This window comes from Altererythrobacter sp. CAU 1778 (assembly GCF_054482795.1).
This window is the reverse complement of sequence record NZ_JBTLRP010000001.1, coordinates 659,135-716,337: the sequence shown is the minus strand read 5'-3', so window position 1 is coordinate 716,337 and position 57,203 is coordinate 659,135. Positions and strand designations below refer to the sequence as shown.

Genomic DNA, 57,203 nt, shown 5'->3' with positions numbered 1-57,203 from the left:
GCGGCGAGCGGATGGACCCAGAAATCGGGCTTGCCGCTGGAGGCTGCGAACCGCACCCGCGCAGGGTGATCCAGCACGGGCGACTGGTCGGGCATCAGCGCCGCCCGCGCGATCCCGCCGAAGTGGAACGCTGGCTTGTCGACAGCGAAGACGCCGAAATCGACCAGCGCCGGGGCGACCAGCCTGCCGCGCGCGTCGACAATTTCATCGCCCTCCGCCGGATCGGTGCCGAGCGATGCGATCACGCCGTCGGCAATTCGCAAATTGGCCGCGCGCAGGCCGTCAGGCGTGACCAGCCTGCCGCCAGTGATGGTGATGGGTTTCTGCTGTTTCATGCCTTTGCCTCCCACCCGGCGACGCCGCGCGCGCGGCGGGTCAGCACGTCGAGGCAGGCCATGCGGATCGCCACGCCCATCTCGACCTGCCGCGTGATCAGGCTGCGCCCTTCTTGGTCGGCAATGTCGCTGTCGATCTCCACCCCGCGGTTCATCGGGCCGGGATGCATGACCAGCGCATCGGGCGCGGCCAGCGCCAGCCGCTTTGCCGTCAGGCCGAACAGGTGATGATATTCGCGCGGCGAGGGAATGAACTGCCCACTCATCCGCTCGTTCTGGAGACGCAGCATCATCACGACTTCGGCCCCGTCCAGCGCCGCGTCAAAATCATGGAACGGCTCCACTCCCATCGCCTCGACACCGGCGGGCATCAGCGCGGGCGGAGCGCAGACGCGCACCTCGGCACCCAGCGCCTGCAGGCACAGGATGTTGGAACGGGCGACGCGGCTGTGCAGGATGTCCCCGCAAATCGTCACCTTCAGCCCGTTCAGTTCGTTGCGTCCCCGCTCCCGCAGCGCATGGCGCAGGGTCAGCGCGTCCAGCAGCGCCTGCGTCGGATGTTCGTGCTGCCCGTCGCCTGCGTTCAATACCGGGCAGTCCACCTTGTCCGCGATCAGCGCCACCGCGCCGGAACTGCCGTGGCGGATGACGATGGCATCGGCGCGCATGGCATTGAGCGTCACCGCCGTGTCGATCAGCGTCTCGCCCTTCTTCACGCTGGAGGTCGCGGCGTGCATGTTCACCACGTCCGCGCCCAGCCGCTTGCCGGCGATCTCGAAGCTCAGCAGCGTGCGGGTCGAGTTCTCGAAGAAGGCGTTGATGATGGTGAGACCGGCCAGCGCGTCGTGATGCTTGGTCCGCCCGCGGTTCAGATCCACCCATTGCTCCGCCTCGTCGAGCAGGTAGTGAATCTCGTGCACTTCCAGCTGCGCGATCCCGATCAGGTCGCGGTGCGGAAAGGCGAGGCCGCCGGGTGGATAATCCTGCGGCGGGCGGGCTTGCGTCGGTGATGTCATTAAAGCCAAGCCCCTAGTCGAGTGGCATGGACCGCTCAAGCGGAAAGCGGTGGCGCGCACAGGCCGCAGGCCCTAGGTTGGCGGCATCATGCAAGGACAGGACGGGCAATGACGTTTGCAGGCAAGGTTTGGCGGCTTCTGGTCGGGGTGAAGGACGCGCTGGTCCTGATCTTCATGCTGCTGTTCTTCATGGCACTGTTCGCCGTGCTGACGACGCGCCCCTCCCCCGGCCTCGTTCGCTCCGAAGGCGCCCTGCTGCTGGAACTCGATGGCGTGGTGGTGGAACAGCCGTCGCAGCCCGACCCGCTGCAGTCGCTGATCTCGGGCACCACCCCGATCAAGGAATATGGCGTCCACGATCTTTCCCGCGCCATTACCGCGGCGGCGGATGACGACCGCGTGAACGCCGTCGTTCTCGACCTGTCGCGCTTCATGGGCGGCGGGCACGTCCACATGGCGCAGCTTGGCGAAGCGCTCGACCGGGTGCGGCAGGCGGACAAGCCGGTGCTGACCTACGCCATGGCCTACACCGATGACGGCGTGATGCTGGCCGCGCACGCCAGCGAAGTGTGGCTCGACCCGCTGGGCGGCGCTTTCGTTGCCGGGCCGGGCGGACAAAACCTCTATTACGACGGGCTGCTCGACCAGCTGAACGTGCGCGCACGGGTCTATCGCGTCGGTACGTACAAGAGCGCGGTGGAACCCTACACCCGCAGCGACATGTCGCCCGAAGCGCGCGAAAACTACCAGCAACTGTTCGACGCGGTGTGGGAAGAATACCAGGCGAACGTCAAGCGCGCCCGCCCGCAGGCGAAAATCGCGCAGATTACCACCGACCCGATCGGCTGGATCGAAGGCGCAAACAAGAACCTCGGCCGTGCCGCGCTGAACGCCGGTCTCGTCGACAAGCTCGGCAGCCGCGCCGCCTTCGGCGACCGTGTCGCGGAAATCGCGGGCAAGGACGATTGGGACAAGGAACCCGGTGCCTTCGCCGCAACCGATTACGAAGCATGGCTGGCCGAAAACGAAGCGCCGAGCGACGGCAAGGCGATCGGCATCGTCACCATCGCTGGCGAGATCGTCGACGGCGAAGGCGGCCCCGACACTGCCGGGGGCGAACGGATCGCGGAATTGCTCGACGATGCGCTGGACGACGATCTCGCCGGTCTCGTGGTGCGGGTCGATTCGCCGGGCGGATCGGTCTTCGCTTCGGAGGAAATCCGCCGCGCGATCATGCGGCACAAGGCGAAGGGTACGCCCGTTGCGGTGTCGATGGCCAATCTCGCGGCAAGCGGCGGCTACTGGGTGTCGACCCCGGCCGACCGCATCTTTGCCGAGCCCGAGACGCTGACCGGCTCCATCGGCATCTTCACCGTGATCCCGACCTTCGAAGACGCGCTGGCCGAATGGGGCGTCAACAGCGACGGCGTGCGGACCACGCCGCTCTCCGGTCAGCCGGACTTCCTCGGCGGTTTCACGCCTGAAGTGGACGCGCTGATCCAGGCAGGGACGGAGGACGGCTATCGCCGCTTCATCGAGCTGGTGTCGAAATCACGCAAGATGACGACCGCACGGGTGGACGAAATCGGCCAGGGCCGCGTCTGGACCGGCGGCACCGCGCGCCAGATCAACCTCGTCGACCAGTTCGGCGATCTCGACGCAGCGCTTGCCTGGGTGGCGGGAGAGGCAGGACTGAACGAGGGCGGCTGGCACGGCAAGTTCCTCGGCTCCCCGGTCGATCCCTATGCCTCGCTGCTCCAGAAAATGACCGGACAGGAAGCGGCCAAGGCGCCGCGCGCGACCGACATGGCCTCGCTCGTCGCGATCCGGCAGGCCCAGATGGGCGCCCGTCTGACCGACGATCTGGACCGTTTGCTGACGACGCGCGGGATGCAGGTCTACTGCCTCGAATGCCCCGCGCAGCCGAAGCCCGTCGCCCTGCCCGAACGTGGCAGCGGATGGACGCATATCCTCGCGCGTCTGTTGCAGTAAGGCAGGGCCGCGAATTGCGCGCTTGAAACTCGGGCAGGCCCGTGGCAAAGGCGCGCCCCTGCCGAGACGAGACGGACCTTACGCGGTCGCTCGCAGGCGGGCGCGTAGCTCAGTGGTAGAGCACACCCTTCACACGGGTGGGGTCGCAAGTTCAATCCTTGCCGCGCCCACCATCTTTTCAGGCATTTAGAAGAGATGGCCCGCTTTTCCATGAAAAAAACATGAAAAACTCGGGTGGACATACGCGAACATCAGCGATGAGGGCGGCGGGATGAGACCTCCGGCTATCGCCCGCGCAATTGACCTGGTTATTCGCAGCGAACCAGAGGGTTACCGCATTTTCACGAATGGTTGCCACACATTGCTTTCCAAAACCGAGAGAAAGCATGTCTGTCCATCAACCAGTCCTTCCGGCCAAGGCCATTGAGCTCGTTAAGTCCAGGGATCTCGAAAAAGCTGATGCTCTGCTAGCCGATTTCGCTGCGGCCGGCCTGATCAAAACTTATGCCCTCGTGCGAGAGATAAGACCCGCTGGGGGTCCGACCAAGCTAGTGCGCAACGCTCAGATTCCGGCCCAAGATTGGGAGAGGATTGTAGCATCGGAAAAGATTCAAACTGCCCTAAACGGTGGAACGGTTCGGCTCGAAGGATCGCCTCTACAGGGAGGCATGCCGTCCGTTCTCATAACCGGAATCAGCTTCTCCGAAGCCGCGCTTATCAAGGTCCTCGATAGATATTGCGTGGATTCACCTGTTGGCGTCTCAAGACAGTCTAGCGGTTGCGATCCGCATGCTACGACGAAAGGCATCGCTTTAGGCAGCGAAACTTCCGAGGCAAAGAAGGATGACGTGCAACCGATCAGGCCAGGCGATCTTACCGCGTCGGTCGCTCAAACCGAACAGGCCACTGGGTTGGGCCGGACAACAATCGACAAGCTTATGCGAGATGGCACGCTGGTCCGGAAAAAGGTCGGCAGACGAACTCTGATCACTGTCGAAAGCATCGAGCGTTTGGTCGGTGCAAAGGTGGCCTGAGAACTCATAAATGCGATGATTACCAAGTCCGCTTTGCGCCCTAATTTCGGACGTTCGGGGGTTGGCAATTTTCACCCTAAAGCTGCCGTGCCTTCAGGCGCGGGTGGGTTAGCAACCAAGCGCTACAATTCCACGTATTGCACCTCGGCAAGCTCCCCCAACTATTCGATCGGAAGCAACACGAAGTATGCTGCTAAACGGGATAAATCTGGATCACTCTTTTCGGGCGAAAGAGCCCGGAGGGATGCCTGCATGCCGTGTGAATGCGACGCTAAATGCGCTGACTGAACTATAACCGACCCGGGACGCGATCTCGACAAGCGGTGTCTCTCGCCGGAGCAACAGGTCCTTGGCAAGCGCCATGCGCCAGCCCGTCACGTATTCCATCGGAGGGATGCCTACCTCCCGTCGGAAACGTTCGAAAAATGCCGACCGAGACATCGCAGATTTCTGTGCCAATACCTCGACGGTTACACTTCCGCTCGGATCGTAGTGAATGCGTCGCAAGGCCGGAGCGAGTCGCGTGTCCGAAAGGCCGCGCAACAGGCCGGGAGATGTTTGTGCCCCTTCTGTACTGCGCAACGCGTCGATGAACAGCACTTCCAGTAACCGGCTGAGTATCATGTCGCGCGCCGCAAGGCCGCCGACCATCTCAGCGTGTATCATCTCGACGAGATCCATCAGTCTGCGCTCGCCTCGGGCATGAATGATGTCCGGCAACAGCGAGCTTAGCAATTGCGTGTCGTTCGCCAAAAAGGAGCAGTGACCCACCATGGCCGTAACTTCGACCGGTGCGTCCAGATCGCCGAGGCGGAAGACGCCCGGGCTGGTTTCCAACCGTCGCGGTAACGTCCCCGGCGGGGGCTGTCGAAGGCTGCTCATGGTGAAGGCATGGATCTGCGGCACGAGAATGAAATCACCCGGCTCGAGAGTGATCGGCGATCTGCCCTCGACCGTGAACAGGCAGCAGCCCTCCACGACGGCGCAATAGAACGGGCTGCCAAGCCCGCGACGCTCAACCAACCACGCCCCGCCGGCCGTAACCAGTTTGGCGATCGAGGGCACCGGTTTGAGTAGCGAGACAATCTCGGCCAGTGGATCGGACATAACCGGACTTTCGCTAAATAGATTAGGATGCTCAGGTATAGATGATCCAACCCTTCTCGTCCATTTCGATGGTGCACGAGGAGATCCACATATGACGATGAACAATCTTATCGATGTCGCGCGCAACATCCCGACGCCGGATGACGCTCTTACAATAGCCTACTCGCCAATCCGCCTCGATATGACCGGGCGGCCGCCTTTGGAACTGCGACTAACTGCACCGGCCGATGGTGATCACCTCCCAATAGTCATCCTTTCGCATGGGTTTGGGCCATCATTCTACCTGCCATCGAAGGACGGCTACGCGCATCTGGCGCAGTTCTGGGCGGAGCGCGGGTTTGCTGTCATCCAGCCCACGCATGCAAGCTCTCGCGTCGGCGGACTTTCCGAGGACGCCGAAGGCGCGCCCTTCTTCTGGCGCCAGCGCATTGCGGAGATGCGGACAATCATCGACCGGCTGTCGGATATCGAGGAGCTTGCGCCTGGCGTCTCTGGACGTCTTGACCATGATCGAATCGCGGCGGCGGGGCATTCATTCGGCGGCCACACCGTGAGCCTGCTACTGGGCGCGCAACTCTGCGGAGAATCGTTCCGCGATCCGCGTATTCGCGCCGGGCTTCTTCTTGCCGCCCCGGGAAGAGGTGGAAACGATCTGACGGAAGAAAATGCTGCACGCTTTCCTTTTTTCGATCTCGACTTTTCGCACCTGACGAAGCCGATGTTGGTCGTTTGCGGGGCCGACGACGATCCGCAATTCACCTCGCGTGGCCCTGAGTGGCATGCCGACGCTTATCAAGATGGGACGGGCGCGCATTCGCTGCTCACGCTTCATGGCGTGGGGCACGGCCTTGGTGGCATTGCCGGTCTCGACGCCAAGGAGACCGAAGTCGAGGCACCGGATGCGCTTGAGGCGATGAAGCGCATGACACTGGCGTGGTTGAGAACCGCACTCAGCAATGACGCCAGTGCCTGGCCTTTGGCATGTGCCGCATTGACGGGTCCGGCCAGCAATCTCGGAACCGTTGTTGAGAAGCAAGCGAGTAATGAAACTATGTAGTTGAGGCGGGTTACGGTTTATAATGGTGTCCCGCTGAGGGGGCTAGATGTTGCTGGCGCTTGGCTAGCTCTTCGCAGCGCCTTATCTTACAATCTCACCCTTTATCGCGGTTTTGAAAATCAGGTGAGCAAGCCAGAATGACTGGGACGGACTCGAAGTAGTTGGCCTGCTCGAACGTTTTACGGCGACAGCTGAAGGTCAGCTCCCTTGCTTACAGGCGTAAAACCGAAAAGCAGCACCCGGTCCAGCGCGGCGAGCAGGTTGCTTATCAGCCTTCGAAAATGATCAGAAATTTCGCATCGCTTTTAGGAAAGCCTGGAAGGCGGCCGTAGGCTGCCGTTTGCTGGGGAAGTAGATGTGGCACGGTGGAAGGGCTGGCGCCCATCCGGACAATATCTCCACCAGATCGCCGGACCTGAGGTGCGCCGCAGCCTGTTCCATGAGCAGGCAGCAGACACCGAGGCCGCGCAAAGCGGCATCGCGCATGATGTCGATATCGTTGGTGACGAAGCTGGAAGGGACTGCCCGATTCGTGCACGCACCATCGCGTTCGAATTCCCAACGGTGCAGTGCGCCAGACGTCGCGTGTCGATAGCTGATGCACCGATGGCTTCCGAGATCGTCCGGGTTGCTCGGGCATCCATTGAGTTCGAGGTATTGGGGCGAAGCGACAAATACGAGCTCGAGTGGCTCACTGATCTTCACGGAGATCATATCCGCCTGCAACGCCTTAACGTGCCGCACCCCGCAATCGAAGCGCTCGGCGACGATATCAACCATGCCGTCGTCTACGGTAAGGTCAATCGACACATCCGGATGGTCGCGCGAGAACTTGGGCAGTCGCGGCAGGATCAGATATGCGGCCGCGGGCTTGTGGGCGTTGACGCGGACACGCCCGACCGGCCGATTGCGGACGCTGTCCAATTCTTCGAGGATGTCTTCGACCGAAGTCATCGCAGGCTGCAACTTGGTGAGCAGAACCTGCCCAGCTTCGGTCGGGGCGAGCGAACGGGTGGTGCGGTTGAGCAGACGAATGTCGAGACGCGCCTCGAGGTTTCGCATGGCATGGCTCAAGGCAGAAGGTGATATGCCCAGTCTTTTGGCCGCTGCCGCGAAGCTTCCCGCATCGACGATCTCTGCGAACACCGCCAGCCCCGACCAGACCTCACGGTCCATTAGTGAAAATCCTTCAGCAACCCATTCTGCTTCCGCGCTCTAATCAATTCACGCTAGACGCTCCACATCTTTCCCAAGACATTCTTGGAGACAGAACATGAACCTCGCCACCCTTCGCCCTCTCGGATCGTCCGGGCTGCTCGTCAGCCCCCTCGCTCTCGGCACCATGACCTTCGGCACACCGCGTTGGGGCATGGACGAGGCAGCAAGCAGGGCGGTCTTCGATCGCTATGTCGAACTGGGCGGCAATTTCGTCGATACGGCAGATGTCTATTCCGGTGGCGCGTCGGAGAAGATGGTCGGCAAGTTCGTAGCCGAAAGTGCTTTACGAGAGCGGATGGTCTTGGCGACCAAATCCGGATTCAATACCGGCAACGGGCCGCATGAAGGGGGACAAGGCAGGCGTCATCTCGAGGCCGCGGTCGATCGCTCGCTCAAGCGGATGCAGACCGATTACATCGATCTCTACTGGATCCACATCTGGGATGGCATCACCCCCGCCCTCGAATTGCTGCAGACAATGAGCGGCCTCATCGTCCAAGGCAAGATCCGGTATTGGGGCCTTTCGAACAGTCCGGCCTGGTTCGTGGCGCAGCTCGCCACGCTGGCACGGGCGCACGGCATGCCTGCCCCCATCGGGCTGCAGTATTTCTATTCCCTGGTCGAGCGCGGCGTGGAGGACGAGCACGTGCCCCTGGCGCGGGAATTGGGCATGGGCCTCGTTCCATGGAGCCCGCTTGCTTACGGACTGCTCACCGGAAAGTATGATCGGGCGACGGTCGAGGCTGGCCCGTCGCGCACCGGCGGCGTGCCCAATAGCGGCGGCGATACCGGTGACCGGCCGGATGGCGACAAGCGCCTCGATGGTGACAATCCATTTGGCGACCAGCTGTTCACCGATCGTAATTGGCGCATTGTAGACGTACTGAAGGAAGTAGCTGCGGACCTAGGTGAATCCCCAGCGCGTGTGGCGCTCGCATGGGTCGCCGGACGTCCCGGCGTCGCGTCCACATTGATGGGTGTGAGCCGCGCCGATCAGGTAACCGACAATGTCGGAGCGCTGAGCCTGTCGCTATCCATGGAAGCGACAGATGCTCTTGATGCCGCGAGCAGTGAAGGCGGCAGATTCCTCTATGGGCTGTTCCAACCAGCCGCGCGCAATCAGATGGTGTTCGGGGGGGCTGACGTAATTGCCCGACCCGCAGAAGGCGGCGCATGATAGCGTCGGAGGGCCAAAGCAACCGTCTGGTTTAAGACCGTTCGATCAATGCAAATGGGTGGTCGCTTTACGGCTTATTCGCAGCCTCACGATGTTCCGATTTGCCGAAGCACCAGCCTTGGCGCTTGCGTCACACGTCGATAATTCGGTTCAAAGGCTCCAGATATTTCGCCGGGATGCGTGCGTCGGTGATCCATGACCCGAAGATTGCCAGGAGCACGATGCTGAGGATGCAACCTAGAGCAACGAGCATCCAGCAAGCCTTACTGGAATAGCCACGAAAATGCGCAGCAGCCGCAGCGTGACAGAACAGGGCCACGATGGCGAAGAAGTAATACGGGTAGAAAAAGAGCCTTAGAATTTGATGGTCCAAGGTGGATGCCGGCCACCAGAAATTCGTGTCCAGACCGAGAAAGCTCCTCGTCACGAGAGCGGACGTCACATGGACGGTCATGAAGAACGCTAAGTATACTCCGCTGACAATCTGAAGTCTGCCCCACCCCCATTCGGTTTTCGAGGGCGCGCGCCGCATTGCCAGAAGCGTTCCGAGAACGATTTGGGACAGGATCGAAATCAGCAGGCCCGGCTCGACGAGGCGGGAGCGGTAGATCGGACGAACAACCGCAAGGGCCTCCTGATGGGAGGAGGCGCCGCCGATCCCCCAGAGATGCGAGATCAGATGAATAAGCAGGAAGAGGCCAATCAACATGGCATTCCAGCGATGTAACCTTACCAACATCTTGCACCTCGACTCGAATCCGGATAAATAATGTCCGCATTAGAAGGGAAAGGCAAGCTATGCGGTTGTCGCAAGGTGTCGAATGGGCGGTGCACGCGAGCACTCTTCTCGCGCCCCTTCCTCCGGGCGGATCACTGAGTCTGGTTGCGCTTGCAGAGTTTCATGGCGTCGGGCGGACCTACATGGCCAAGCAAATGCAGTTGCTTAGCCGCGCCGGCATCGTGCTCACACGAAAGGGCGTCAAGGGTGGGTACGCACTGGCGAAGCCTGCGGACGCTATATCGCTGTACGATGTCGTTCGAGCGATAGAGGGGCCCGGCCCTTCCTTCCTGTGCACCGAAATCCGGCAAAAGGGCCCATGCGGCAAGCCGGCCAAGGACTGCAGGGTGCCCTGCGGCATTGCTGCGGCTTTTCATGCTGCGGAAACCGCTTGGCGACAATCGCTGTCACAGGTCACCATTGCCGATATGGCAGCAAGCGCCGCACGAACATCCTCCCCGGAGCAGATAGCGGCCGTCATCGGGTGGCTGCAGGAAAGAGCCTCCGCCCCCACGGATTCGGACGCGACCTAATCCCAAGTAATGAAGAGAGGATCAGAAATGCGAACCGTCCTGTATCTCATAGGCTTCCTGCTGGCAGGTCTTACCTCGCCACTTTACGCGAATGCCACATTATCGGACCCACCGGGCGCATGGGCCGAGCCTGACCGCGAAATGATGATCCCGGTCGAGGGGGGTAATGTGTGGGTGGGTGTCTTCGGGACGATCACCGCGGACACCGTTCCGGTGGTCTTCGTTCATGGCGGACCTGGCGGGCACCACGTGGATTTTGGTGCGATGACAGCTCTCTCCGACGAACGTCCGGTCATCTTCTACGACCAGTTGGGTGGAGGGTTGTCGGACAGGCCCGTGGTTACGGAACTCTGGCGGGTCGATCGGTTCGTCGACGAACTCGAGATCATCCGGCAGCATCTGCAGATCCGGAAGTGGCATATCGTGGCTCACAGTTGGGGTAGCGCTCTCGCGATCGAATATGCCGCGAAGCATCCCGAACAGACGGCCAGCGCAATGCTCACCGGACCGTTCCTCGCAACCTCTGATTGGATTGCAGGCACCAACCTTTTAATCGAGGAGATGCCCGAACCTGTTCGCTCGACCCTTCTAGCGTGCGTCACCGAGGCACCGCCTTCAGAAGAGATATGCGCCGAGGCGACGTTCGCGTTCTATGCTGTCTATAATGGCCGTCCCGATACGCCTGAACCCTCACAGACGGCGTTGTCCTATCGCGAACGTTTTGGAGGCCGAGGTTGGAATTGGGAGTTGCTCAACGCGATGTGGGGGACAAGCGATTTCTCGGCGACAGGCAGCCTTATCGGCTACGACGCAACGCCCCTCCTCGATCGACTTCAGGGTGTACCTTTATCATTCGTTGTGGGTCAATACGACGAAGCGCATCAAGGGACGGTTCACGATTACGTGCGCCGGGGTCCAGGTTCGGAATTCGGGGTCATTCCTGGTGCCAGCCATGCCATGTTTCGTGAACGACCAGATGTTGTCAGCTCGCTGATCCGCAACTGGTTGCAGCGCGTGGACAATATAGAGCTGTCTCAGCGATGAGGGGCAGCTTCGGGCTTCGATAATTTCAATAGCGGACCGTCAGCTAACGGCCCGCAACACGTCGCCAAGAAAACACCAAACGGTCGTGAAATCCAAGTCGCCATCCCCACTTATGTAAACATGGCGAAAGTGATTGTCTGGTTCGATGGTGGCTGCCCTTTGTGCGAGCGCGAGATCGCGCTGATGCGGCGGCTGGATGGGCGGCGGGCCATCTCCTTCGTTGATGTCGCCTCGGCCCCGAACAAAGACTGCCCGATAGACAGGACGCAACTTCTGGCACGTTTTCATGCAAGCGAGGATGGGCGCCTGCTGTCGGGGGCAGCCGCCTTTGCGGCGATGTGGCGTGCCATCCCTATCCTGCGCCCCTTGGGCCTGGCTGCGCGAGTGCCCTTCGTACTCGGCCTTCTCGAGCGCGCTTACATCGTCTTCCTGCGCTGGCGACCTCGCCTGCAGAAGCTGGCCTTGCGCCGGTGGCGAACATGAGCCCATGGCGCGATCCACCTGCCCCCGGACAGGTTAGCGTCTGGGATTTCCCCCGGCCGGCAATCGCGCGGGTAGGCAGCGAAAGTGTCATGATCGAGCATGGCGGTATCGTCATCGCACGCACCCGGGCGCCGGTCCTGACATTCGAGACCAGCCACCCGCCCAGCTACTACATACCGCCAGGCGATATCGCACCGGGCGTCCTGCGCCGCGCAGAGGGGTCGAGCTTCTGCGAGTGGAAGGGTAAGGCTTTCTACTGGGACGTGGTCACCAGCGATACCGTGCTGTCTCGCGCAGGGTGGAGTTACCCCAACCCCACGCCGCCCTTCGCGATGTTGCGCGACCATGTCGCTTTTTACGCCGGTCCCTTCGACAACTGCACCGTGAATGGCGAGACGGTAGTGCCCCAGCCAGGACAATTCTACGGCGGTTGGATCACCAGTCGCTATGCCGGGCCGTTCAAGGGGATACCGGGCAGCATGGGATGGTAGCCGATGAGCGATAGCGACTGGGACGACAGGGCCCGCGCAGTGCCCTACAGCCGCATCGCGCGTCTAGGGCAGTTCGGGCGGCTGGCCGGCGGGATTGCCGGGGGCATGATGGCGGAGGGTGCGCGCCGGCTGGCAGAAGGCGAGCGGCCGCGGATGCGCGACATGCTGCTGACCCCGGCCAACGCCATGCGGCTCGCCGACCGCCTGTCTCACCTACGCGGTGCGGCGATGAAGCTGGGTCAGATGATCTCGATGGATGCAGGCGACATGCTCCCGCCGGAGCTGGCAGCGATCATGGCTCGCCTGCGCAGCGACGCGCATCACATGCGGCCAAAGCAGCTGCAACAGGTTCTAGCGGCCGAATGGGGAAAAAACTGGCGAGCCAGGTTCTGCCGCTTCGATTCGCGCCCCATGGCGGCAGCATCCATCGGCCAGGTGCACCGCGCCGTTACGCATGACGGGCGCGATCTGGCGATCAAGGTGCAATATCCCGGAGTGCGCGAAAGCATCGACGCGGATGTCGATAACGTGGCGGTGCTGCTGCGCATGTCGGGCCTGTTGCCCGCCGGGCTGAATATCGCGCCGCTTCTTGCCGAGGCCAAGCGCCAGTTGGCTGAAGAGGCCGATTATGTGAGGGAGGGCGCACAACTGAAGCGGTTCGGTGCGCTGCTGGCCGACAGACCGGATGTCGTCGTCCCCGCGATGGACCCTGCGCTGAGCACTTCGCGCGTCCTGGCCATGCAGTTCGTCGAGGGCCGCCCGATAGAATCGCTGGAAGCGGCGCCACAGGCGCAGCGCGATGCCGCGGCACGCACGATCATCGATCTTGTCCTAAGCGAGATGTTCGAATTCGGGCTGATGCAGACAGATCCCAACTTCGCGAATTATCGCTACCAGGAAGACAGCGGACGCATCGTCCTGCTCGACTTCGGGGCGGCGCGAGAGGTCGGGTCGCAGACGGCCGCAGGCTATCGTCGTCTTTTGCGGGCAGGCCTGGGCGGCGATGTTTCAGAGGTGCGCGACGCCGCGATCGCGGCGGGATTTCTCGGGGCAGGCGCGGTGGCTCGCCATCCCGCGCGCATCGACGCGATGATCGGGGTCATCCTGCGCGAAATGAACAGGGATGGCCCATTCGATTTCGGCGACCGACAATTCGTCGAACTGCTTCGCGAAGATGGCATGGCCATCGCCCAAGATCGCGAGGCCTGGCATGTGCCGCCCGCCGACATGCTCTTCGTGCAGCGCAAGATCAGCGGAACCGCTCTGCTGGCCGCACGGCTGAGGGCAAGAGTGAACGTGCGGGAGATGATCATGCAGTGGCTGGAGGCGGGAGAGCCTGATTGCTCGCCGGGTGCTGCGGCGACACCCTAGCCATCGGTGCCCTTCGCCCCCGAGCCTGTCGCGCGGCGACTTGCCGCTCGCAAGATCACGGTGCGATCTCCGCCCCATCCCATGCAAAGCAACGGCCACTATCGGTGGGGAAGCGGATATTACGATTTGCCGCAGTAGGCCTCGACGGACGAGTGGTCACTAAACAAGCTTTCGAATGATGGCTCCAAAATTCCGAGAATATGAGCTTCTCGTTCTCCGAGTGTTGGACAGTCCTATATCGAAATTGCTTGGCGCTTCAGAGCTAAGCCGCCCGCCATCTCGATGCGGAGCTTGTAGCCTCTGTCTTCAATATAATCGCCATCGACCACATTTGCGTGCTCCGCCACATCATAGACTGGCAAGGGCATTAATTTTGCCACCGCGACGCCCATCGGCAGGTCCAATGAACCTGTCCGCCTACACGCGCATCTTTAACGACCAATTGCCAAATTTGGTTTTGCAAAGCTGAAATTAAGCTCCGCAGCTATGGCTCGATAAAATGCCTTTGTTCTTAGCCACCCTCTGCAGGTCCCATCGTTTTGACAACGCCCTGATCAAGTTATTTGCAAGCTTCCTAGCCTTGATTGGATCGTCGCCCTCGGTGAAGCCCACTCCAACTTGATAAGGGGGCAGGCCGAGGTTTCCTGCGGTCGCTCCCAACCCATTTTCACCTTCGATATAAAGGTCGATGGCATAGGCTGCATCACGCCCCAAAGCCTTGTCCGCGCCGACGCTTTTCAACTCGGCTCCCTGTTGTGCACTGTTATCGATGAACTGAAGTCCCTCGGACTGCGCAACTGCGCTCATAATGTTCTTCAAGTCCGCGACGCCGTCCTGATCATCGACGCACATCTGTACTGCTTCAAAGGCCTGTTGCGCTCGTGAACATCCATTTAGGGCAACCGCCGCGATAAAGATTGGCAGCAGCAGGCGGGGACATAATGACATGCTGGACAAGTTACTGGCTGGTTTTATTGTCCGCAATGGGGTCGTCACCCGACGGGCGGCTTTCTAGGCAGCATGACCGCAACCGGCCTGTCAGCTCACGCCGACCGCTCAACGACGGGTGAAAGTCTGAAGTTGGGGTGGGAAGCGGACTGTCGACTTTCGGCGTGGCGGGAAGCAGACCGTTGTTCCCATCATTGCATTGCCAGTCTAGGTTCGAGCGATGTTGCTGATCGTTGGAACTGTTCGCCTACCCGCTCACAACATGGACGCGGCTCGACCATTTATGAAGCGAATGGCCGATGCGAGCCGGGCCGAGGAAGGTTGCGCGGAATACAGTTACGCCGAAGATTTGTTCGATCCAGGCCTCATCCATGTGAAGGAAATGTGGGTCGATCAGAACGCGCTCGACCGTCATTTTGCAACTACGCACCTCGTTAATTGGCGAGCAGCCTGGGTGAGGCTTGGCATCGGTGAACGCAATTTGCGCCTTTACGACGTCGGGGAACCACGCTCGACATAACTTACGTCCTATCTCAGGCAGGTAATGCCAGCCCCCCGACGTCCGCAATTGGGTCGCTTGCGGAATGTCGGCTTTCGCTATCGCGGCACTCACAAGCGGACTGACAGCTACCGGCCCAATCCAAGCCATTCTAATCACCATACAACAATCTTTCCGGGAGGCTTCTAATTCCAATCGCCAGCTTGATTGATAGGCCAGCACCGGTCGCATCGACAAGCTTTCCGACGGCCTGTGCCAATCGAACGATTTCGACGCCATAAAGGAACGCCTCGCCACCTTCATGGCTGCCGGTTTTCGCGAAATTTGCGGGTGTCCTCAGCCCTCGCAAACAAAGTTGGCAGATGCTCGCGTGGAGCCCGATCCGAGATAGCGGGCTTTTTTTGGATAGGGGCACAACGGTCGCTGCATGTCGATCATCGTTGGCTCGACCGCATCGTATTTCGTTGCCACGATCGATTCCGGAGCAGATTCGCCCTCGGTCCACTCGATAAGCGCGTTGAACAGGTCGTGTCGCGCGTCGTCTGCCGGCGGCTTGGGCGGGATGCCCAGCGAGGCATTGAAGGAATCGGGACCGGTCCCTCCGCCGCAATGCATCATGCCGGGCGCGAGATAGAGACGGGTGGAATTCTCGAGCGTTGCCTGGCCTATCTCGCGCGATTGCCGTTCGAAAAAATCGACCGATTGACCGGGCGCGACGAGCGTATCCGCAAGTCCGTGATAAACGATCAACTTGCCACCGCGCCTGGCAAATTCGGCCAGGCTGCCGCGCGTGGCATCGTTGACGATATCATCCAGTCGGGCCTCCACGACGGGCATATCGCGATCGAAGTCGAAATCCTGCCATCGCCAGTCGGCGCCGAAAACCCATTTGAACAGACTGGCGAATGGGGGTTCCTTGTCGATCGGTGTTTGCAGGAAGGACCAGCCGAAAAGTCCGGGAATCTCGCTGCCCGGTAGCCAGCCGTAATAGGACGCCTTTCCATCGCTCGATCTTGGTCCGCTGTAAAAATCGCGAGCGGTGCGAATCTCTCCGTCGGTCAGGCACTGACCGCTATCGCCTCCCTTGCAGACGAGCTCCTGCGGATCGAACTTGCATGCCATCGGATCGTTGATGAAGGGGTCGCCCGCGATCCCGTGACCCTGTTTCCAGCAAGCCGCGATCGCGGCGCGGTTCAGCAATCGCAGCTTGTCGGCGCTCAATGTGGCATCGGGCGATCGGTAGGCAGAGGCATAGTCCCAAAGCACGGCGGCGTGCCCCCACGTACGGTCGATAACAGGCGCGCCCACTAGGATGCCGTCATAATCTGCCGGGTAATACAGCGCTTCGATCAAGCCCTGCTGCCCACCGGTCGAGCAGCCTGTGTAAAGCGACTTGTCTGCCGCGCGACCGTAAAACGACTTGGTAATCGCCTTTCCTGTCACGGTCATCACATGGGTCGAAAGGCGCCCCCAGTCCCGCCATTTGCGAGGCTGGCCAATCAGGGCGTCCCCTTGGGTCGGAGTTGCAGGAGCGGTTCCGGTATCCGTCACTGCCGTCGCGAAGCCGCGCCGCAGACCGTCGGCCATTCCGGCATATCCGCTCGACAATTGTCCGGCGAAACCGCCGTTTCCGTTACCGTGGAACACCCCTGCCCAATTTTCCAGCGGCAGCCAGATTTCAACGCCGATGTCCGAATCGGGTTCGGAGCGCACCCGCGCCACCACCCGGCAGAACGAAGAGTATCCGGGAGCCCGGCCCACTGCCGAGACTTGCGGCGCCTTTGCAGGAACCACGCTCGCCTCGGTGACCACCGTATCTTCGAGGCGAAGACCGGTAAGCGTGCTGCACCGCTCCCCCAGCTCGACCGGAGTCGCCGCTGCGTATGCCTGACCGGGCAATGCAGCCATCATCGAAAAGGCTATCGCGGCCGAAGCGCGTTTTGTCAGTCTCATCACCGTTTCTCCGATGCTCGCTGCTCTATCGTCGTGTCGACGTGAGCATGCTGCTCACACCATTTGCCCGCATGCTCGATATACCAGTCGAGTGCGTCCGGGTTCTGCGTAAGATTGCGATCGATGACTTTCTCCACCGGCCAACCCAGGAACAGCCGCTTGATCGGCAGTTCCTGCTTCTTTCCGCTGAGCGTCAGCGGAATCGCCGGCACTTCGAAGTAATCGTCCGGAATAAAGCGAGGCGACAAGCGCTCGCGTATCGCAGCGGCAATTTGCGCAGTCGTGTTTTCATCCATGATCCGCCCGTCGCCAGGATGGACGAACATCACCAGTCGACTATCCCCGCCCGGCATGTCGAGATCGACCACCAGCGCATTCTCCACGCCCGGCAATCGTTCGACCGCTGCGTAGATTTCCGCAGTACCCATACGCACACCCTGCCGGTTGATCGTTGCATCGCTTCTTCCCGAGATGGTGCATGTGCCATCGGCATGGACGGTCAGCCAGTCGCCGTGACGCCAGATGCCGGACCACTCGTCGAAATAGGTAGAGCGATAGCGGGTGCCGTTGTCATCGCCCCAGAAGAACAGCGGCATGCTCGGAAACGGTTTGGTGCAGACCAGCTCCCCGACCTCGTCCACCAATGCCTGCCCCGTGTCGTCCCATGCCTCGATGGCAGCGCCCAAGTGTCGACACTGGAGCCTGCCCGGAGCGGGCGGAAGCTCGCGATTTCCCGAAAAGAAGGAGGCTGCAATGTCGGTGCCGCCCGAAATGTTGCACCACCATATGTCCGGCGTTCCAATGGCGGCGAATTCCTTGGTACCCCATCGCTGGGTCTCGATGTCGAGGGGGGAGCCCGTCGTGCCCAGAGCCCGCACGGCAGACAAATCGCCGCATTCGGACAATCGGACTCCAGCCTTGCGACAACTTGCGTGGAAGGCTGCACCGGCCCCGAACCAGCTCACCTTGTGCCTCGCGGCAAAGCTCCAGAGCGCCTCCCATTCGTGCTGCGGATGGTTGCCCTTGGGTGATCCGTCGTAGAGGCAGATCGTCGTGCCGCTCAGCAAACCGCCAAGCTGCACGTTCCACATCACCCAGCCGGTTGAACTGTACCAATGAAACCGCTCGCCTGGCGTCGCCCGGCCATAACTCGGCGCCAGATCGAGGTGCATATTGCCGACCAGCGTTGCAAGGATCACTCCCCCATGTCCGTGGACGATGGCCTTTGGCAGGCCGGTCGTCCCGCTGGAATAGAGCACCCACAGCGGCTGCTCGAAAGGTACTGGCATGGGTACGAAGCTGTCGACCTCGACGCCAGTGCGGCGAAGCGCGTGATCGAAGGAAATGGCATCGCTGGTCTCGGCGCTCGCATGGGCGGTTCGGACGATCATCACCGCCTCGAGGCTCGGCAGGCCTGCGCGGATTTGTGCGATGACGCCGGCCCGATCTCTCGACTTGCCAGCGTAATGGACGCCATCGGCTGCGATCAGCGCCTTCGGATTCATCTGCGTGAATCGATCCAGCACAGCCGGCGTCCCCATGTCGGGCGCGCACATTGTCCAGATCGCACCGATACTCGCACAGGCGAGCATCGCGATGACGGCCTCCGGCGCGTTCGGCAGGTATGCGGCGACAGCGTCGCCCCTGCCGACGCCGCGCTCTTGCAATTCCAGCGCCAGCGACGCCGAGCGGCGGCGCAATTCAGGCCAACTGATCTCAACCGCTTCGCCCAGTTCGTTTTCAGCGACAATCGCCGGCTGACCCGCGGCATGGGCAGCATCGGCATGGCGAAACACCTCTGCCGCGTAATTTACCTGTGCCCCTTCAAACCAGCGGGCGTCCGGCATTTCGCCGGTCACAACGTTCAGCGCGGGAGTTGGGGAATCGAGCCTGAAATAGTCCCAGACGGACATCCAGAATGCTTCGATATCAGCTACCGACCATTCCCACATGTCGTCATAGGAGTGGAAGTTCAGACCCCGATTTTCTCGGAGCCAGTTCCGAAATTGTGTGAGCTGAGGCAGCAGCTCGTCGGTCGTTTTGGCAGGCATTGATAATTTCACTCGCAACCGGGAATTCTTGGAAGCGACGACGGGAGACCTCTTCAGGAAACCCGCCGCCGCTCCGGAGAGGGAAGGAGCCAAATCAGATCTGACTCCTTCCTGAGATCAGAAGCGGACCAATGCGGTCATCCCGTAGGTGCGCGGCAGGCCGATCGAGCCGCTGATCGCGGGAGTAGCGCCGGAAGACGCATTGGCCTGACTGATGTATCGCTTGTCGAAGGCGTTGCGGACCCAGCCAGTCAGCGACCAGGATCCCTCAGGATCTCCTACAGCGAGCGAAGCATTGAGAAGCCCGTAGGCCTCCTGCGAGTTCTGCGGGTTGTTGTAGATGTCGAAGAACACCCGATCCTGCCATTTGTAGTCGGCGCGCGCCGTCACATCGATCCGGTCCGAAACCGGAATGATGTATTGGCCGTTGAGATTGAACTGCCATTCCGGAGCCTGCGCCAGCCGGTTCCCGGTCAGGTCGGTCGCACCGGGAGGGAGAGGCTCTCCCTGGAAAGTCGCACCCACGCAACCGGGATCGGTGGGATTGCCCGGATAGAGCGGATCGTTGTTGCAGAACTGGCCGAAGGTCGCATCGAGATAGGTGGCAGCGCCGCCCATCTTGAACCCTTGGAATGGGGCGGCCTCGAATTCGAATTCGACGCCTTTGATCTTGGCCGAAGATGAGTTTTCGACTCTCGGAAACCGGACCTGCGTTTCCGGGTCGAAGCGGAAGATCGTCTGCTGGAGATTGGTGTAGTCGGCATAGAACCCGGTCAGGCCGAGTCGCAGTTTACGCTCGAACAGCGCCGCCTTGGCCCCGAGTTCGTAATTCCAGACATATTCCGGATCGAAGGTGTTCACCGGCCGGGTAATATCGCCCAAGGTGTTGAAGCCGCCCGATTTGAACCCCCTCGATACACTCGCGTAGACCAGACTATCGTCGGTAGGTGTGTAGTCGATCACCGCGCGCGGCGTGAAGGCATCCCACCGGTTGTCCGCTGCGAGCAGTGCCGTGGTGGCGCCTGCGGTAGCGTCCATCTCGTATGACTTTTCGTCGATCGTGTAGCGACCGCCGAGCGTCAGTCGAAGTTTGTCCGTCAGATTGTAACGGAACTGCGCGTAGGCGGCGTAGGAATCCAGCGTCTCCGCAGGCAGGTAGACGAGGTAATTGGTGAGAGCGCCGAAGGTGAGATACAGCGGCTCACTCGAATCCCCGCGCATGTAGAAAAGGCCGGCGACAAGATCTGCGCGGCTCCCCAGATCGGTCGTCAGGGTCAGTTCCTGCGTGAACTGTTCCGCATACAATCCGATCAGCTCGAACTTGGATGTCGGGGCCGGCGTCGCGTCCACGTCGACATTCGTCAGATCGATATCGTGCTTGATGTACCCGGTGGTGGAGGTCAGCGTCGCGCTGTCGCCGATGTCGAGACTCGCGATCAGTGCGGCACGGTAGTCTACCACATCGCGCTCGTTCGGTTCGTTGATGTAGAAGGTCAAATTCTCGATGTCGTTGCGCGGGTAAGGGTAGCCCGGCAATTCCACGACCGTCGGCCGGTCGGGATCCGCACGCCGCAGCAGCATGGCGAAGGACGGATTGCCCTTGTCCCGCGTGTAATCGAACAGCCCCCTGATGCTCAGCGCACTCGATGGCTGGAACGAGATCTGGCCGCGGATTTGTGCAAGGTCGAGATTGTCGTTGCGGCCGCCGGTGAACCCGTTCTTCAAGTACCCGTCGCTGCGAAGCGTCTGATAGGACAGACGCGCCGCAGTCGTGTCCGACAAGGCGGCGTTCACGAAACCCTTCACGCCGACCTGCCCGTAATTGCCGAAGGTAAAGCCGATCTCGCCTTCGTTGGCGTCGGACGGCGCCTTACTGTAGACGTTGATCGCGCCGCCGGTTGCGTTGCGTCCCGCAATCGTTCCCTGCGGTCCGCGCAACACTTCCACCCGCTCGACATCGAGGAAAGCGGGATTCATCATGAAGTGGTTCAGCAAAGGCACGCCGTCGAGCGATACAGTGACGCCTGACTGGCTGCCGATGTCCTGACCCGCCTGGCCGATGCCACGCATGGCAATGAAAATATTGGTGGAGCGTGTGCCGAACTGGAGGCTCGGAGCCAGTTGGACCAAATCGCCGACGTCCTTAACCCCGGCCTTTTCGAGCGTCTCGCCAGTCACGGCCGTGATCGGGATCGGAATATTCTGCAGCCCTTCGGAGCGCTTTTCCGCCGTCACGACAATCTCGTTGAGACCGCCTCGTGCATCCTCGCGATCGTCATTCTGCGCTGCAGCCTGTGCCTGCGGATTGGGGTCGTCCCCGGATGTGTCCTGCGCCCATGCACTTGCCGGAACGAGAGCACCTGTTGCGAATGCGGTCGTCGTTGCCCAAAGGGCCAGCCGCCAGCGCTTGGGGCTGTTGCATGTTTGTTGAGTCATCGTACTCCTCCCACTTGGCCCGCGATCTTGCGGTTGAAAACGTTGGCTGTTTGCGGCTCACACGTGTCGGCGACCGACCACGGCCCGCCATGCAGCGCACTAGCTGGTGCATCGGCCGCCGCGGCAATGAAGAAGGCGTGGAACCGTGCCGCTCGCTCGAGGGCGGCGGCCGGCACCGACCACAGATCGTCTCCGGATGTGTGATAAACGCCGCCGGACGCGATCATCTGCGTGCGCGGAACGCTTTCGAGATCGGCAAAGGCGTTGAGATCGCCAGGCAATTCGCTGTCGATCCGGCGCTGGAGTTCCAGGCCGAAGCATTGCGCGCCTTGCCGCCACAGATCGATCAGGAATGGCGCGCCGTTGCTCACCGCGACCTGTTTGGGAAGGTCACCCGTTGCTGCGATCAACGGAGCACCGAAGTTGTCCGCCTGCCGGTAAAGGTATGAACGCATTAGCTGCGCCTGCGCGGGATGCTCGATATTCAGGATGAGATCGGCCTTGGCGAGAAGATCGCCGCCATGCATTTTGCGGAATGCGAGTGGTCCATTTACCGTCGCACTGTGGTGCCCGGCGCTCGCCAGGAACACGATTGTGCGCTCGAGTTGTGGCTGCTGCTTGAAGTGGCGGGCCAGAGCGAGGAGGACTGCCAGCCCGGAGCCATTGTCGTCCGCCCCGCCGAACCAGCCGTCCGCATGGGCGACGACGACGATCGTGCGCTCGCTCCGCCCCGGAATAGTCGCAACGACATTCGCCGCCGCGCCCGCCAGCGTTTCGGATTTCGCGGTCAATCGTGCTCGCACAATCTTGTCCGAACGCGCCGCACTGCCGAGCAGGTTCTGGAGAAAATATCCGTCTTCGCCACCGAGAGTGAAGCACATCCCGGGCCCGCAACCATGACGGTCGCGATCGAAATTCTGGAGATTGCCGGGCTGGATCTGGATTTCGATCACCCCGGCGGCGCCTGCCGCCAAGACTGCCGGAATGCGGCTGGCGGGAAGCGCCGCATAGAGGCTGGGCGATGGCGTAGAAACCACCACGGCGATGCGGCCCGCAAGGTCTCGCCCCGCTATCTCTGCATCGAGGCCCTGCCCGAGGTATGCGAGCGGGGCCTCCAACACTCCATCGACCGGGCCATTCCCCCCGACCATGGCCGAGCGCAACACGATGTCAGCACTACCTTCTCCAAAGGAATTGTCGGCAAGTAGGCGGACTTCCCCGGACACCGGGAGATGGAGATCGCGATATGCAAAAGGCTCCTGCCGTACGTCGCCGAGCCCCGCTTCGCGAAGGGAGGCCTCGACCCAGGCCATAGTCCGGTCAAAAGCCGGACGCCCCGTGATCCGGCCCCAAAGATAGTCACCAGCGTCCCTGCTTTCGTGCGAAAAACCGATTATCTTCGCCAGATCGGCGCGGATGGTCTTGCCTGACAAGGCCTCGCCTCGCGGGCCGCTCGGAACGCTTGCAGGCCGCGGGGGGAGCACATCTTCGGCGGACTGGACCGGTCCGTCGACGGGATCGGTCGCGGCACCGGGAAGCCGCAGCCCGAACCAGGCGGCTTGGCCCGATTTCGCAACCTCGACCGGCTGCATGAAGGGCCGTTTGGTAACCTCCTGCGCCTGAAGATCGCCCCCCGTCCACGCGCTGGAAGTGAGTATGCAGGTCAGCAATCCGGCACTGGCACGGATCGCGAACACTGGCTGGCCGCGATGCCGTTTCACGAAGCCTGCCCCACCGGGCGGCGGTCTGCATCGGGCCGCCGGTCATGCAGGACGGTGACGCAGATCGCGGAGATCAGACAACATCCTGCCATGAACCAAGCGATGGCGAAGCTGCTCGAAAAATATTCGAACAGGGCCGTCGCGATCATCGGCGTGAAGCCGCCGCCTAGAAGTACGCCCACCTGGTATCCCAGTGTCGCGCCCGAATACCGGACCTCGGTGTCAAACAGCTCTGCAAACAGTGCGGCCTGCGGTCCGTACATCAAGGCGATCAGGCTGAGGGCGATCGATGTCGCCGCAGCGATCCCTGTCAGCGTCCCCGTCTCCAGCAATGGGAAAAAGGCAAAGGAGAAGCCGCCGGTAAGAATACAGCCCAGCCGGAAGATGCCGAACCGGCCCTTCGTGTCGGACAGGTGCGCGACGAAAATCAGCGCCGGGATCATGAAGAAACTTCCGATCATGATCCCGCCCAGCATCAGACTCTTGGGAAGGCCTAGCGTCGTCGTCCCGTAGCTGATCACCCAAGTGATGATGACATAAAAGCACGCATTGCTGGCGATGAACGCCCCGCCAGCCATCAGGATCACCCCCCATCGCTTGGCAATGACATCGAAGATGGGAGACCGTCGTTTGGAAGTATCTGTCCGGTCGGCGGCGCGGCTGGCCTTCGAAGCCTCGAACTCGCGCGACTCCTCCATTTTGTGTTGGACGTAAAAGGCAAGCATGATGACCACCACGCTCAGCAGGAACGGAACGCGCCAGCCCCAGGCGGCGAACTGTTCCGGTGACATCATCCCATCCGTTGCAAAGAAGGCGATATTGGCCAGAATGACCCCTGCCGGAACGCCGATCTGAACGAAGCTGCCGAACAGTCCCTTGCGGCCTTCGGGAGCGTTCTCGATCGCGATTAGCGCGGCAGCGCCCCACTGACCCCCAACTGCCAATCCCTGAATGAAGCGAAGTGCGATCAACAGGATCGGGGCGAGCATGCCAATGGTGTCGTATGTGGGCAGCAGCCCGACCGCGAGGGTTGAAAAACCCATGATCAGAAGCGCTGCGAAGAGCATTCGCTTACGACCGTAAAGGTCACCGTAATGCGCGAAGACGACACCGCCCAAGGGCCGCGCGATAAAGCCGACGGCGAACGTGCTGAAAGCCGCCAGCTGCGCAACGAACGGGGAAAGATCGGGCGAAAAGAACAGGCGCGGGAAGACCAGCGCCGCAGCGGTGCCGTAGACGAAGAAATCGTACCATTCGACGCCCGATGCGCCCATCGATGTCAACGCCAGCCGGACAGTCGAAGGCTTGTCCTTCTCCTCTGGCGCGGCCGAAGGTTTTGTCTGCTGTACATTCGCCCCTTGTGGGACACCCTCTTCGGACATCGATCTCTCTCCTCCAGCGGACGAATCCGCTGCCGCTCATTCGGCGGCTTGATGATCTTGGTAGTGAAAGAGAATTCGCTTGATTAGTGCCGCAACGGACAACTAAGTGTCTTTTCCGGACAGAGGCAGGGGACCAGAGGACAGCCGTGGCAAACGAAATCGTCAACAATCTACGATCGGGGGGAACAAGCCGCCCCGCTTTTCCCAATCTGAATCAGCGATCCTTTGCCCCATACAAGATCGCCACAGTGATCGACGCGGTGGCCGCGCGGGGCATCACGGTCGACACCGTGCTGGATCGTACAGGGCTGACGGCAGCCGAAGTGCGCGATCCGCACACGCTCACATCTATCGGACAGTATCTTACCGCCTGCGAGAACATCGTCGCGGCAGGGGCAGAGATCGACGATGCCTTCACCATCGGCTCCCGCCTGCACCTGTCAGCGTACGGAATGTACGGCTACGCGCTGATGTGTTCGCCAACCATGCGGGAATTTTTCGATTTCGCCGTCCGGTACCAGCCTCTAGCCACACCTGCCCTTCGCCTCGGCTGGCGCGTCGAAGGCGACCGCGCGATCTGGGAATTTCGTGAGATCTATCGCGAGGTGATGAGCGACGAACTCCGCACCTTCCTGGTCCGGCAACAGATGAAGATGACCTTCACCCATATTCGCGACACGGTGGGGACCGATAACCTGCCCGTATGCGCGTCCTTCGCCTTGTCAGAGGACAGTTTTGCCGACCAGGACGAGCGCGAATTGCACTGTGAGTGCCGTTACGATCAGGACGCCCACGAATTGCATTATCCGGTCGGTATTCTCGACCGCACGCCGGAACTCGGCAACCGACTGACGCGCGCCATGCTGGAGGAGACCTGTGATCGCCTCGTCGGGCAAGCGCAGTTGAATTCCGGTCTGGCCGGCGAGGTGTACCAGCTGCTCTTGCTGGCGCCCAACCGCTTCCCTTCCATGCAGGCGGTAGCGGAACAGATGGGGATGCAGGAACGAACGCTGCGCCGGCGGCTGACGGCAGAAGACACGAGCTATGGCAACATTGTCGACGATGTCCGACGCAAGCTGACACTTGAGTATCTGCAGACGACCCGGATGAGCGTCGACGATGTAGCATGGAAAGTCGGCTTCAGCGAAAGTGCGAATTTGCGCAGAGCGCTCAAACGCTGGACCGGTCAGACTGTCGGTGATTTGCGCGCGAATGAAGCAAGAGCGGATATGGCTCATGCGACGAACGAGAGAGGAAACTCCATTGATGCTTGACCGCCGCAATTTTGGTCTCGCCATGTCTGTTGGCACTCTGGCATCTGTGGCACCCCTTCCGGGGCTGGCGCACGACCGTTCGGAAATGGACCTCGACAAGACGAGCTCTTTTCTTTTTTCGACAAGACATGTGCCCGGTAACGTGGAGGTGCATTTCTATACGCCACCTGGTTACTTGAGGGACGAGAAGCCAGTCCCGTTGATCCTCATGCTTCACGGAGGCAACGGAAGCAGTCAGGACCTATTGCGCTTTACGGACATGATTGGACGTGAAATGGCCAGCGGCAGGCTCGCTCCGATGGTTATTGCAATGCCATCGGCACGGCGCTCGCTCTACATGGACTTTCGTGACGGTTCACAGCGATGGGAGAAGATGATCGTCGATGATCTACTCCCCCACCTGAGGGAGACACTCAATGTCAGTCCCGAAGCTTCGACGACTTGCATAACGGGTATATCGATGGGTGGTCTCGGAGCTCTACGGATCGCGTTCAAGCACCCGCATCTGTTTGCTGCCGTCGCGGCGTTGGAACCTGCAATCGAACCCGCACTTGCATGGGCCAATGTTGGTAAGCGAGTGCACTTCTGGCGGCCGGAAAGTGTACTAAAACCAATATTCGGAGACCCAATCGACGAGTTGTTCTGGCAGGACAACAACCCGGCCAACATTGCCAGCCGCGATCCTGCGCGGTTGGAGCAGTTGGCCATATACTTGGAGGTGGGCGATCAGGACCTTCTCCATCTTTATGATGGCGCCGAATTCTTGCATCGGATCCTTTTCGATGCCCGGCTCGCTCACGAATACCGCTTAGTGCACGGTGCGGATCATGTCGGCCCGTCACTTTTCCCGCGCGTTCTGGACGCTTTGAAGTTTCTCGAACGCCAGATTTACCCGCCTGACTGGATAACGGAAGACGTTAATTCGGTGAGGGCAGCCATGGAACGTCAAAAGCAGAATATCGGGATGGAAATAGAGCCCCCGGATCCAAGGAAGTTACGATGATGGGAGTGTGCCACGCCCCAGATTAAATTTGGGGTCCCGGATTTCTTGGCGCTCCACAGCTGGCTTTACCTATAATCAAGCAAATGCACGAACGGGCGTTTGCGCCATTTGTTACTTGCGCGAAGTTAGTCCTGTTGCTCGCAACGCGCACCTCGCGAACCAGCCGGTCCTGCAAGCAGCCAATGACCTATCGTCATTGATTGCCGATCAGCTTCTCGGTTCGCCAAGCTGAGCCTGCCGGTCCCCATTCTCGAAAGGGACCGTGCAACCTATTTCTCATCACTTCATCTTACAGTCCGCCCCTTCAATTCGGATGAAGACAAATATGCCAAAGTCGAACTGATCGATATGGCGGATGATTGCGAACATAAGCATTAGTCTGACATTTCTCGCCGCCGCGATGTCGGTATCCTGCACCGTCACCGAAGGCGACACTCTGTGTTCGATCGAAACCAAGTCGCTTGTCGAGCGTCTGCTTCTCGAACCTCTTCCGCTGAATGCGGTCAGTCGGCTACCGGCCCAGTAACCGACATAGTCCCTGCCATAAATTCGGAAACGCGGCCGCGCCAGTATGCTGAACGCCGCGCCCCGCCGTCAATAAATCAAGCGACGAGTGACATCGCGATATAGGCCTTCCGGCATCCAACCGGAATCGCATGACCTTTCCAAAGAGCAGGAAGAGCGGATCGTAAGTAGGAAGGAAAAACTTCTGCTTCGCGACCGATCACACGCAACCTGCGGAAGGAAATACCAATATGAACTCTTCGTATCACCCCAGTGTTTACAACACGGCGATGAACAAAATCCTGCGAGGTCTCCATGCCGAACTCGAAGCCCGCACGGTGCGGCCGCTCGACTTCCTCGTCATCGGCGGCACGAAGCTCAGCGGGCCAGACATGCAGCAAATCCTCCGTTTCGCCATGACGAAGAACTGGGAGCTGCTACACGTCGGAATGGATCCTGCGCGCCCCTGCGTGACCTTCGACGCCCAGGCGCTCGATCTAACCTACTTCATCACCAACGGAGAGACTGAAGCAAAGGCAATCTTGGACGGCGCAGTATGGAAACGTCCTCGAGATGCGCGTGCGAAGCTGATCTTCGACGTCGGCTTTCCTCTGGAAGCCTTGATCCAAAAGAACGGCAGCACATGCCTTCGCGAAGGCTCGGTCCGATCCTACGACGACGACATCGCTCTTGCAGAAAAAAGCATTCGGAGGCGGATCGACAAACTCGCGCCTTCGGGCAAAGTGCTATTCACCATGGGCAGCACGCCCATCGCCTGCGACGTCCCGACCTTTGCCCGACTAACCAGAGCAGAATGAATGACTGGCGGGCGGCTTCCATGCCGCCCGTCACGCGCGCCTGCGCGCGATCCCGACTTGCAGCAGGTAGATTGAATGAAGGGGGAGAGAGGAAAAGCGGGAGCCGAGCCCGGCCCCGTGGCTTCGCCATAATCGGCTAGAAGTTAAGAAATGGTTGAGACCGGCCAGGAAATCCGGAGCGAATTTCCGGCTGACTTGGCCGGCCTCAAGGGGACGCGACGAAAACTCATCGCGCCCCCGGGCGCCTGAAGGCGCCCTTGGCATCCGCTACGGCGGATGCCCCCGACAGGTTCGTCGTCGGGTTTTTCCTCTCTCCTCTTCAGATTTCATTTCGATCAACGGATTGCGGAGTCTATCCTGCTGTTCGATCTTCATTTCACATCTCCTTTTTGCGCCGGCAGGCGTCTGAAAACTTTTTCCTTTCACCGACGATTTCCAAAATCGTCGTCCCGAAAAAGATCTAGAACCGGTCGCTATTGCGCCGGCACAGCGCGCCCCGGCGGGGTCGCGCGCCGAAGGGCCGCCCGTCGGCGGGGCCTTCACCGGGCCGGGTTCGCGAATGCGAAGAGGTCCCACAAGAACGCGCCGCTGGTGCGGCTCCATTTAGGGGACTGTTTCTTTTCCCCGCGCGCGGGGATTGATGCGAGAAAACTTGAAGCCGGATAGCCCGGCGGATCGAAGAGCATTTACCGTGTCCGCGCGATCGATGCACCCGCGTTACTCATCTCCGGCAAATCATCCTAAAAGGTATCATCGACCTTAGGGAGAAGACGAATGTCCGGATTAAACAACGATAGTAAACGGAAACGGCCGCAGCGTCGCAAGCGAACGGAAGGCGAAAAGGAGGCGATCAGGCTCAAAGCCCTGCGCGAAGAATTCGGAGGCAGCGCGATTGACCCCGACGAGCCAGTCCTTTCGCCGGGATTTCCTTACCGCGCTATTGCCTACGCGTTCAAAGATGCCCAGCAAATCCATGCCAGGCCGAACAAACGGTTCAACCCGAAAGCGGTGGTCAAACGGGTCGCAACGGCCTGTCTCCTAACTGACGAACAGAAAGAAGAACTCCATCGCTGGCTGCGATGGCTCAATGATCGTCGATATGTCACGCGTGATGGCTATCAGTCGCCGGTTCTCCAATGGCTCCTGAGTAAGCCGGCGATGACTTCCAGCTGGCCGGGCGATGCTGACGGTGCCTGGAGCGCGCGGGTCAATGACGAATACGAACGACGTCTCGCGGCTAAGGGCGGTACTGCGGGCAAAGAACTCAAGGCCGATACTGCGGCTGCGCCCTCGCCTCCCGATCCCGCGACCGGCTCGATGCGATCAGACGCTCAACGGCTTGGAGCACCTCAGAAGCTTCCGCGCTCTGTGGATCCTGCCACAGAGCTGAAGCGGCGGACCTCTCACGACGAACCCTCGTCCAAGCCGAGAGCGGCGAAGACCGAACCTACGGACGCTCTTCGCCGCCCTGCATTGCCCTACGGCGCGTTTCAAAGAGGCGAAATGCTCGCGAACAACTTCTTTGGAGCGCTGAGGGATGCGACCGACGCTGAGCTTATCGCCAAAGCTACGAAGCTTTCGCATGATGCCGATGCAACGCGCATAGCCATGGCGCGCAGCGACGATGTCGCGCGCTGCATCGAATTCATCTTCGACCAGGTCGGGCTCCCGTTGCCGGAGGCGAACTCATGAAACGGGGCCAGTTTTTCCTACAGGATGGGTGTGGGTGCCCCACACGTTTCGCCATCGTGTCGCTAAAGCTCCGTGACGGCGTTTCTAGTGCCGCCCGCACGGCAGGCGAACAAGGGCTTTGTCATGGCTGATAGGAAGGGATCGGCCACGCCGAAGAAGCGCGCGAAGCGCCCGTATATCAAGGTCTATGTTACTGCCGAACAGAAAGCGCAGATCCAGCGGCAGGTGCCCGACAAGGAGGTCGCGCAATACTGCAGGGATCGGATTTTCAACCCCTCGGGCTTGCGCGACACGGCGGTCGATGTTGGAGCCAGACTTCTGGCAATGGCGGCTCGGCAGAAGCGCATCGGCGACGCGCTTGCCGCGCTTAAAACGCGACTGGACGATGACCTAGCGCGTGCGCGAGACATTCCCAATGATGACCCGGAGCACGCATTTCTAGGCCTGCTCGCAAAGCAGCGGCATGAGGAACTGGTTGCGCTGATCGAGGACGCCAGACCGAATGAAAGTGCCTTGCTGGACGAGGCGCGCGAGCTGTGCCGCCTGATCGCGCACCGGCAGGAACAGTCCCGCGCTGTTCCCACGATCGACAAGCGAGAGAGCCGCTGATGGTCATCAATATCTGGAGATACGATTGCGGGCGCAACGGCGTTGCAAGCCCGAAGCTGAAGCAGGAACTCGCTTTTTCCACGTCGCTCTCGCGGGCGCGATACATCTTCGATATCCAGTTAAGCGCCGAAGACATTGCGGTGATGGAGCAGGTCAAACCGGTCGGCGATTATGTGAACACAGACAGCGCCGAGGGGCACCGGATAGAAGGACGGCACGCCTACAATCTTCTCTCGGATGATCCCGAAGGCCAATCGCAGGAGATCGCAATCTACTGCGCGCGCGCCGGCCTGAAGCGCTTCTGGCATATCGCGGTCAGTAGCCGCGAGGGTGAGCATCTGACACCAGAGCAACTCGAACACGTCCGTTCAGTCGTTTGCCGGGTCTTGGGCGTAGCAGATTGCCCCTCGATCTGGGCAGACCATCGCGACACCGACAACGATCACATGCACGGATTGGTGGTCAGCTTCCTGCCCGCAGAAGACCGGCCGGTCACGTTCGGTCAGGACTGGTGGAAAGAAGCTGGTCAGATCGCCATGGCAATCATCGAGCGCGATCTAGGTCTCGAGCCCGAACCCAATCGCCGGTTCGTTGCAGACCGGACAGGCGTCTACCACACCTGGTCGGACATCAAGGTTGCGGACGAGAACGGCAAGATCCTCGGTCGTTCCGAGATCGTCGCAGCACAGAAAGCTCACAAGGTTTGGAAGCAGGGCAATTACGCCGCGAATATCGCGCAGTCCGGCGAGGAGTGGGACATGGAACGGGCGGTCCAGGTCCTGGCCAAATCTCGTATCATGGAGGCGGATACTGCGGCACAGGTGCATGAGAGCCTTGCGCGGGTCGGGCTGAAATACATCGCTGGACAGAGCGGCGCGCGGATCGTTGCCAACGACTATCTTCCTGAAGCTGGGCAGCACGCGCAAGGGCAGTCCATCGCAGCCAGCAAGGCCTACCGTAATGCGGCACTGAAAAAATTGGGCGACCGCCTGACGGACGGATACCAAGCCGCCCATCCCGGTCTCGTGGTTCGCAAGTTCGTAATGCCTCGGTTCGAGAAGCTGACCGATGAGGAACGTGATCGCTTCGCCGACCGACGGGCAGAGATCGAGGAGTGCAAGGAACTCGCCGACCATCTCAAACAACACAACTCGCAATTCTACCGCAGGATGCGTGACGTGGAGAAGGGCAAGGACGTTAACGAGCAGAGGGCTCAGCGCCGCCGGTCTCACGAACAGGAAGAGGCGCGGGTCAAAAAGCTGGAGAAGTCCTTATCGAAGCCGTTCAGGGATGCGCGCGTCTTCCCAGAGGAAGCGGGAGATACTCTGGCGATTGTCTGGGGACCGCCTGCAGGTAGATCATCGCCGGAGAAGGCACATCGCGAAGCCGAGGAACGGCGCGAACTTGAAGATCGCTACCGGATCGAAAAGACCGAGGATGCCCGCAAGTTCTGGTATGGTGAAAGCCTCGCCTTTGTCGAGCGTCTGCGGACGATCGAGATCGTGTCGCAAAAGCGCAGGGCACGGATCGACGCGCTCAAGCTCGCGCGGTATCGCTTCAGGCGCCTGCGGATCGCCTCGGCGCAGAAGATCCGAAAGAGACTGGCCAGGATCGCGGCCGAACTTGGTGTTGCGCTCGAGAAAGGACCTCTCAGAAACCTCGCCGTTACGCACGTTGTGTCGGTCCGCGCAGGTTCGATCCGCAGCATGGTCGCAGCAAGTCGCGCCTATCACGATACGTGGGGCGATCGAGAAGAGAAGCGGTGGAGGGATCATGACGAACGCCGCTGGCGCGGCGAGCGCATTCACACCTTCGCCGCACCCGATCATCCGTTGCACGCCGGCAAGCTTGTCACGAATTACGTTCTAGAGGTGCAAGACTCCGGTCTGCACCCGAATGCCGCCGACCCCGCGCTCGAAACACAGCGGACAATCGCGGATGAGCTCGACCACGACAAGCTCTGGTTGGCGCCGTCGCGTTACCAAAATTCCCACGAGGGATTTCACTGGCGCTTCCTCGACGATCCCGTTTTGGTCGAAGCCTTCGAAGACAAACCCCACCGGCTTCTCCATCCTGCTGTCCAGCGGGATCTTGCTGCGATAGAAGCGATTCAGATCGAGCGCCGGCGATGGATCGCTGCGGCAGTCGTGGCCGGAGCCGCTTCGATCGAGGACGGCGAACTTACAGTTGTCAAAGACAATGCACCCTGGGCAGCATCCTTCTGGAAAGCTCAGCGGTCCGATCCGACATTGCAGCGACTGATCGCCGTAGCACGGGCGAGGCCCGACAGGTTCGTGTTTGACGAGAACATGCGGCCTGGACAGTTAAGCCACAACCAGGCGCTGGCGAACGACGACCTTTTGCTTGCCGAGGCCATTGCACGCCAAATGCTCGTCTATGAGCGGACCCATACTGCAACCGCCGTGGGAAATCGATCGCCCATGGTTTCCGCGGCAACGCCGCCGAACAGCGCCGTTCACGAGCTGGCATCGGAGGCGTCCTGTCGCCCTGCAATTTCGATCCCCCCTCCGACCGAAGGGAAAGATCGGCGACTCCCGAAAGAGCCGCGACATCCTGGCCCTCCCAGTGTGGAAGATCTCGAACGTTGACCGCGATCATCCTCCTCATCCTCGGGATACGGCTTGCCCTAGAATGCGATGATCGCAATCGCGCGATTATCATGCGTGTCCGCTTCGCTTCCTTTCGTCGTCGGCTCGCGCCCGTCGTTGCGTCAACGCACGATCGACGACGGCCAATTCGCTGCTTTCGCTGTGGAGCAAGCGCTCAAGCGGACGAGAAACCCGCCGATCTTTCCCGATAAACGCCTGCCGCGACAAGTGCGCGGCTGACCGTCGATATCATCCAGCGAACCCAGCGCCATTCGCTGCTGTCGCTGGAGCGGACAGGAAAGAAACGAAATCATGAGAAAGACGGATTACAAGACGCAGAACGACGTCGATGCGATTGCCACTCAATTATTGCAAGAGGCCGGCGGCGATCTCGACCAGGTGTATGGGAACGCCGTTGCTACCGCGCTTGGCATGCCGAAAGGCAACCAGTCGATCTACGACAAGGTAGAGGACTGGAAGAAACGCATGGAGGCACAGGGCATACGACATGTTCGGCAGGCCCCCGACGGCCTGCGAGAGGAACTCGAAAGGCGGCTTCGAGCGGGTGTCGAAGACATGGTGCATGTCGCGCTGGGGCTCACGGGGAAGACCATCGACGAGGAGCGTCAGCGTAGCGACCAGACCGAGTCCCTGCTGCGCAAAGAAATCGCTCTCCTCGAAAACGAGCTCGTCGACGAACAGGAAGCCCGTGCGCTCACGGAGGGAAAGGTCGAGACAATGTCGCAGCAGCTGTCCGCACTCATGAGGGAAGCGGCAACCGAAAAGGCTCGCGCAGACCTAGCCGAAGCTAGGTTAGACGAAGTCCGTAGCCAGCACGAGACCCTCCTCGACCGGTTGAATGTTGCGCCCGCTCGTGGCGAGCGTGTGCAGGAGACATTGGAAACCAAGGAGGAAGACGAAGGATACCCCATCGACATGTCGCGGTACGATTACGAGGAGTAACGCATCCTCGCGATAGACCGAGAGCGGGGCGGCCGAGAGGCCGCCCTTTTTTATTTCCGCAACAGGAAAACATGACCGCCTGCACGGCGTCATGCGAACCTTGAAAAGACTGGAGTGGAGACCTGCCGGGTGAACCGGCAAGGTGAAAGGAAAAGAGCGTGAACGCTCGGCTCTCGCCTCGCCGGTTCGGCAACGAACCGAAAGGCAAATTTACATGAACACCGAACATCTGAATCCTGGCAGCGAAGCGATCGCGCATCGCCTTGCGACCGATGGCGATTACCGCGTCCTGCGCTCGGTCCCGCGCCCCTATTTCGATGCGCCAAAAGGCGCGCCGCCCGATGCTCGCTGCATCGCACTCATCGACTTGGAAACCACAGGTCTCGATCCCGCCAGCGATCGCATCATGGAACTCGCGATAATGCTCGTCTGGGTGGACGAGAATGGAGAGGTCCTGAACCACGCGGCGCCGCGCATCTGGCAAGAAGATCCGGGCGTGATGATTGATACGCGCATCACCTGGCTGACGGGCCTTGCGAACCATCACCTGATCGGCAAGTCGATCCCCGACGAAACGGTCGTCGCCATGCTGGACCGCGCTGACCTGCTGGTGGCGCACAATGCGTCGTTCGAGATCGCCTGGCTGGAACGACGCTATCCGCAGCTCGCCGGTGCTGCTTGGGGATGTTCGATGAAGGACATCGACTGGCTACGCGCGGGGATGGACGGACGCGCGCAGCAATGGCTGCTGGCACAGGAAGGCTGGCATAGCACTGCCCACCGCGCGGGCGACGATGTCTGGAGCCTCTTCTGGCTTCTCCAGCAGCGTCGCAGCGGTTGGGGTGCCGATCCCGAGCGCACCCACTTCAAACGCCTGCTGGAAGGCACCGATAGGAACACCACGCTTGTGCGCGCGACCGGCTCGCCGATCGGGAAGAAGGATCTGCTGAAAGCGCGGCAATATCGCTGGAACGCGGGCGCAAGCGTCTGGGAGAAGGAGATCGAGCCTGAGCTCGTCGATCACGAGCGGGCCTGGTTCTATCGCAGCGGCCTTCCGGAGCCGACGCTCAGCCCCATGACTGCACACGAACGGCATCGGTGACCGCAGCTCATCATCCAACCTTTCACGACCCTCACGAAGGCCCGCCCGACCCGGCGGGCCTTCGTGCGTCTGCACCGGAAGAAAACACATGACCGACAACATCCACACCATCGCCACCGATCTTGCCGCGTGGGAGCGCACGCTTGAGCGGCAGGCAAACGCCTGGCTCGCCGTGCGAGCGCGGGAAGAGACGAGCTGTCCGCGCGTCTTCCTCGTCTGCGATTTCGAGTTCAAGTTCCGGCGCGAGGCGCATGGGGCCTGGGCCTACGGCCGCGAACCGAAGTTCGACCAGCGCGGCCGTCGTAAGGAAGAGAAAATCCGCTGGCCGTTCCAGACCATCGCCGCGGCCGCCTGGATGGTGGTGCGGTTCGACAGCCAGAGTGACGTTCCCAAGATTACCGAACCGGTCGTCATGACGCTCGCCGATTACGCCGAAGTCGACATCCTGCGCGGGCTGTTCGACGCGCTTGATGCGATCGGTCGCGGTGCGCGGATGGCGACCTGGGGTGGCGAAACACGCGACCTCGCCGTGCTGCGCTACCAAGCCTGCCGCCATGGCCTGGACCTCCCGGTCCACCTGCACGATACCTCGCCCCACGCGCGCGAGCGGATCGATTTGTGCCGTTCGACGACTGTGCAGGCCGATCCGGTGCATCTGGACGAATACGCCGCGGGGTGCGGCATCCCCGCCAAACCCTCACCGCCCGAGGCCATCGGAAAGCTGGCCGAGGCTGGCGAGTGGGATGCGGTGCACGACCACGTCCTCGCCGACGTACTGACCACCACGATCGTCGCCTTCCGCTGGCTCGCCGCCATGGGCGAGATCGTCTACGACCGTGAGCACAGCGCGATGGCCGTTGCCGACGCAGCGCTGGCGGCCTGTCCGAACAGCGCGTTCGTCATCCGTGACTTCAAGCCATGGGCACGAGACCGGCTGCGTTCAGCGGCCTTACGGGGAAATGTCTATCGGATGGAGCAGGCGGCATGATCGCGGGCCGCCGCAGGTCGCACCCGCGGGTTCTGGTCTCGGTCTGTATCGATTGTGGCCAGACGCCAGGCGCCGCGCTGCTCGTGGTGAGTACAGTCGCACTGCACGGCGCGCGGTTCGCACTCGATCGGCGTTCGTTCGGATCCGCCGAGGCGCAAAGCACTATCATCGCTTCTATCGCCGAGCGTATCCCGTGCGATGCGACGGTGCTGTTGCGCACGCCGCGTATGCAGGATCACGCGTTAAGGCATAGCCTTATCCTGGGCCAAACGCTGCCACCTCGCCACCCGGCACTGATCACACGCTACCGGCCCGATCTCAGAACGATCTGCCTGGCCTGCGAACGACGCGAACTCGCCGATGCTGCGGCCGCCTACGACATTGTCGCCGAGAGCGGTCCCCTGTGGACGTCGTCGGAAGCAAAAGCCGCATGCGAAGCGCAGGCATTGTGGCTCACCTTCCTGTGGACTCACTGCCGGCCGAAGCAGCGCGACTGGCTGGCCTCGGCATGGGAAGCGTGGCGCGTGCTCGAGCGGGCACGCAAGGCGACCTGAAAGCCGGACAGGGTCACTTCGCCGCGACGGCGTAGCGCCACCGGACCGGCGGTCGTGATGACGACTATGACGATGGAAGGAAGAGGGAGGAAAAGATGACTTGATCCAGCACGATGGCGGGAGCCGGCACGGCCCGTCGTTCACAATCTGCCGTGCCATCCGCGCCCGCCATCCGGCGGGCGACCAGCAGCCGCTTGTCCACATGGGACAGCGGCTTTTTTCGTATCAGAAGGATTTATCGAAATGCCCAAGAAGAAAACCACAGCCAGCCAGGCGCTTGTGCCGGTCGGAGGTACCAAAACCTACCCCATCGCGGACACGCAGATCGAGGCGACGCAGGTGTTCCACGTTCCCGCACGCCATCCGTCGGGTGACGGACCCTGGAAGCACGAGCCGGACAAGCTCGCCTGGGTCGATCCTTCCACCGGTCTGCCCTGTACGATCCTGCGCGAACAGGACGGGGTACTGGGAGGCTATGTTGGGGTGGACGAAAATCATGCCCTGTTCGGCTTCGAGGTCGACGCGGTGCCAGGCGCACTCGGTATAAGTCCGCACGGCGGCCTCGACTACGCGGCGCCCTGCGAGGATGGGCCCACGGAGATCACCATCTGTCATCCGAAAACGGCTAATCGGAAACGTCCGGGCCGGAACAAGGATGGTGATGACAATCACGGCAGCCACGAACCGCTGTGGTGGTTTGGATTCCAGTGCGATCGGAACCACGATCTGGTCCCCGGTCGTCAGGTAAGTGCGAACGACCTCGGCGCAGAGAATGGCCGGGTCTATCGTGATATCGCCTATGTTTATTCGCAGACGTGCAGGCTTGCTCGACAGCTCAGGGCGGCTGTCGACGGAACAAGCGATAGCGACACCCAGCTCGATCCGGCATCCCCGCCGCCGGTCGGTCTCGATCCGGAGCGCCGCCGGTGAGTGCGCGCGACTGGGACGAGATTCCCTACACCGACCGGTTCAACCCGAATCTGCCGTGGGGCTACTGGCTCGTGGCGCAAGGCGAGCTCGATGGCTTTCCGCCCCTGACGGACCATACCGGCAAAACCTGGCGCAGCGTGCGCGAGTACTTCTGGGCGGAGCGGTTGGGCATGGCCGCGATCCCGCGCAGCGATACCCGCAACGAGGAGCTTGAATTCATGCTAGCCACGCTGGTGTCGCTCGACCGCCGGGTGATCTACACCGAGGAACGCGCGGTCGACCTGTTCGGCAGTTGGGACCGGAGCAGGCATTACATGAGCTGGCTCGCTGGCCACAAGCTGCTGATGCCGCAGCCGGAAGCCGATCCCGCCGCCGACCTGTCGCCCGAGGGACGCGCGGTCCTGGTGATGCTGGCCTCCACGCGGAGCCCGGACGCGGCGCCGCTCGCGATCGGTCTGCCCACGCTAAAGTCGTTCCACGGCCTTACCGGCACCCCCGATCAGGACGAACGCGATCGCCTGATCGCGGCGCAGGAGCGTGCGACCCTGCACCTGCAATACCGGTTCGGGCGCAAGACCATCGCAGGCCAGCCAGCCATCGTGCTTGCCGGGGTGGGCTTGGGGCCGAACATCCCGCTCACACGCGTTCTATGGTCCGTTACGTTCGCGGACGGTTACGCACGCGACAGGATGCTGTTCTGGCTCCACGAGCGCATCGACCGCTGGCCTGACTGGGGAGAGCTTGCCTACCGGCAAGGCGCCCGAGCGTTGAGCGAGCGGCTGATGCAGCTCGCATTCGCCGATCGGGAGATTGGTGGCGATTGAAACGATACTGGGGTGGCTTGTTGCGGTGAGTCGCCCCACCCCCTTTTTTGCATCCGCATTCGCCGATCTGCGTTAGTGGAGTTCGCCAGTCCCAGTCGCTGAGAAGTCGTCCGCGCGCGTAGGAAAATGTATGGCAATCCTAGCCGACGGCGTTCGAGCATTCTGAACCATCGATCCTGACCGCATCTGGGCTGGCCACGGACCGTCAGCTTCGGCGATGAACACGGCCAAGTGCGGACACTTGGCAAATCGAGAAGCGAGTGGATCGCGCGGTTTGCCAATGTTCAGCCTACTCATGGCGCAGGGCGTCGATCGGATCGAGCTTGCTGGCCCGGTGCGCCGGGTAATAGCCGAAGATGATCCCCATCACCGCGCTGAAGACGAAACTGATCAGGTTCACCATCGGGTCGAAAATGAACGGCAGGTCGATCGCACTGGCCAGCGCCACCGAGAGCCCGAAGGCGAGCACGACGCCGATCAGCCCGCCGAAACAGCACAGCACCACCGCTTCGGTGAGGAACTGCAAGCGCACTTCCCTGGCCAGCGCGCCGATGGCCAGGCGGATGCCGATCTCGCGGGTCCGCTCGGTCACGCTGACGAGCATGATGTTCATGATCCCGATGCCGCCCACCAGCAGGCTGATCCCGGCGATCACGGTCACCACCGCGGTCATGGTCCCGGTGACGGTGTTCACCGTATCGTTGATGTCGGCGGTGTCGATGATGTTGAAATCGTTCGCTTCACCCTCCTGAATGACGCGGCGTTCGCGCAGGAGATCGATTAGCTGCTGCTGGATCGAGGCGCTGGTGTAGGAATCGTCGTATTTGACCACAAAGAACTGGATGTTGGTGCCGCCGGTGAAACGGCGCTGCACGGTCTTGAGCGGCATGAACACGACATTGTCCGCATCCTGACTGCCGCCAACCGCGCTCGACCTTTCACCGATGATGCCGATCACCTGGCACGGGACGTTGCCGACCCGCATTTCCTCGCCCAGCACTTCGCCTTCGACGAAGATTTCGTCGACGATCTTGGGACCGACGATGCACACGCCCTCCCCGCGTGCGCTCTCTTCGGCTGAGAACCCGCGCCCCTCGGCAATGTCGATCGACTGCGCGGTGAAGAATGCCGGATCGCCGCCCTGCACGGTGGTGAGCCAATCCTGGCCGTTGTGGAAGGCGGTGGCACTGGCCTGGGCGGACCCGGCCGCGCTCGACACGCCGGGTATCTGTCGTTCGACCGCCACGACGTCGGCATCCTCGAACGGCGCGGGCTGCCGGCCTTCGACGCTTTCGGGGAAGACGATGAAGACATTGGAGCCGAGACCGGCGATGTCTTCCTGCACATTGGCGGTGAGACCGCGGCCGAGGGTCACCATGGTGATCACCGCCGCCACGCCGATGATGATGCCGAGCGTGGTCAGGAAGCTGCGCAGCAGGTGCCGCCGGATCTCGCGCAGGGCGAGGAGGAAGGTCGCGCCGAGCATGCGCAGCTTCATGACGCCGCCCCGGCTCGCTTACCCTGCTCGACCCGCTGCACCAGACCGTCGCGGAAGTGTACGATGGTGCGCGCATAATCGGCCATCTCTTCCTCGTGCGTCACCATCAGCACGGTGATGCCGCTGTTGCTGAGGTCGCTGAGGAGTTCCATGATCTCGAGTGAGCGTTCGGTGTCAAGATTTCCGGTCGGCTCGTCGGCGAGCAGCACGTCGGGATCGCTCACCAGCGCCCGGGCGATCGCGACCCGCTGTTGCTGGCCGCCGGACAGCTCTGCCGGGGTATGCGTGGCCCAGGACAGCAGGCCGACCTTGTCGAGCGAGCGTTGCGCCGCCTCGCGCCGGTCTTTCTTCGACTCGCCGCGATAGAGCAGCGGCAGCTCGACGTTCTCGAGCGCGGTGGTGCGGGCGAGCAGGTTGAAGCCCTGAAACACGAAGCCGAGATAGCGGCGCCGCAGCAGGCTGCGCTGATCCTGGCTGAGCGACTGCACCTCGACCCCGCGGAAGCGGAAGATGCCGCTGGTCGGCACGTCAAGGCAGCCGAGGATGTTCATGGTGGTCGATTTGCCCGACCCCGACGGCCCCATGATGGCGACGAAATTGCCGCGCTCGATCGTCAGGTCGACGCCTTTCAGCGCCTGGAACGCCGCCGGCCCGGTCCCGAAGGTCTTGGTAATCCCTTCCAGTTCGATCAGCGGTGCCTCGCTCACGCGCGCCTCACTTGTCGCCCGCGCCGATGCCCGTCACGATCTTCATGCCGGGCTGGATCTTCTTCGACGTGACCACGGTGAAGCGCCCGTCGCTGGGGCCGGTCACCACCTCGATCGCGCGCAGGTCGCCATTGGCCTCCACGGTGTAGACGGTCTGCCGGCTGCCGATCCCGATCGAGGCTTCCTCCTTCTGTTCGAGGCCGATGTCCGGTTCACCGAAGATCCCGCCAGCCTCGTCTTTCTCGTCGGGATCGAACCGCAGCGCGCCGTTGGGTACCAGCACCTTCTTGCCGGTGCTCTGCGTCGCAATGCTTGCGGTTGCGGTCATGCCCGGCCGCAGCAGCCCCTCCGGATTGTCGACGATCAGGCGCGCTTCGTAGCTGACCACCTGCTGCGACTGCTGCGCCTGTTGTTGCTGCGCCGAGACCGCGATGTTGTTCGACGCGAGGTCGACCCGTTCGACCCGCGCCGGAAAACGGCGGCCGGGATAGGCATCGACAGTGAACTGCGCTTTCTGCCCCGCTTCCACCTGGCCGACGTCTGCCTCGTCGAGATTGACGCGCAGCTGCATCGTGGCGAGATTTTCGGCGAGGACGAACAGCGTCGGCGTATTGAAGCTCGCCGCGACCGTCTGCCCGGGCTCGACCTGCCGGGCAAGGACCACGCCGGAAACCGGGGCGCGGATCACCGCTCGGCCCGACTGGGTCTGGGCGGTCGAGAGCTGGGCCTGCACCGCGGCGACATTGGCCTTGGCCGAGGCGACGCTTGCCTGGCCGCGGCGGACGGCGGCGACCGCCTGTTCCATTTCGGCAGCCGACGGCACACGGCCGCCCGACAGGCGCTCGACCTCGCGCAGCCGCGCGAGCTGCGCGGCATCGGCATCGAGCGTCGCCTGGGCCTGCGCCACCTGCGCGCGGGCGGCATTGAGGTTCGCACGGCTCTGCACGATCTGGTCGTCGATGACGTCGGTGTTGATGATCGCGAGCACCTGGCCGCGCACCACCTGATCGTTGACGTCGACCAGCACCCGGTCGATCCGCCCAGAGATCTCCGAACCGACCTCGACCTGGTTGGTCGGGCGCAGATTGCCGGTCGCGGTCACTACCAGATCGAGCGACCGATTCTCGACCTTGGCGGTGACATAGTTCGGCTTGGGCGCGTCGGCGGAGCAACGCGCGATGACGAACACCAGCAGCAAAAGGAGCAGCGCGCCGCCCCAGATGCGCTTGCGCTTGTACCATTTCTTCGGTTTGCCGGTCTCGAGGTAGCTCCCGATATCCGGCTCGTCTGCCGTTCCTGTGTCGCTCATTCCGCTGTCCTGTCGTCCAGCCCGGGATCGCCGCGGCTGGTGGTAGGTTGGTAGTCGGCGGCGTTCCAGCCACCGCCCAGGGCCTGGGTCAGGCGGACGAACGCGGTCGCCCGGTCGGCCTGCGCGCTCACCAGCTGGTTGCGCGCCGAGAGCAGCTGGTTCTCGACCACCAGCAGCCTCTGGAAATCGATCAGCCCGGCCTGGTACTGGGTGCGGGCAAGCAGCGCCGAAATCTGCGCAGCGTCCAGTGCTTCGTCGGATAGCGCCACGCGCTCGGTCGCGGTGCGCTGGTCGACCGCGGCGGTTTCCACCTCCTCCAGCGCGCGCAGGATCGCCTGTTCATAGGATGCGAGCGAGGCGCGGACATCGGCCTCGGCACTGTCGACCCGCGCCGCGCTGCGGCCGCCATCGAAGATCAGCTGGGTAAGCCCGGCAAAGAGGCTCCCGCTCACGAAATCGAACAGATTTCCGATCGAGGTGCCGCTCGCGCCGATGGTGCCGGTCAGGCGCAGCGCCGGGAGCAGATCGGCGCGCGCGACGCCGACCCGCGCCGAGCTGGCGAGGAGACCGGCCTCGGCCACGCGAACGTCGGGGCGACGCTCCAGCACTTGCGCCGGAGCCGCGAACCGGGTGAGCATCGGCGGCGCAGGAACGAGGGCGGGATCCCCGGCCCTGAGAGCCGCGAGCACGCGGCCCGGCGGTTCTCCGACCAGCGTCGAAAGGGCATTGGCGGTGGCCGCGAGATTGCTTTCGAGCAGCGGGATCGTTGCCGCGGTCTGCGCGCGCTGGGTGCGCGCCTGCTCGACATCGAGGCTGGAAACCAGCCCCGCCTGGTTGCGCCACCGCGCAATCTGCAAATTGTCGTTCTGATAGGCGAGCGTCGAACGCGCAATCGCCAGCTGTTCGGCAAGCGCGCGGGCAGTGATGACCTGCGCCGCGACCTGCCCGACGATCAGGCGTTGCAGGTCGGCCAGCGAGTAGCCCGCTGCCGCAAGATCGGCGCGACTGGCTGCGGCATTGCTCGAAATGCGCCCAAACAGGTCGACTTCCCACGCCGCATCGGCGCCAAGCGTGAGTCGAAAGTCGTCACTGGCGAAATCGCCGAAATCGCGGCTCGCACCGGCGCGGCCGGAAATATCCGGGAAGTAGCCTGCGCGGGCGAGCCGCAATCCGGCTCTGGCCTGTTCGACCCGCGCGATGCCGATGGCGATGTCACGGTTTTCGACGATGGCCTGTTCGACCAGCTCGGTTAACAAGGGGTCGCCCAATAGGCTCCAGGATTGTGCCAGGTCGACTTCGCTCGATCCTTGCCCGGCTTCGACTTCGATCCAGTTGGAGGGCACAGCGACGTCCGGGGCCGGGACCGAGTTGTTGGGCGTGGCGCAAGCAGTGAGCGCGCAAGAAAGGCAAAGCGAAAACGCCACAGCCCTACTTGCGCAGATGCGATGCCTGTAAATTGCGACCCCCTGAATTCGAACTGCCGATGGGCTAACACAGCTTCGAATTGGGGCAACTGCAAATGCGATGATTGCCGAAGATTACGGACTATCCAAGCGACACGGTAGCTCGGCCGATTTGCCTTTTGGCGCGCCAGAGTTCTTGGACAGAAGCTGGGCCGATTGCGGACTGACCGCTTGTGGGACCCACTACCTCTAAAGCGGACCGTCGGATTGCGATCCCTTAGCTGCCGTTCGGTGCTGAACGGTTTGACTTTGTGGGTAGAACTCCGGAGCGAGCTTCAAGCCCAAAATTTCCAGATCTCGCGTCTCGGACGCGATCATTCTTTATTGAAACGCGCTTTTTCCACCAGACTGCGAACGGTATCCGCGATCGTCTCCTCAGGATCTCTGAATTGAAAAGACAGTACGTTTTGCGTGTGGCGACCCGAAACGTCTCGACGCTGATTCAACTCATCGCGGACCTGCTTCATTTCAGGCATAAACAATGCGGAAATACGAACCAACCAATCGGGCATCGTCAAGCGTGGAACTTTCTTTGCATGCTCAGGAACGCTGGACCGGATAACTTGCGCCATTTCCTCGAACCACATGAAACGACTGGAGACAGGAAACCGCTCGTCTCGTATTAGCTCTGACGGAGCTTCCAGCGCTAATACATGAGCGCGCGCAACATCGCGCACGTCGGCAATTCCCAAACCCATACGAGGAATCAAGGGCACCGAACCGTCAATCATCCTTTTGATAATTTCGATGCTCGTTGACGTCGATCCGTTACCTACGGGCCCCAAGACAGCAAAAGGATTGATTGAGCAGTAGGTCATTTCCGGCGCATTGGCGCGCGCCCATTCGCGCGCTGCCATTTCTGCACGAGTCTTTGACTCGTAATAGGCCGAAATATCTGCATTTGGATCGGTCCAATCCGTATGATCATACTTTTCCTTGCCGGGCTGCCCGTAGGCGATTGCCGCGACTGAACTTGTCTGGATGACCCGTTCGATGCCCTTGTCCTTTGCTATGCGAAGTATTCGCAAAGTGCCTTCTACCGCAGGGCGGACGACCTGGTCACGATCCTTCGGAGCAAGCAGCGGAAATGGCGATGCTACGTGAGCAATAGCATCGCAGCCGTCCATGGCTTCTGTCCAACCTTTTGCTTGGTTCAAATCAGCTTCGTGCAAAGACAAGCCTTGGTGTAAATCGGCAAACCGTTCCATCAGAAGAGCTTCGCCTTTAGCCAAGCTTCGAACAGTCGTCGCAACGTGGTGCCCGCGCTTGAGCAATTGTTCTATCAATTCGCCAGCTATGAAGCCGGTGCCCCCACTAACAAAAACTCTCATAGAACCCCCATCTGGCCTTACCTCTCTATCCCCAATCTACGGAGTTCAACTCGCCCGTTGCCTCCTGCGGAGTGAGCGTGAAAGCAGATAGGCGGGAACAAAATTTTTCATTCGCTAGCGAAGTTGCACACTTTTAGGGGCCTTTATTCATCCTGCTCCTGTCGCGAAAGGTCCGCCTGCTCCAATCCTACGAAGAAAATCCGCCTAACCGCTTTCCCACCCCAATCTCGGTCAACACAAGTAGACCCTGATCATTGCGAAAGCGGTCAGTTTGTTGAGTGGCATTTGACAGAAAATGGGCCGATTGCGGACTGACCGCTTGTGGGACCCACTACCTCTAAAGCGGACCGTCGGATTGCGACCCCCAAGCGGACATCACAGTTCGCACTCCGACCTCGTCGATTAATGTCTGATATGATTTGAAATCTCTTTTTTGTTCGCCGTATACTTGTATTGTTAAGTGCGGACCGTCGGGGGCAAAGATAGTGATTAACTACAATGAATTGACGTTAGCGGAGGCACGCCGCGCATATCTCAATTCGAGTACGGCGGCGATGCCGCTGGCCGGCCTCATTTGTTGGGGCGCTTTGGCAGCATTGGCATTCGTGCTGCGTGACACATTACAGCCCTGGATGGTCTTTCTTGCCGCGGCCGCACCCTTCCCGCTTGCACTTCTGATCGATAAAGTGCGCCGTGCTAAGGGTCTATCGATCGAAAGCCGTCGCAACCCGATAACGCAGCTTTTCATGCGATTTATTTTTGTGATCGCTCTTTTCATACCGTTTGTAGTGATTGGCTCTCTTGCAGCGTTGCAGATGAGCCTGTTGGTACTGGGATTGGCTTTGCTGGCAGGAATGATTTGGGTGCCCCATGGCTGGGGTGCGGATGATCCGGCGGGGTTGATTCACTTCGTTGTTCGCGCCGCGCTGTGTTACGCCGCCTACTTTCTTGCGCCTCAACCTTACGGTCCCGCCGTAATCGCCGCAGCGGCTGCGTTGACCTACATTTATGCGATTGCAGCTATGAAGAAGCCGGAGCCTGTGAGCAGAAACTAGAAATCTTGGTCGCTGCGATCTTGTTGACGCGACGGCTGCAGACCAGCCGAGTAGGGTTCCGCTTTCCACCCAGTGGTGGACGACTTCTAAGAGAAATACGCAAGCCCCCGCTTTTGCATGTGAGGACGATATCGATGGATTTGGAGCATTTCGCTACCCGATGGGTTGATGACTGGAATAGCCACGACATTGAGCGCGTGATCGGTCATTATGCTAAAGATGCCGAATTTCGATCACCCATGGCAGCGGACAGGCTGGGCAGCGGCATCGTCAAAGGACATGATGCTCTCCGAGCCTATTGGGGGCCGGCTTTGGAAAAGCGCCCGGCTCTTAATTTTCATTTGAAGAAAGTGTTTTTTGGATACCGCACCATCTCGATCCACTATGGAGATGAATTAAGCCGCGATGTCGTGGAGACGCTGCTCTTCAATGAGGATGGCAAGGCAGTCTTTGGTTGCGGCTGCTATGCGTAAGTAGCTCGCGCGCTTTCCACCCCAATCCTCGAACTTTATCGTCAGGAGCTAGCTACCGCGCTGCAGACATTCGACTGATGGCAGCTATGCAGCGCTTTGCGGCAGCTAGCTAATTCTAGTCGAACCAACAGACTGACCAAAGCGAAGTACATGCTTCAGGAGATACAAATGAAAGCGCTCCAACTCGTCGTCACAGCCTTGTTCGTTGCATCACCCGCTTATGCACAAACTCCCAATCCCCTTGAGGGCCGCTGGATTGTGGATCTGTCGGTCAATCCTGATGAGCCATATACGAAAACAATGGAATTGTACTTAGAGGCCGATGGAACCGTAACAGGCAACTTCTACGACAGCGAAATTCAAGCAGGCCGCTGGAAGTTGGACCGTGGCCGGACCTGCGTAAGTTTCAGAACTACTGATGGCGTTGGGCCCTATCATACAAGCGGCTGTCTGCGTGGAACCACGGTCGAAGGACAGACGTGGGCTGAGCATCGCTCTTTCCTCTTCAACTGGATCGCCACACGCGCTGACTGAACCCTGCTGTGCTTCATAAAATGTCGGCTTTCCACCCTATAAACAGACAATTGGTGCCTTTGGCGACACGTCCGGAAGCGGACTGGCAGCTTTGCCACGGTTGGAGTGGAAACCGGCCCGTCAGCTAGCGACCCCATTGCCGACATTCGATTGTTCGCTAATTGTTGAAGTCAATGTCCGGCGTCGGGCTCATCGGTGGGAGGCTTGGTTTTGCGATCGCTCGTGCAGGACGTCGGTGCTGTGCAATATCCCCTTCGTGATGCCGAACGTCTCGTAGAATCTGGGCGAATGCTCGAGCTCGACTTGCTACGCGGGTTCGCTGTAGCGGTCATGATCCTTGTCGTCAGCCCGGGAGCTTGGGAATACACATATATTCAAATGCAGCACGCCGATTGGCATGGATGGCATCTCGCGGATTTCGTCTTTCCTGATTTCCTATTCGGTGTCGGCATGGCGCTGGGACTGACATTCGATCGAGCGCAAGAGTCGGACGGCGGGGGACGGCTCGACTGGCGAAAGGTAACGAGACGGGTGGCCCTGCTGATTGCGCTCGGGCTGTTTCTCAACTGCCTATATGTCCTCGCAACCTATCTCGGAAAACCGCCGATAAGGCCGGACGACGGCCTGCGTATTCCCGGCGTTCTCCAGCGTATCGCCATCTGTTATCTTGCTGCCGTTCTTATCCTACATGGACTGCGTGGTCGTCCCCGCGTCGCACCGCTTCTAACGGTGACCGGCAGCATTTTGCTCGCATACTGGGCGTTGATGACATTTGTCCCGGTGCCGGGCTTCGGGGCTGGCCAACTCGATCAGGAAGGCAATCTTGCCGCGTGGATCGATCGGGCCGTGTTCACCCCGAAGCACATGTGGGGTGTCGGCTCGGTCGAATGGGCAGGTCCTGTGGTCTATGATCCAGAAGGTCTCTTGTCGACGTTGCCAGCGTTAGCCAATGTCCTGTTCGGCGTGGTTGCCGTCCGCATCTGGAATGGCAGAAAACCTTGCAGATTCGAGGTGCTGCTGGGCATTGGCGCGGGCCTTCTTCTTGCCGGACATCTGCTCGATCCCGTATTTCCCATAAACAAGAAGATCTGGACCAGCACGTTCGCACTGGTAACCAGCGGCACTTCCTTTCTGGCACTGCTGGCGGCCACCGCGTGGCTGCGCTCCGGACCTGCAAAGCACCTCGCCCGTCCGCTGATCATCCTTGGGCAGAACGCGATCATCGCATTCGTTCTGTCCATCGTGGTGTCAGTCGCGGCATCTATCCCGTTGGACCTCGGTGGTGATCCGCTCACGGCCCAGCAGCTGGGAATGAGGGCGGCGCAAGGCCTCATCCCTGACCCATACCTTGCTTCTCTGCTCTGCGCATTCACTGTGCTGGCGTCGATTTTCCTCGCGGTTTGGCTCCTGCATCGACGTGGCATCATAATACGTTTGTAGAACTTGGCACTGCTTTGAATTGAGGTCCGATTGCCACCCCACTTCAGACTTTCACCGGTCGTTGAGCGGTCGGCGTGAGCTGACAGGCCGGTTGCCGTCATGCTGACCAGAGAGCCGTCCGTCGGGTGACGACCCCATTGCGGACATCTGGAACGACCCTTTGGCAAGGGCGGAAAGCCTGCCAAACCAACTGCGGGAGGGAAAAACTTAAAGCCTTTTGGCGAAACACGCCGCCTCGGGACGTCCGACATATTTGCCGAAATTGGCTATCCGCCGATAGCCAGTCTTCTGGTAAAAGGACACTGCCCTCCGGTTCACTAGTCTCGTTTCCAGCCATATCTCGCGGTAACCATCGGAAATGGCTTTCGCTTCGAGATAGTTCAGGATGGTCACGCCAACCCCTCTACTCCCCGGCACCGCGTACATCCGTTTCAATTCTGCCGTGCCTTTTGAAAGCGGTCGATAGGCCCCGCACCCAGCTGCCTGGCCCTGAACATCATATGCGATAACGAAGCACGTACCGGAGCGTCCCATATCTGCAGGATCGAAAGACGAGGTTCCGCTATCACCTGTGATCGAGGCGAGAGCATCGGAAAGTTGCTTCAGCAACCTCACAGCTTCAGGATTGTCCGGTGAGACTTGGTCAATGCGCATCATGGGTATCTGCTTTCCAAAAACCGGAACCGCTGCACAGCCGACAGGTTCGCAGACATTGGCTGAACAACCTCCCAGAGCAATAGTCCGCTTCCCACCCTATTTCGGCCGATCAGCGCACCTTCGCGGCAATTTGGAAGTGATCGATCAGAGCTGCCGAGCGACCGCTTCTTTGGCTAGATTTCAGTTCGCTCCGCTAGGAGCAAGGCGTCTTCAACGTCGACGCCCAAGTAGCGCACAGTGTTTTCGATTTTCGTGTGGCCGAGCAGTATTTGGATAGCTCGGATGTTGCCGGTTGCGCGGTAGATCATGGCCGCTTTCGTCCGTCGAAGCGAGTGCGTCCCGTATTCTGCTTTGCGCAGTCCGATCGCCGTTACCCATTCATCGACCAGACGCGCATACTGTCGCGTGCTCATGTGGCCGGCGTGGTCAACGCGGCTGGGGAACAGATAGTCGCTCGTAGAGCCGCCCCGGCGCTCCAACCACGCTAGCAATGTCGCTCGCACATCGGCCGTGATCTCGAATTGCACAGGCCGACTAGTCTTCTGCTGGATGACGGTCGCGCGATTGCGAATCTCGGTGCCCGCAACCACATCACCGATCTTGATCTTCACCAGATCGCATCCGCGCAGCTTGCTATCTATGGCAAGATCGAAAAGGGTTTTATCCCTCAATCGTCCTTCACGATCGAGGTGAAAGCGGATCGCCCAAATTTGCTTCTGCGTTAGCGGACGCTTCGTTCCAACATTCTTGCCGGCATTCCAAGCCGGACGGTGCCGCGTAACTCCATCATAGCGTGAGTGTCCCATTGCATTTCTCCTCGGCCTTCATTGGCCGTGAGAGAAACGCACAAGAGGTCGCAACTTTTGGGCCGTTAGCGGACTGGCAGGTGTTGGCAATACAGGCAGCCAAGCAGACTTTGGAGAAAAATTACGCCGTCGTCATGTGAATGCGATTGTGATGGCCACCTTCGCAGGTGCCGGACAATCCCAAAGCGAAGCACGCTCATCTGTCGGTCTTAATGTCGAAACCGAAACCGACATTGACAAAATTCGATTGTTTGCCTGCGGGCCCCAAAAACGGTTCTGCAGTCATCGCTCGTATCGCAGCAAGCGCAACGCGTTGAACACCACCAGCAGGGTCGAGCCTTCGTGCGCGATCACTGCCGGGCCGATGCCGAGGCCGAAGATCGTCGCGGGGACCAGCAGCGCCACCACTCCCAGGCTGACATAGACGTTCTGGCGGATGATCGCGCGTGACTTGCGTGACAGGCCGACGGCAAAGGGCAGATGCCGCAGATCGTCCGCCATCAGGGCGACATCGGCGGTTTCCAGCGCCACGTCAGAACCTGCCGCGCCCATCGCGATGCCCACGGTGGCGCTGGCCATCGCGGGGGCGTCGTTCACGCCGTCGCCGACCATTGCGACCATCCCCTCTTCGCTCAGCGCGGCGATGGTGTCGACCTTGTCCTGCGGCATCAAATCGCCGCGTGCCTCGTCGAGTCCCACTTCGCGGGCGATGGCCTGGGCGACGCCGGTATGATCGCCCGAGATCATCACCATCCGCTCGATTCCCAGCGCGCGCAATTCGGCGAGCGCCTCGCGCGCGCCTTCGCGCGGCGTGTCCATCATGCCGATCACGCCGAGGTCGCGCGCACCATGGCGCACCACCATCGTCGTGCGGCCCTCGGCGCGCAGGCGCTCGATCAGCGCGGAGGCCTGCTCATTTAGCGGAGCAATGCCATCGGCACCGAACATCTCCGCCTTGCCGATCAGCACGGTTTCGCCCTCGAGGCTCGCGCGCACACCGCGTCCGGTCAGGCTTTCGAGCCCACCCGCCGCAGGGATTGCCGCATCGCCGAGCCGTGCACGACCGTCTCGCACCACGGCCTGGGCCAGCGGGTGATCGCTCAGTGCCTCGACCGCGATGGCCACTTGCAGAAGTTCGGCCTCTTCAACGCCGTCCACCGCCACCACGTCGGTGATGCGCGGCTCGCCTTCGGTCAGCGTGCCGGTCTTGTCGAAGGCCATTGCCGTCAGCGTGCCGAGGTCTTCCAGCGCCGCGCCGCCCTTGATCAGCACGCCGCCGCGCGCCGCGCGTCCGATGCCCGAGAGCACCGCGCTGGGCGTAGCGATAGCGAGCGCGCAGGGGCTTGCCGCCACCAGCACCGCCATCGAGCGATAGAAACTGTCGCGGAACGGCTCGTCCACCACCACCCACGCAAACAGCAGCAGCACGGCCAGCGCCAGCACGGCGGGCACGAAGATACGCTCGAACTTGTCGGTCATGCGCTGGGTGGGGGAGCGGCCCGTCTCGGCCGCGGCGACCAGCTCGGCGACCTTGCTAAGCGTGCTTTCGGACGCGATGCGCGTGACTTCGATTTCCACCGCGCCGCTGCCGTTGATCGTCCCGGCGAACACGCGCTCCTCGTTCTTCAAATCCCGCGGCTGCGCCCGGGCCGCCGCGCGATCCGCGACGGGGGCCTTGTCGACCGGAATGCTCTCGCCCGTGACCGGGGCCTGATCGATCGCTGATCGGCCCTTGATCACGAAGCCGTCCGCCGCCAGCCGTTCGTTGGGACGCACGAGCACGACATCGCCGACGACCAGCTCTTCGACCGGCACCTCGGTTGCGGTGCCATCGCGCAGGACGGTGGCGTGATCGGGGGCCAATTCGGCGAGCGCGTCGATCGCCCGTTTGGCCCGGCCCATCGCGTAGCTTTCCAGCGCGTGGCCGAGGCTGAAGAGAAACAGCAGCAGCGCCCCTTCGGCAAATTCGCCCAGGATCGCGGCCCCGGTTGCCGCCACCAGCATCAGGGAATCGATCTTGAATTGCCGCGCCAGCGCGTTCTGCACCGCTTCGCGCAGGGTAAAAAACCCGCCGAAGAAATAGGCCGCGACATAGCCCGCCAGCGGGAGCCAGTCGGACGCCGAGGGAACCAGCTTCTCCACAGCGAAGCCTGCCGCCAGCGTCACGCCGGACAGGATCGCGAAGGCCAGTTCTAGCGGCACGCCAAACAGTTTGGCGTCCCCATGGGCGTGGTTGTGCCCGTCGGTGTGGTTATGATCATCCGCCATGTTGCGGTGCTCCTTCGATAGCAGTTTCTGTTTCGGGAATGTCGTCCCGCCCGCGCAGCACCAGCCGGGCGATGGCGGGCAGCACGAACAGGGTGAGCGCGGTGGCGGTGATGAGCCCGCCGATGACCACGGTGGCGAGCGGGCGTTGCACCTCCGCACCCGTGCCGGTCGCAATCGCCATCGGCACGAAGCCGAGCGAGGCGACCAGCGCGGTCATCAGCACCGGCCTCAGCCGGGCGAGCGCGCCGTCGGCGATCGCCTCCTCCAGCGGCAGGCCATCGGCCAAACGCTGTCGGATCGCCGTCATCATCACGAGCCCGTTGAGCACCGCCACACCCGACAGGGCGATGAAGCCGACCGCCGCCGAAACCGAGAACGGCATCCCCCGTAAGGCAAGGGCAAACACGCCGCCCGCCAGCGCCATCGGAATGGCACTGAACACCGCCAGCGCGGGAACCCAGCCGCCCAGCGCCATGAACAGCAGCAGCAGCACCAGCGCGAAGCACAGCGGCACCACCAGCGAGAGCCGCGCCTGCGCCTCCTGTAGGTTCTGGTACTGACCGCCCCATTCGATGAAGGAGGCCGGGGGCAGGGTGACGCCTTCGGCCACCTTGCCCTGCGCTTCCTCCACGAAAGAGCCCAGATCGCGCTCGCGCACATTGGCGCTGACGATCACTAGCCGCCGCCCCTGCTCACGCCGCACCTCGGCCAGCCCATCCACCACGCGGAAGCTGGCAAGCTGTCGCAAGGGCACGCTCACGCCGTTGTCGAGCAGCACCGGCAAGGCGCCGAGCTGGTCGAAATCGTTGCGCGTGGCATCCGGCAGGCGCACGACCACATCGAACCGGCGATCGCCTTCGAACACCAGTCCCGCAGGCCTGCCGCCCAGCGCGATGGCCACGGACTGCGCGACCTCCTCCACGGTCAGACCATAGCGGGCAATCGTCGGTCGATCGAAGGCGATGTCGAGCGTGGGGAAGCCGGTGACCTGCTGGACCTTGACGTCGGCAGCACCCTCGACGCCGCGAAGCACCCCGGCCACTTCTCCGGCTGACCGGGTCAGCGCCGTGAGGTCGTCTCCGTAGAGCTTGACCGCTACGTCGCCACGAACACCCGCGATCAGCTCGTTGAAGCGCAGTTCGATGGGTTGGCTGAACTCGTAGAGGTTGCCGACCAGACCGCTGAGCGATTCCTCCATCTCGGCGACGAGTTCGTCCTTCGACAGGTCGGGATCGGGCCACTCTTCGCGCGGCTTCAGGATGACGTAGGCATCGGACGCGTTCGGCGGCATCGGATCGCTCGCGACCTCGGCCGTGCCGGTGCGCGAGAAAACCAGTTCTACTTGTGGGAAAGCCTCGAGCTTGTCCTCCACCTGTCTCTGCATGGCGAGCGAGCGTTCGAGCGAGGTCGACGGTATCCGCAGCGACTGAACCGCGATGTCCCGCTCGTCGAGCTGCGGCGTGAACTCGCTGCCGAGAAAGGTAAACATCAAAGCTGCTACGGCAAACATCCCGGCACCCGCCCCGATCACCGGCCATGGGCGTGCGATGGTACGGCGCAGGGCCGGGCCATAGCGTTCCTTCGCGATCCGGACCGGCTTGACGTCCTTCTCGGTCAGCTTGCGATTGAGGAGCACCGCGATCATCGCCGGGACAAAGGTCAGGGACAGCACGAAGGCGGAGGCGAGTGCCAGCATGACCGTGATGGCCATTGGCGAGAACGTCTTGCCCTCGACCCCCGTGAAGGTGAGAAGCGGCGCATAGACCAAGAGGATGATCGCCTGACCGTAGACGGTCGGCCTGATCATCTCTTGCGCAGCCAGCCGTGTCTCCGTCAGTCGTTCGTCGAGGCTGAGCAATCTACCTTCGCGGTGCTGCCTCGCAGCGAGCCGCGCGACGCTGTTCTCAACGATTATGACTGCGCCATCGACGATTAGTCCGAAGTCCAGTGCCCCGAGGCTCATCAGGTTGCCCGAGACACCAAGCCTATTCATTCCCACCGCTGCCATCAGCATGGATATCGGAATGACCAATGCGGCGATGATCGCTGCCCGGATATTGCCGAGCATCAGGAACAGGACGGCGATCACCAGAAGAGCGCCCTCGACGAGGTTCTTTTCGACCGTGGCAATGGTCGCATCGACGAGCGACGAGCGGTTGTAGACGATCTCGGCGACCACTCCGTCAGGGAGCGAGGCGCGGACTTCTTCCAGTCGCTCGGCCGAGGCGGCAGCCACGGTGCGGCTGTTCTCGCCGCTGCGCATCAGGACCGTGCCAACGACCGCTTCCTCGCCATTGAGCGAGGCAGCACCGGTTCTGAGGTCGCCGCCGATGCGAACCGAGGCGACATCTCCGATCCGGATAGGAACGCCCTCGCGGGTCGCGACCACTGCCTGTTCGATGTCCTGTGTGCCCCCAAGCCGCGCATCGACGCGGACGAGCAGAGCCTCTCCTGCACGATCGACGAAGTTTGCGCCTTCGGCGAGGTTGGCGGCCTCCAGTGCCTCGATGAGCGAATTGAACGAGAGGCCATAGCCGGTCAGCCGGGCGGGATCGGGCTGGACGAGGAACTGCTTCTCGTAGCCACCGATCGAGTCCACGCCCGCCACCCCGTCGATGGAGCGCATGAGCGGAGCCACCACCCAGTCCTGCACCGTGCGAAGATAGGCTGCCTTGGCGACTTCGGTACCGAGGCGCTCGCCGGGTTCGGTGATGAAGCTCCCGTCCGCCTGCCAGCCGGTTCGACCACCCTTGGGCGCATCGCGACCTCCCGGATACTCGTATTCGATCGTATACATGAGCACTTCGCCCAGGCCCGTCGAGATCGGCCCCATCGTAGGCTCGGCGCCTTCCGGCAGGGAGGCGCCGATCGGGGCGAGCCGTTCGTTCACCTGGCTGCGTGCGAAGTAGATATCGGTGCCTTCTTCGAAGATCGCCGTGACCTGGCTGAAGCCGTTGCGCGAGATCGAGCGGGTCTTCTCGAGCCCCTCGATCCCGGCAAGCCCGGTCTCGATGGGAAATGTCACCTGCGTCTCCACCTGCGACGGGGAGAGCGCGGGCGCGCTGGTGTTGATCTGCACCTGCGTGTTGGTGATGTCCGGCACCGCATCGATCGGCAGGCGCAAAAGGTTCATGGCGCCGTAGATCGCGGCGAAGACGGTGAGGACGATGACCGCCCAGCGGAACCGCACGGCGATGTCGAGGATGGCCCCGATCAAACCGTGGCGATGGCTGGCCGAACCGGTGTGGTTTCCCACCTCGGGCGTGGGCCGTGTCTCAGTGACCATGTTCGGCGCCCTCCTTCCCGAGTTCGGCCTTGAGCAGGAAGGCGTTGGCGACAGCGATCCGCCATCCCTCCCGGAGGCCGGAGAGAATTGTCACCATGCCCGCAGACCGAGTTCCGACTTGGACCTCGCGGACCTGGAACCCGGTCTTCGTCCGGACAAAGACGACATCGCGCCCCTCGACCACCTGGATGGCGTCTTCCGGCACCGCGATGCGGTCGCGGTCGATCTCACCCGAAGGTCTGATCCGCGCCTGGAGAAACGCGCCCGGCTGAAGGCCAGGAACACCGCGCGACAACGACAGGACCGCAGTGGCACTGCGGCTTTCCGGATCGAGAGAAGGCGTGACCGAACGAACCCGGGCGCCGATTTCGCGGCCATCGCCGACGACCAGCACCGCCTCGTCACCAGGTTGGATGCGTGAGGCTTCAGCCGAAGGCAGTGCCACCTCGATCTGGAGTCCATTGGGATCGACCACGCGGTAGAGTTCTTCGCCGGCATCCACGAAGGCCCCCAGCACAATCGGTGCCGCGGTGATCCTGCCAGCGAGGGGTGAGGTGACTGCCAGCGAACGCCCGTCGCCGCTGACACCGGCTGCTGCTACTGCCGCCTGCGCCCGTTGCAATTCCGAACGCGCTACGCTGAGATTGGCCTGCGCGGCTTCAAGGTCCTGGCGGGCGGTGACGTTTGCTTCAAACAACCGCCGTTCGCGTTCGTAGGCGGCCGACAGCTCGCCCACCCGCGCACGCGCGGCACTGAGCTGCGAGGCGAGAGCCGCAGCGTCCGCGCTTTCGATGCGGGCGACGGTCTCGCCGCGCGACACATAGTCGCCCAGCGTCTTGCCGACGGAGCGGACGACCCCCGAGGCGCGGGCGTCGATACGAGCGGATGCAGTCGGGCTCGCCGCGACAGTCGCCGGAAAAACGAGCTCGACAGCGGCTCCAGACCGGACGGCGGCCAGCTCTATCCCGGCCTCGCCAATTTGCTCTTCGTTAAGCGTGATCACCCCTTCAGGTGTCTCGGTCGCCGATTCCTCCTGTGCATGGTCGTCGACTTCGGAAGTTGGCCAGAATATCAGCGCCATAGCGCCAACCGCGATCACGATACCGACGAGGATCGCCAGTTTTTTGCGTGTCATTGATGTATCCTTCATTGTGCGGCCAGCCCGATCAGTTCGGCTGCGGCCAGGCCCCTCTGCTCGCGGGCGGCGATGAGCGCTTCGCGGATCGTGTCGCGTGCCTCTGCGGCTGCGAGAACTTCGATCAGGGGAAAACGTCCGTTGCGATATCCGATGCGAACGAGGCGCAGCGCCTCCTCCGCCTGCGGGAGCGATGTCTGTGAAAGGGTCTCGACGCGCGCTTCGGCACCAAGATACCTTGCCCGGGCCGTGGCGACCGCCTGCTCGTAATCCGCGAGAGCCACCGCTTCGCGGGCATTCGCTGCCCGCAACCGAGCCTCGGCAGCGGCGATGTTGCCCTGGTTCCGGTCGCGAAAAGGAAGGGGGATTGATACGCCGACAAGGAAAGCATTGTCGCCGCTTTCCCCGAAGCGCCGCACGCCCGCAGAGACCGTCGGATCGGGAATACGCAAACTTCGCTGCCGCTCGATCTCCGCCGCAGCCGCAGTGCTCTCGGCTCGCGCGACCCTATAGGTGAGGCTTTCCTGCGCCTCGGACATCAGCGAAGCAGGCGGAAGTATATCCGGAAATTGCGCCGGAACGAGCGGCGCTTCGCCGCCGGCCCATAGAGTTGCAAGCGCTGTTCGAGCCGACAGGCTCTCCGCCTCGGCCTCGACCAGATGTGCGCGCGCTTCGGCGAGGGCTGCATCCGCTCTCAGCGCGCGCAGAGGCGGCTCGCGGCCGACTTCCACAAGGACGCCAGCTA

Annotated in this window: 50 protein-coding genes, 1 tRNA gene and 1 pseudogene (2 of these 52 running past the window's edge); 29 read left to right on the top strand and 23 right to left on the bottom strand. The window is 61.5% G+C overall.

Annotated elements, in window-relative coordinates; translation table 11 throughout:
- Together ACXYN8_RS03135 and ACXYN8_RS03130 are read right to left on the bottom strand one after the other, a co-directional pair.
- A protein-coding gene (locus tag ACXYN8_RS03135) for a dihydroorotase (RefSeq protein WP_458887846.1) crosses the window boundary here: on the bottom strand, positions 1-335 show its start. It extends 898 nt beyond the left edge of the window; 335 of the gene's 1,233 nt are visible here — the first part of the coding sequence; it begins with the start codon at positions 333-335; its stop codon lies beyond the left edge, outside the window.
- Positions 332-1,351: an aspartate carbamoyltransferase catalytic subunit gene (locus tag ACXYN8_RS03130; protein ID WP_458887845.1), complete on the bottom strand. Its 1,020-nt coding sequence runs from the start codon at positions 1,349-1,351 to the stop codon at positions 332-334. Before ACXYN8_RS03130 ends, ACXYN8_RS03135 begins: the two co-directional genes overlap by 4 nt.
- 108 nt (positions 1,352-1,459) lie before the next feature.
- Here ACXYN8_RS03130 and sppA point away from each other — a divergent pair, with 108 nt between their 5' ends.
- From sppA to ACXYN8_RS03115, 3 genes are all read left to right on the top strand, one after another.
- On the top strand, positions 1,460-3,343 hold the full coding sequence (gene sppA, locus ACXYN8_RS03125) for a signal peptide peptidase SppA (RefSeq protein WP_458887844.1): 1,884 nt from the start codon (positions 1,460-1,462) through the stop codon (positions 3,341-3,343).
- Positions 3,344-3,441: 98 nt separating this feature from the next.
- A tRNA-Val gene (locus ACXYN8_RS03120) sits at positions 3,442-3,516 on the top strand.
- Positions 3,517-3,642: 126 nt separating this feature from the next.
- A complete protein-coding gene (locus tag ACXYN8_RS03115; RefSeq protein ID WP_458887843.1) occupies positions 3,643-4,377 on the top strand; it encodes a hypothetical protein in 735 nt (244 codons plus the stop codon).
- 213 nt (positions 4,378-4,590) lie between these two features.
- On the opposite strand, the gene ACXYN8_RS03110 is transcribed toward ACXYN8_RS03115, so the two are convergent.
- Positions 4,591-5,484: a helix-turn-helix transcriptional regulator gene (locus ACXYN8_RS03110; protein WP_458887842.1), complete on the bottom strand. Its 894-nt coding sequence runs from the start codon at positions 5,482-5,484 to the stop codon at positions 4,591-4,593.
- Positions 5,485-5,575: 91 nt separating this feature from the next.
- Here ACXYN8_RS03110 and ACXYN8_RS03105 point away from each other — a divergent pair, with 91 nt between their 5' ends.
- Complete coding sequence (locus tag ACXYN8_RS03105; protein WP_458887841.1) at positions 5,576-6,541, top strand: alpha/beta hydrolase family protein; 966 nt, start codon at positions 5,576-5,578, stop codon at positions 6,539-6,541.
- Positions 6,542-6,826: 285 nt separating this feature from the next.
- On the opposite strand, the gene ACXYN8_RS03100 is transcribed toward ACXYN8_RS03105, so the two are convergent.
- Positions 6,827-7,717: a LysR family transcriptional regulator gene (locus ACXYN8_RS03100; protein ID WP_458887840.1), complete on the bottom strand. Its 891-nt coding sequence runs from the start codon at positions 7,715-7,717 to the stop codon at positions 6,827-6,829.
- Between the two features lie 97 nt (positions 7,718-7,814).
- On the opposite strand from ACXYN8_RS03100, the gene ACXYN8_RS03095 reads away from it, so the two are divergent.
- On the top strand, positions 7,815-8,936 hold the full coding sequence (locus ACXYN8_RS03095; RefSeq protein ID WP_458887839.1) for an aldo/keto reductase: 1,122 nt from the start codon (positions 7,815-7,817) through the stop codon (positions 8,934-8,936).
- A 130-nt stretch (positions 8,937-9,066) separates the two neighbouring features.
- Here the strand turns inward: ACXYN8_RS03095 and ACXYN8_RS03090 are convergent, their stop codons facing one another.
- Positions 9,067-9,645 carry a hypothetical protein gene (locus tag ACXYN8_RS03090; RefSeq protein ID WP_458887838.1) on the bottom strand — a complete coding sequence of 193 codons (579 nt, stop codon included), beginning with the start codon at positions 9,643-9,645 and terminating at the stop codon, positions 9,067-9,069.
- Between the two features lie 89 nt (positions 9,646-9,734).
- Between ACXYN8_RS03090 and ACXYN8_RS03085 the strand changes: the two genes are divergently transcribed.
- The 5 genes from ACXYN8_RS03085 (at position 9,735) to ACXYN8_RS03065 (ending at position 13,636) form a co-directional block, all read left to right on the top strand.
- Positions 9,735-10,247, top strand: a complete 513-nt coding sequence (locus ACXYN8_RS03085; RefSeq protein WP_458887837.1) for an RrF2 family transcriptional regulator — start codon at positions 9,735-9,737, stop codon at positions 10,245-10,247.
- A gap of 27 nt (positions 10,248-10,274) precedes the next feature.
- Positions 10,275-11,291 carry an alpha/beta fold hydrolase gene (locus ACXYN8_RS03080; protein WP_458887836.1) on the top strand — a complete coding sequence of 339 codons (1,017 nt, stop codon included), beginning with the start codon at positions 10,275-10,277 and terminating at the stop codon, positions 11,289-11,291.
- Positions 11,292-11,411: 120 nt separating this feature from the next.
- A complete protein-coding gene (locus ACXYN8_RS03075) occupies positions 11,412-11,774 on the top strand; it encodes a thiol-disulfide oxidoreductase DCC family protein (RefSeq protein ID WP_458887835.1) in 363 nt (120 codons plus the stop codon).
- Positions 11,771-12,265 (top strand): DUF427 domain-containing protein, encoded by a 495-nt coding sequence (locus ACXYN8_RS03070; protein WP_458887834.1) that lies wholly within the window; start codon positions 11,771-11,773, stop codon positions 12,263-12,265. The genes ACXYN8_RS03075 and ACXYN8_RS03070 overlap by 4 nt, the downstream gene beginning before the upstream one ends.
- 3 nt (positions 12,266-12,268) lie before the next feature.
- Entirely contained in the window at positions 12,269-13,636 is a 1,368-nt protein-coding gene (locus ACXYN8_RS03065) for an ABC1 kinase family protein (protein ID WP_458887833.1), read from the top strand.
- Between the two features lie 233 nt (positions 13,637-13,869).
- Here ACXYN8_RS03065 and ACXYN8_RS03060 read toward each other — a convergent pair whose 3' ends face one another.
- Both ACXYN8_RS03060 and ACXYN8_RS03055 read right to left on the bottom strand, forming a co-directional pair.
- Positions 13,870-14,040 (bottom strand): hypothetical protein, encoded by a 171-nt coding sequence (locus tag ACXYN8_RS03060; RefSeq protein WP_458887832.1) that lies wholly within the window; start codon positions 14,038-14,040, stop codon positions 13,870-13,872.
- A 67-nt stretch (positions 14,041-14,107) separates the two neighbouring features.
- On the bottom strand, positions 14,108-14,584 hold the full coding sequence (locus ACXYN8_RS03055; protein WP_458887831.1) for a hypothetical protein: 477 nt from the start codon (positions 14,582-14,584) through the stop codon (positions 14,108-14,110).
- Between the two features lie 220 nt (positions 14,585-14,804).
- Between ACXYN8_RS03055 and ACXYN8_RS03050 the strand changes: the two genes are divergently transcribed.
- Together ACXYN8_RS03050 and ACXYN8_RS03045 are read left to right on the top strand one after the other, a co-directional pair.
- Positions 14,805-15,104 (top strand): putative quinol monooxygenase, encoded by a 300-nt coding sequence (locus ACXYN8_RS03050; protein ID WP_458887830.1) that lies wholly within the window; start codon positions 14,805-14,807, stop codon positions 15,102-15,104.
- Positions 15,105-15,309: 205 nt separating this feature from the next.
- A pseudogene (locus ACXYN8_RS03045) lies at positions 15,310-15,474 on the top strand (hypothetical protein); the annotation flags it as partial.
- On the opposite strand, the gene ACXYN8_RS03040 reads toward ACXYN8_RS03045, so the two are convergent.
- The 5 genes from ACXYN8_RS03040 to ACXYN8_RS03020 all read right to left on the bottom strand — a co-directional run bounded on the left by ACXYN8_RS03040 (position 15,420) and on the right by ACXYN8_RS03020 (position 24,626).
- Positions 15,420-17,036, bottom strand: a complete 1,617-nt coding sequence (locus tag ACXYN8_RS03040) for a tannase/feruloyl esterase family alpha/beta hydrolase (protein ID WP_458887829.1) — start codon at positions 17,034-17,036, stop codon at positions 15,420-15,422. The pseudogene ACXYN8_RS03045 and the gene ACXYN8_RS03040 overlap by 55 nt on opposite strands.
- On the bottom strand, positions 17,036-19,087 hold the full coding sequence (locus ACXYN8_RS03035) for an acetoacetate--CoA ligase (RefSeq protein ID WP_458887828.1): 2,052 nt from the start codon (positions 19,085-19,087) through the stop codon (positions 17,036-17,038). Before ACXYN8_RS03035 ends, ACXYN8_RS03040 begins: the two co-directional genes overlap by 1 nt.
- A gap of 117 nt (positions 19,088-19,204) precedes the next feature.
- On the bottom strand, positions 19,205-21,523 hold the full coding sequence (locus ACXYN8_RS03030) for a TonB-dependent receptor (protein WP_458887827.1): 2,319 nt from the start codon (positions 21,521-21,523) through the stop codon (positions 19,205-19,207).
- The gene (locus tag ACXYN8_RS03025; protein WP_458887826.1) at positions 21,520-23,244 is read right to left on the bottom strand and encodes a M28 family peptidase; all 1,725 of its coding nucleotides are present in this window, start codon (positions 23,242-23,244) and stop codon (positions 21,520-21,522) included. Before ACXYN8_RS03025 ends, ACXYN8_RS03030 begins: the two co-directional genes overlap by 4 nt.
- Positions 23,241-24,626 (bottom strand): MFS transporter, encoded by a 1,386-nt coding sequence (locus ACXYN8_RS03020; RefSeq protein WP_458887825.1) that lies wholly within the window; start codon positions 24,624-24,626, stop codon positions 23,241-23,243. The genes ACXYN8_RS03025 and ACXYN8_RS03020 overlap by 4 nt, the downstream gene beginning before the upstream one ends.
- Before the next feature lie 248 nt (positions 24,627-24,874).
- On the opposite strand from ACXYN8_RS03020, the gene ACXYN8_RS03015 reads away from it, so the two are divergent.
- The 13 genes from ACXYN8_RS03015 (at position 24,875) to ACXYN8_RS02955 (ending at position 38,496) form a co-directional block, all read left to right on the top strand.
- A complete protein-coding gene (locus ACXYN8_RS03015; RefSeq protein WP_458887824.1) occupies positions 24,875-25,900 on the top strand; it encodes an AraC family transcriptional regulator in 1,026 nt (341 codons plus the stop codon).
- Positions 25,893-26,903, top strand: a complete 1,011-nt coding sequence (locus ACXYN8_RS03010; protein ID WP_458887823.1) for an alpha/beta hydrolase — start codon at positions 25,893-25,895, stop codon at positions 26,901-26,903. The genes ACXYN8_RS03015 and ACXYN8_RS03010 overlap by 8 nt, the downstream gene beginning before the upstream one ends.
- A 755-nt stretch (positions 26,904-27,658) precedes the next feature.
- Positions 27,659-28,225, top strand: a complete 567-nt coding sequence (locus ACXYN8_RS03005; protein ID WP_458887822.1) for a hypothetical protein — start codon at positions 27,659-27,661, stop codon at positions 28,223-28,225.
- Between the two features lie 774 nt (positions 28,226-28,999).
- Positions 29,000-29,917 (top strand): hypothetical protein, encoded by a 918-nt coding sequence (locus ACXYN8_RS03000; protein ID WP_458887821.1) that lies wholly within the window; start codon positions 29,000-29,002, stop codon positions 29,915-29,917.
- Positions 29,918-30,040: 123 nt separating this feature from the next.
- A complete protein-coding gene (locus tag ACXYN8_RS02995) occupies positions 30,041-30,526 on the top strand; it encodes a hypothetical protein (protein WP_458887820.1) in 486 nt (161 codons plus the stop codon).
- A complete protein-coding gene (locus tag ACXYN8_RS02990) occupies positions 30,526-33,135 on the top strand; it encodes a relaxase/mobilization nuclease domain-containing protein (protein ID WP_458887819.1) in 2,610 nt (869 codons plus the stop codon). Before ACXYN8_RS02995 ends, ACXYN8_RS02990 begins: the two co-directional genes overlap by 1 nt.
- Before the next feature lie 48 nt (positions 33,136-33,183).
- Positions 33,184-33,375, top strand: a complete 192-nt coding sequence (locus ACXYN8_RS02985) for a hypothetical protein (protein WP_458887818.1) — start codon at positions 33,184-33,186, stop codon at positions 33,373-33,375.
- Positions 33,376-33,447: 72 nt separating this feature from the next.
- A complete protein-coding gene (locus tag ACXYN8_RS02980; protein WP_458887817.1) occupies positions 33,448-34,098 on the top strand; it encodes a hypothetical protein in 651 nt (216 codons plus the stop codon).
- Positions 34,099-34,312: 214 nt separating this feature from the next.
- Positions 34,313-35,200 (top strand): exonuclease domain-containing protein, encoded by an 888-nt coding sequence (locus ACXYN8_RS02975; RefSeq protein WP_458887816.1) that lies wholly within the window; start codon positions 34,313-34,315, stop codon positions 35,198-35,200.
- A gap of 88 nt (positions 35,201-35,288) precedes the next feature.
- Positions 35,289-36,188, top strand: a complete 900-nt coding sequence (locus ACXYN8_RS02970; RefSeq protein ID WP_458887815.1) for a hypothetical protein — start codon at positions 35,289-35,291, stop codon at positions 36,186-36,188.
- Positions 36,185-36,742, top strand: a complete 558-nt coding sequence (locus ACXYN8_RS02965) for a hypothetical protein (RefSeq protein WP_458887814.1) — start codon at positions 36,185-36,187, stop codon at positions 36,740-36,742. Before ACXYN8_RS02970 ends, ACXYN8_RS02965 begins: the two co-directional genes overlap by 4 nt.
- A gap of 243 nt (positions 36,743-36,985) precedes the next feature.
- A complete protein-coding gene (locus ACXYN8_RS02960; protein ID WP_458887813.1) occupies positions 36,986-37,672 on the top strand; it encodes a hypothetical protein in 687 nt (228 codons plus the stop codon).
- Complete coding sequence (locus tag ACXYN8_RS02955; RefSeq protein WP_458887812.1) at positions 37,669-38,496, top strand: hypothetical protein; 828 nt, start codon at positions 37,669-37,671, stop codon at positions 38,494-38,496. The genes ACXYN8_RS02960 and ACXYN8_RS02955 overlap by 4 nt, the downstream gene beginning before the upstream one ends.
- 289 nt (positions 38,497-38,785) lie before the next feature.
- Here ACXYN8_RS02955 and ACXYN8_RS02950 read toward each other — a convergent pair whose 3' ends face one another.
- The 5 genes from ACXYN8_RS02950 to ACXYN8_RS02930 all read right to left on the bottom strand — a co-directional run bounded on the left by ACXYN8_RS02950 (position 38,786) and on the right by ACXYN8_RS02930 (position 44,804).
- Complete coding sequence (locus tag ACXYN8_RS02950; protein WP_458888894.1) at positions 38,786-39,982, bottom strand: ABC transporter permease; 1,197 nt, start codon at positions 39,980-39,982, stop codon at positions 38,786-38,788.
- A gap of 8 nt (positions 39,983-39,990) precedes the next feature.
- Positions 39,991-40,701, bottom strand: a complete 711-nt coding sequence (locus ACXYN8_RS02945) for an ABC transporter ATP-binding protein (protein WP_458887811.1) — start codon at positions 40,699-40,701, stop codon at positions 39,991-39,993.
- Positions 40,702-40,708: 7 nt separating this feature from the next.
- Positions 40,709-42,010 carry an efflux RND transporter periplasmic adaptor subunit gene (locus ACXYN8_RS02940; RefSeq protein ID WP_458887810.1) on the bottom strand — a complete coding sequence of 434 codons (1,302 nt, stop codon included), beginning with the start codon at positions 42,008-42,010 and terminating at the stop codon, positions 40,709-40,711.
- Positions 42,007-43,434, bottom strand: a complete 1,428-nt coding sequence (locus ACXYN8_RS02935; protein ID WP_458887809.1) for an efflux transporter outer membrane subunit — start codon at positions 43,432-43,434, stop codon at positions 42,007-42,009. Before ACXYN8_RS02935 ends, ACXYN8_RS02940 begins: the two co-directional genes overlap by 4 nt.
- Positions 43,435-43,787: 353 nt before the next feature.
- A complete protein-coding gene (locus ACXYN8_RS02930; protein ID WP_458887808.1) occupies positions 43,788-44,804 on the bottom strand; it encodes an NAD-dependent epimerase/dehydratase family protein in 1,017 nt (338 codons plus the stop codon).
- 485 nt (positions 44,805-45,289) lie between these two features.
- Between ACXYN8_RS02930 and ACXYN8_RS02925 the strand changes: the two genes are divergently transcribed.
- The 4 genes from ACXYN8_RS02925 (at position 45,290) to ACXYN8_RS02910 (ending at position 48,306) form a co-directional block, all read left to right on the top strand.
- Positions 45,290-45,859, top strand: a complete 570-nt coding sequence (locus tag ACXYN8_RS02925) for a DUF7010 family protein (protein WP_458887807.1) — start codon at positions 45,290-45,292, stop codon at positions 45,857-45,859.
- Positions 45,860-45,993: 134 nt separating this feature from the next.
- Positions 45,994-46,332 carry a YybH family protein gene (locus ACXYN8_RS02920; RefSeq protein ID WP_458887806.1) on the top strand — a complete coding sequence of 113 codons (339 nt, stop codon included), beginning with the start codon at positions 45,994-45,996 and terminating at the stop codon, positions 46,330-46,332.
- A gap of 168 nt (positions 46,333-46,500) precedes the next feature.
- Positions 46,501-46,866 carry a hypothetical protein gene (locus ACXYN8_RS02915; protein ID WP_458887805.1) on the top strand — a complete coding sequence of 122 codons (366 nt, stop codon included), beginning with the start codon at positions 46,501-46,503 and terminating at the stop codon, positions 46,864-46,866.
- A 288-nt stretch (positions 46,867-47,154) separates the two neighbouring features.
- Positions 47,155-48,306, top strand: a complete 1,152-nt coding sequence (locus ACXYN8_RS02910; RefSeq protein WP_458887804.1) for an acyltransferase family protein — start codon at positions 47,155-47,157, stop codon at positions 48,304-48,306.
- A gap of 207 nt (positions 48,307-48,513) precedes the next feature.
- Here ACXYN8_RS02910 and ACXYN8_RS02905 read toward each other — a convergent pair whose 3' ends face one another.
- From ACXYN8_RS02905 to ACXYN8_RS02880, 6 genes are all read right to left on the bottom strand, one after another.
- Entirely contained in the window at positions 48,514-48,963 is a 450-nt protein-coding gene (locus tag ACXYN8_RS02905; protein ID WP_458887803.1) for a GNAT family N-acetyltransferase, read from the bottom strand.
- Positions 48,964-49,136: 173 nt separating this feature from the next.
- A complete protein-coding gene (locus ACXYN8_RS02900; RefSeq protein ID WP_458887802.1) occupies positions 49,137-49,769 on the bottom strand; it encodes a tyrosine-type recombinase/integrase in 633 nt (210 codons plus the stop codon).
- Positions 49,770-50,051: 282 nt separating this feature from the next.
- On the bottom strand, positions 50,052-52,037 hold the full coding sequence (locus ACXYN8_RS02895; protein ID WP_458887801.1) for a heavy metal translocating P-type ATPase: 1,986 nt from the start codon (positions 52,035-52,037) through the stop codon (positions 50,052-50,054).
- The gene (locus ACXYN8_RS02890) at positions 52,027-55,254 is read right to left on the bottom strand and encodes an efflux RND transporter permease subunit (protein WP_458888893.1); all 3,228 of its coding nucleotides are present in this window, start codon (positions 55,252-55,254) and stop codon (positions 52,027-52,029) included. Before ACXYN8_RS02890 ends, ACXYN8_RS02895 begins: the two co-directional genes overlap by 11 nt.
- Before the next feature lie 58 nt (positions 55,255-55,312).
- A complete protein-coding gene (locus tag ACXYN8_RS02885; protein ID WP_458887800.1) occupies positions 55,313-56,458 on the bottom strand; it encodes an efflux RND transporter periplasmic adaptor subunit in 1,146 nt (381 codons plus the stop codon).
- Positions 56,459-56,469: 11 nt separating this feature from the next.
- Positions 56,470-57,203, bottom strand: the 3' portion of a protein-coding gene (locus tag ACXYN8_RS02880; protein ID WP_226700164.1) for a TolC family protein. The gene runs 520 nt beyond the window's last position; only the last 734 of its 1,254 coding nucleotides appear in the window; its start codon lies beyond the right edge, outside the window — the gene reads right to left on this strand; it ends in the stop codon at positions 56,470-56,472.

What these genes read in the sequence shown, in the direction of transcription:
- ACXYN8_RS03130 (WP_458887845.1), bottom strand. Translation starts at nt 1,351, where the DNA reads ATGACATCACCGACGCAAGCCCGCCCGCCGCAGGATTATCCACCCGGC.
- sppA (WP_458887844.1), top strand. Translation starts at nt 1,460, where the DNA reads ATGACGTTTGCAGGCAAGGTTTGGCGGCTTCTGGTCGGGGTGAAGGAC.
- ACXYN8_RS03110 (WP_458887842.1), bottom strand. Translation starts at nt 5,484, where the DNA reads ATGTCCGATCCACTGGCCGAGATTGTCTCGCTACTCAAACCGGTGCCC.
- ACXYN8_RS03105 (WP_458887841.1), top strand. Translation starts at nt 5,576, where the DNA reads ATGACGATGAACAATCTTATCGATGTCGCGCGCAACATCCCGACGCCG.
- ACXYN8_RS03100 (WP_458887840.1), bottom strand. Translation starts at nt 7,717, where the DNA reads ATGGACCGTGAGGTCTGGTCGGGGCTGGCGGTGTTCGCAGAGATCGTC.
- ACXYN8_RS03095 (WP_458887839.1), top strand. Translation starts at nt 7,815, where the DNA reads ATGAACCTCGCCACCCTTCGCCCTCTCGGATCGTCCGGGCTGCTCGTC.
- ACXYN8_RS03090 (WP_458887838.1), bottom strand. Translation starts at nt 9,645, where the DNA reads ATGTTGATTGGCCTCTTCCTGCTTATTCATCTGATCTCGCATCTCTGG.
- ACXYN8_RS03085 (WP_458887837.1), top strand. Translation starts at nt 9,735, where the DNA reads ATGCGGTTGTCGCAAGGTGTCGAATGGGCGGTGCACGCGAGCACTCTT.
- ACXYN8_RS03080 (WP_458887836.1), top strand. Translation starts at nt 10,275, where the DNA reads ATGCGAACCGTCCTGTATCTCATAGGCTTCCTGCTGGCAGGTCTTACC.
- ACXYN8_RS03075 (WP_458887835.1), top strand. Translation starts at nt 11,412, where the DNA reads ATGGCGAAAGTGATTGTCTGGTTCGATGGTGGCTGCCCTTTGTGCGAG.
- ACXYN8_RS03070 (WP_458887834.1), top strand. Translation starts at nt 11,771, where the DNA reads ATGAGCCCATGGCGCGATCCACCTGCCCCCGGACAGGTTAGCGTCTGG.
- ACXYN8_RS03065 (WP_458887833.1), top strand. Translation starts at nt 12,269, where the DNA reads ATGAGCGATAGCGACTGGGACGACAGGGCCCGCGCAGTGCCCTACAGC.
- ACXYN8_RS03055 (WP_458887831.1), bottom strand. Translation starts at nt 14,584, where the DNA reads ATGTCATTATGTCCCCGCCTGCTGCTGCCAATCTTTATCGCGGCGGTT.
- ACXYN8_RS03050 (WP_458887830.1), top strand. Translation starts at nt 14,805, where the DNA reads ATGTTGCTGATCGTTGGAACTGTTCGCCTACCCGCTCACAACATGGAC.
- ACXYN8_RS03040 (WP_458887829.1), bottom strand. Translation starts at nt 17,036, where the DNA reads ATGAGACTGACAAAACGCGCTTCGGCCGCGATAGCCTTTTCGATGATG.
- ACXYN8_RS03035 (WP_458887828.1), bottom strand. Translation starts at nt 19,087, where the DNA reads ATGCCTGCCAAAACGACCGACGAGCTGCTGCCTCAGCTCACACAATTT.
- ACXYN8_RS03030 (WP_458887827.1), bottom strand. Translation starts at nt 21,523, where the DNA reads ATGACTCAACAAACATGCAACAGCCCCAAGCGCTGGCGGCTGGCCCTT.
- ACXYN8_RS03020 (WP_458887825.1), bottom strand. Translation starts at nt 24,626, where the DNA reads ATGTCCGAAGAGGGTGTCCCACAAGGGGCGAATGTACAGCAGACAAAA.
- ACXYN8_RS03010 (WP_458887823.1), top strand. Translation starts at nt 25,893, where the DNA reads ATGCTTGACCGCCGCAATTTTGGTCTCGCCATGTCTGTTGGCACTCTG.
- ACXYN8_RS03005 (WP_458887822.1), top strand. Translation starts at nt 27,659, where the DNA reads ATGAACTCTTCGTATCACCCCAGTGTTTACAACACGGCGATGAACAAA.
- ACXYN8_RS03000 (WP_458887821.1), top strand. Translation starts at nt 29,000, where the DNA reads ATGTCCGGATTAAACAACGATAGTAAACGGAAACGGCCGCAGCGTCGC.
- ACXYN8_RS02995 (WP_458887820.1), top strand. Translation starts at nt 30,041, where the DNA reads ATGGCTGATAGGAAGGGATCGGCCACGCCGAAGAAGCGCGCGAAGCGC.
- ACXYN8_RS02990 (WP_458887819.1), top strand. Translation starts at nt 30,526, where the DNA reads ATGGTCATCAATATCTGGAGATACGATTGCGGGCGCAACGGCGTTGCA.
- ACXYN8_RS02985 (WP_458887818.1), top strand. Translation starts at nt 33,184, where the DNA reads ATGATCGCAATCGCGCGATTATCATGCGTGTCCGCTTCGCTTCCTTTC.
- ACXYN8_RS02980 (WP_458887817.1), top strand. Translation starts at nt 33,448, where the DNA reads ATGAGAAAGACGGATTACAAGACGCAGAACGACGTCGATGCGATTGCC.
- ACXYN8_RS02975 (WP_458887816.1), top strand. Translation starts at nt 34,313, where the DNA reads ATGAACACCGAACATCTGAATCCTGGCAGCGAAGCGATCGCGCATCGC.
- ACXYN8_RS02970 (WP_458887815.1), top strand. Translation starts at nt 35,289, where the DNA reads ATGACCGACAACATCCACACCATCGCCACCGATCTTGCCGCGTGGGAG.
- ACXYN8_RS02965 (WP_458887814.1), top strand. Translation starts at nt 36,185, where the DNA reads ATGATCGCGGGCCGCCGCAGGTCGCACCCGCGGGTTCTGGTCTCGGTC.
- ACXYN8_RS02960 (WP_458887813.1), top strand. Translation starts at nt 36,986, where the DNA reads ATGCCCAAGAAGAAAACCACAGCCAGCCAGGCGCTTGTGCCGGTCGGA.
- ACXYN8_RS02950 (WP_458888894.1), bottom strand. Translation starts at nt 39,982, where the DNA reads ATGCTCGGCGCGACCTTCCTCCTCGCCCTGCGCGAGATCCGGCGGCAC.
- ACXYN8_RS02940 (WP_458887810.1), bottom strand. Translation starts at nt 42,010, where the DNA reads ATGAGCGACACAGGAACGGCAGACGAGCCGGATATCGGGAGCTACCTC.
- ACXYN8_RS02930 (WP_458887808.1), bottom strand. Translation starts at nt 44,804, where the DNA reads ATGAGAGTTTTTGTTAGTGGGGGCACCGGCTTCATAGCTGGCGAATTG.
- ACXYN8_RS02920 (WP_458887806.1), top strand. Translation starts at nt 45,994, where the DNA reads ATGGATTTGGAGCATTTCGCTACCCGATGGGTTGATGACTGGAATAGC.
- ACXYN8_RS02915 (WP_458887805.1), top strand. Translation starts at nt 46,501, where the DNA reads ATGAAAGCGCTCCAACTCGTCGTCACAGCCTTGTTCGTTGCATCACCC.
- ACXYN8_RS02910 (WP_458887804.1), top strand. Translation starts at nt 47,155, where the DNA reads ATGCTCGAGCTCGACTTGCTACGCGGGTTCGCTGTAGCGGTCATGATC.
- ACXYN8_RS02905 (WP_458887803.1), bottom strand. Translation starts at nt 48,963, where the DNA reads ATGATGCGCATTGACCAAGTCTCACCGGACAATCCTGAAGCTGTGAGG.
- ACXYN8_RS02900 (WP_458887802.1), bottom strand. Translation starts at nt 49,769, where the DNA reads ATGGGACACTCACGCTATGATGGAGTTACGCGGCACCGTCCGGCTTGG.
- ACXYN8_RS02895 (WP_458887801.1), bottom strand. Translation starts at nt 52,037, where the DNA reads ATGGCGGATGATCATAACCACACCGACGGGCACAACCACGCCCATGGG.
- ACXYN8_RS02885 (WP_458887800.1), bottom strand. Translation starts at nt 56,458, where the DNA reads ATGACACGCAAAAAACTGGCGATCCTCGTCGGTATCGTGATCGCGGTT.